Source organism: Pseudomonas huaxiensis (assembly GCF_003231275.1).
GTDB classification, from domain to species: domain Bacteria; phylum Pseudomonadota; class Gammaproteobacteria; order Pseudomonadales; family Pseudomonadaceae; genus Aquipseudomonas; species Aquipseudomonas huaxiensis.
Map to the genome: position 1 here is coordinate 170,164 of NZ_QKVL01000001.1, position 57,671 is coordinate 227,834.

Consider the following 57,671-nt stretch of genomic DNA (forward strand, 5'->3'; position numbering starts at 1 on the left):
TGCCGGGTATCAGCACGCCCTCGGAAATCATGATGGGCTACGCCCTCGGCTACCGCCGCTTCAAGCTGTTCCCGGCGGAAATCAGCGGCGGCATCGCGGCGATCAAGGCTTATGCCGGCCCCTTCGCCGACGTGCGCTTCTGCCCGACGGGCGGGGTCAAGCCGGACAACCTGAAAAGCTACATGAGCCTGTCCAACGTGATGTGCGTGGGCGGGACCTGGATGCTCGATAGCGGCTGGATCAAGAACGGCGACTGGGCCGCGGTGGAGAAGTGCAGCGCCGAGGCGATGGCGCTGCTGAACGAATAAATATTACGTTGTGTGTTTTACGGCTTTTCGGGGCGCTTGGTCGGCGCCCCTTTTTTTTGTGGCAAGAGCGCAACAATCGCCCTAGAAGAAAACCATCTTCATCGTGTAGTACACCCACATTATGAAAATGAGCACGGCTAGCCAGGCCAGGCTCTTGTGCAAGGTTGTGCTGGTGGTAACGAAGGCCAATTTCTTCTCGAACGCAGTCAGTGTTGGCGACTCGAAGGTCAGTCGTTGCTTGAAGTATTCCGACACGCCCTGCTCGATCAACTCGTCATTGCATTCGACGCTTTGGCTCTTGTAATACGTCCGAATCCGCTCCGCGACTTCCGCCTCGCGCTTGGCCAGGTCGAGGTGCTCCTCGATTTCCATGCGGCGGTGGCGCAGGTCATCGACGAGCGCCATGGCCCCCATCTGTTCGGCAAGACGCCCACCGCTCATTGTCCGGCCTTGGTCAGCAGCGCCCGCGTCGGCGCTTTCTGGACGGGCTTGGGCATGTTGAGGCCGATGGTGTGCAAGCCGGTGACGGCATGTTCAAGGCAGTGACTCATGGCGTATCCCTGCTGGAGTTGATGCGTGGGCATCGTCGAAAGGCTGGCTTCGATTCTTGAACAGATCGATCAGGTCATGCTGTTCCAGATTGCGTTTCATGTAGCTGGAGATCAGTTGCGGGATATCCAGCGACGGCGGGTAGTCCTCGAAGCGTTCGTCGCTATACAGGCAGGCGCAGGGACCTGCGATCGGGGTCATCGTGTGGCAGGCACAATCGCACCGGGCAGGACACTGGAAGTCGCGCATCCGCAGCCCATGCAGCGCATATTGCAGTTCGCGAGCACGGGCATATTGCTCGCCGGCCTTGTGTGTACTGCGCTTCAGGTCCTCCAGTGCGCTGCTCAGCGCCTGCAGTTCTTGTGCGTGCTTGTTGAAGAGTTGCGCTTCGGCCGGGGCCCGGGGCACCAGGCCCTGGATGAATGTCCCCAGGTCGGAGCTCCCGGCCTGGTCGACTATCAGGCTGGCGGCCTTGTGCAGGGCTTCGTCCTGCAGGTCGAGAAGTGGGCGCAAGGTTTGATGGACAATGTTCGCCTTCGCCTTGGCGGCGATGATCTGCTTGGCAAGCAGAGTGCGCTTGAACGCCGAAGGGTCGTCTGTCACCGGGCTCAATGCTTCTCTCCACCCCGCCTGCTTGCGTTGCTCAAGCGTGGCGATCCGTTGGGCTTGAGCATCGCGGTCGGCCTCGACGGTGCGCGGCATTTCCCTGAGCAACAGTTCATTGCGTTGGTTCTGGGTGAAGTTGATCTTTTTCATCAGCCATGCCACCAGCTTCTGGTGTAGCCAGCTGCCTTTGTACCGTTCGATATTGTGCGTGTACTCACGCAGGTAGCTGTAAAAACGGTCGGCCTCATACGCCGGCAGTTTGCTGTCGCGCTCCTCTATCAGGCGCGGAAGGGCTGCTTCCAGGCGCTTGTGGGTGGCGCGCGAATGTTCCAGCTCTTTGAACAGCTGTATGTAGTCAGGGCTGAAGCGATGCTCGCGCCACAGTGCGCGCAGCTTGATTTCCCGTTCGGCGACCACGCTCCGGTAGTCCGTGAGCAACGGCAGGATGTCTTTCTCGGCGCGCTCCAGGCGCAGCCACTCGCGGGCCAGCAATTGTTCGCGGTCGCGCAGTAATTGACGAACCTGTTGCTCGCTGGAATTGCTGTGGTAGAAGCGGGCCTGGGGCCGTCCGTTCAGCGCGCAGATGACGTCCTGCTTGAGCAGCAGGTCGTTCATGGTGAGCCTCGAAAGTGCTCGTCGCCGTTCGTTGAGAATCAGTTCGTGCTGGCGCGAATTGTCTTCGACCAGCGCAAGGAGGGTGCCGGGTGTCATGCGAGAGGAGTGCTCATCAGTGTCCTTTCTTGATGGGGTGCTGCCGGTTCAGTCCCGCTGGGTCCGCGCAACAAGCATCGAACGCAGAATACTGAGATATTCTTCCGGCTGCACCCATAAAAAAGTCGCCTGCAAGGCGCTGTTGGCGGGTGTTTACTGCTGAGTTGTCTGTGTTTGAGCTTCCTGATAAGCCTTGGAAAACCCGCGGCTGAAGCCGCTGCAGAACGACGTCCCAAACAGAATGGCGAACGCCAGCATGAAAATCAGCCACAGGCGGAACGCATTGCTGATGATGAGCCGGCCGAAAAACCTCTCCCTGACGTTCATAGGCTTTGCTTCGAACACCAACCGATGCTGGAAGAACTCCCGCACGCCCTCGTTCACCAGCTCGTCATCGCACTCGATGCCCTGGCTCTTGTAATAGGCCCGGATACGCTCCGCGACTTCCGCCTCGCGCTTGGCGAGATCAAGGTGTTCCTCGATCTCCATGCGGCGATGGCGCAGGTCGTCGACGAGGGCCATGGCCCCCATCTGTTCGGAAAGACGCCCGTTGCTCATTGCGCCGCCTTGGTCAGCAGTTCGGCGAAGGCGCGTTTGGCGTCTTCGACGGCGCTGGCGATGTCCTGCGCAGCCTTGGTGGATTCGGTGCGGTAGGTATCGGTCAGGGTTTTCATATCGTTCTGGAACGCCAGGGTGGCTTGGGCCAGGGCGCGCACGGAGTCGACGCGGATGGTCGAACCGTAACTGGCTTTCAGCGCATCGTTGAGTTGCTGCTGGGTGTTGCTGCCGAGGGCTTCCAGGCCTTTGCTGATGCCATCGGTGGTGGCGTTGAGGGTGTTGGTCGCTTCCGCCATGCCCTGGTTGGCCGAGAACGACACTGCCAGGCTGGTGAGGACGATCTCGTTGGTGGAGAAGAACGACACCATGCGCTGGTATTGGCGCTCTTTCACCACATGCACCTGGCTGATGCGGGCGAAGACCATTTCCGCCGTGTTATAGCCGACCCGCAGGTCGTCGGCGATGTCCTTGATGATCTGGTAGCGCTTGTCTTCGTTCTGCAGTTCACGCACGGCCAGGTCGCGTTTCAGTTCCAGCGCAGAACGTTCCGCACCGCCCAGCTCGCCGGCGTCGGTCACGCTGCTGTTCGCCTCGTCCAGTTCGCGGCTGCGTTGTGCCAGGGCCTCGGTGGCCACGGCCAGTACTTCCTGGGCGTTGACCTCGGCGGTCTTCATCGCCAGGCGGAAATCCATGTAGGACTCCAGAATCGCGTTTTCCCGCACGATCTGCTCATTGGCCAGTTTGCAGGCCTGCATGTAATGCTTGCGGATGTCTTCGAAGCGGCTGGGGATCGAGCCACGGCGCACGTTCATCCAGGTCAGCTTGAGGCGCTCGACGGTGTCGAGACGGCCGTCTTCCATCCACAAGGCCATGGCGGCGGCGTCTTCGCGGATCGAGGTGAAGCTGTTGGTAATGTTCATGAAGCGGGTGGACACGTCCATGCCCTGGATCTGGTCGCGGACCATGCTGTTGAAGCTGGTGGACTGCTGCAGCACCGCGGCGATGGCGGTGACTTTCTCATTGTCGTACTGCGCGACCTTGTCCAGCAACGCCAGCACCGGCGCTTCCTGAACAGGCTTGGGCATGTTGATACCGATGGTGCGCAGGCCGGTGACGGCACGTTCGAGGTATTGGCTCATGGGGGTGTCCTTACGAAGAAGAGAGTTCAGTGGCTGCGCCTGCATTGGCCGGCTCCGGCACCTGATCGTTGAATAACAACCGTTGGTCGTTGAACAGGCTCATCAGGTCGTCCAGCGCCAGGTTTCGTTTCATGTAGCCAGTGATCAGGCCGGTGCAGTCCAGCTCGGGCGGATAGGTGTAGTAGCGTTCGTCGTCGTACACGCAGGGGCACTGGCCCTGGAAGTTCTCATCGTGGTGGCAGGCACAGGTGCACTGCTCGTCGCACGCGGTTTCTTCCTCGCGCAAGCTGCGCAGGCCCCACTCCAGCTCCTTGGCGTGGTGGTAGTCCTCCAGGGCCTTGTCGACGTTTTCCTCCAGGCCCTCGACCCGGTTGCTCGAATCAGCAAGCTTGCTCCAGTACTGGTTGAGCGTGTCGCTGTGTTCGGGGCACTCGTTCACCAGCATTTCGAGGATGTCATCGATGCTGTGGTTGCCCAGTTGGGCGTCGATCCAGCGCTCGATGTCCTGGGTGTAGCTGTCTTCGCCATCGATGAAGAGCACAAGCTGGTCGTAGGCCGCATTGGCCCGTGTCTTGGCGGCGATGATCTGCTTGGCCAGCAGTGTCCTGCGCAGCGTCGTGGCATCGGCACGCAGCCCGCCGCCAGCCTTCGCCCAGTTCGCCACATTCTGCTCATCGAGCGTCAGCAGCCTGGCGTTGTGCGCTTCCACCAACGTTGCGACGCTGTCGGGCATGGAGCGCAGAATCAGTTCGTTGCGGCGGTTTTCGCGGTAATTGACCTTGCTCGCCAGCCAGTCATCACACTGGCGGAACAGCCGCCCGCGGGAATAGTCGTCCGTGCCATAGCGCCGGGTGCGCAGGTACACGTAGAACGGGTTGGTTTCGTAGGCCGGCATCTTCTTGTCGCGTTCTTCGACGAGCTGCGCCAGCGAGTCTTGCAAGCGTTGCCGCGCCTGGATGATGTCTTGCCCCTGGCGCATCAGCGAGGTGTAGTCCGGGTGCAGGATGTGGGCCTGCCACAACTGCGGAAGTCGCTGCTCCCGCTGGTTGACCAGCGCGCGGAACTCGCTGACCAGTTGGGTGATGTCGTTCTCCACCTCTGCCAGTTGCGCGCGGTATTTCGACTCCTGCTGCTGGCGTTCCTGCAGCGCGTGGCGCACCTGCTGATCAAGGGCCGGGTGCTCGATCGGCGCGGCTTCGATACGGCGCAGGCTGGCAATGGTGTCCTGGGTCAGCAGCATGTCCTGGGCGGTGGCTTTCGACAGTGTCGTCTGAAATTCGGTCAGGATGTTTTCGTAGTGGCGAACGTTGTCTTCGACAAGCGCCATGAGGGAGCCGGGAGTCATGGGCGTGGGTGTCCGGAGTCTTGAGGCGGCAGGTCGTGAGCAGGTTGGGAGGTGCTCGGAGGGAAGCTCATTTCGTCCGTGATCTCGATGCGGTGAGGGGTTAACGCGGTCGTCGCAGTATATCCAGCAGCACAAGCAAAATAATGGCATTTCCCCTGGTGTTCAAACAAAAAAAGCCCGCCTCCGGAGAGGCGGGCTTTTCAGTGTGACGACAGCGCGGTCTGGCTTACGCCGCCTTTGCTGCCTGCTGGCTCAGGGAGCGGTTCAGTGCGCTGAACAGGGCCTTGAAGCTGGCGGTGGTGATGTTTTCATCGATGCCTACGCCGTGCACCGGACGACCACCGGCAACGCGCAGTTCGATGTACGCCGCGGCCTTGGCGTTGGTGCCGGCGCCGATGGCGTGTTCGTTGTAGTCCATGATTTCCACGGCGACCGGCAGGCCGGCAACCAGGGCTTCCAGGGCACCGTTGCCCTTGCCGCGCCAGTGCAGGGTGGTCTCGCCTTCACCGGCGACTTCCACTTCCACGGCGCTGTGGCCGTTTTCTTCCTGCAGGCGATGGCTGACCAGCGCATACGGCGCGTTGGCCTGGAGGTATTCGCGGTGCAGCAGGTTGTAGATTTGCTGGGCAGTCATTTCCAGGCCCAGGCGGTCGGTTTCACCCTGGACAACCTGGCTGAACTCGATCTGCATGCGGCGTGGCAGGCTGATGCCGTATTCCTGTTCGAGCAGGTAGGTGATACCGCCTTTGCCGGACTGGCTGTTGACGCGAATGACCGCCTCGTAGCTGCGGCCGATGTCGGCCGGGTCGATCGGCAGGTATGGCACTTCCCACAGGGTGCCTTCTTTCTGCTGGGTGAAGCCCTTGCGGATGGCGTCCTGGTGCGAGCCGGAGAACGCGGTGTGAACCAGGTCGCCGACATACGGGTGACGTGGGTGCACCGGCAACTGGTTGCATTCCTCGACGACCTTGCGCACGCCGTCGATGTCGGAGAAGTCCAGCTCAGGGTCGATGCCCTGGGTGTAGAGGTTCAACGCCAGGGTCACCAGGTCGACGTTACCGGTACGCTCGCCGTTGCCGAACAGGCAGCCTTCGGCGCGGTCGGCGCCAGCCATCAGGCCCAGTTCGGTGGCGGCGATGCCGGTGCCACGGTCGTTGTGGGTGTGCAGGCTGATCAGCACGCTGTCGCGACGGTTGACGTTGCGGCAGAACCACTCGATCTGGTCGGCGTAGACGTTCGGCGTCGAGACTTCGACGGTGGCCGGCAGGTTGAGGATGATCTTGTGGTCCGGGGTCGGGTTCCAGACTTCGATGACCGCGTCGCAGACTTCCTTGGCGAACTCCAGTTCGGTGGCGCTGAAGGTTTCTGGCGAGTACTCGAAGGTCCAGTGGGTTTCAGGCTGCTGGGCTGCGTATTTGACGAACAGCTTGGCCGCGTTCACCGCGATGTCCTTCACGCCTTGCTTGTCCTGGTTGAAGACGATGCGGCGGAACGACGGGCTGGTGGCGTTGTACAGGTGGACAATGGCTTTTTTCGCGCCACGCAGGGACTCGAAGGTCCGCGCGATGAGGTCTTCGCGAGCCTGGGTCAGGACCTGGATGGTGGTGTCGTCAGGGATGTGGCCGTCTTCGATCAGGGTACGCACGAAGTCGAAGTCGGTTTGCGAGGCGGACGGGAACGACGCCTCGATCTCTTTCACGCCAACGCTGACCAGGGTCTTCCAGAAACGCAGCTTCTTCTCGGCATCCATCGGCTCGATCAGCGACTGGTTGCCGTCGCGCAGGTCGGAGCTGCACCAGATCGGCGCCTTGGTGATGGTCTTCGACGGCCAGGTACGGTCAGGCAAGTCGATGGTCGGGAAGGCGCGGTATTTCTTCGAAGGGTCTTTGAGCATGGACATCAGAGCAATCCTTTAAATGCGGCCTGGAACGGGCCTGCCGGATACGAATTTTTTTGGAATGGGCGAGGCGACGCGATTCAGCTTGGTAGTCGTGCACTGACCAGGCAAAGGCTGCGGTGTTGGCGGAGCAAGATGAGGGTTTTGGCGGTTTTCATACCCTCAACCCTAACCAGTGGGGTGAAAGATGGCAAGCACCTGGGAAAAATTGATAGAAATGTGCGGAAACAGCTTTTTATCGACATTTAATAGCGGTTTGTAACGAAAAAGACCGCGCCGGTTGCGCGGTCTTTTTGATTGGCGCAAGTACGCCGTTGCAGCGCTGGCTCAGGGCTGGAAAGCGCCGATGAAAATTGCCGGATCGACCCGCGCATCGTTGAGGCTGATGTTCCAGTGCATGTGCGGCCCGGTGGCGCGGCCGGTGGAGCCGACCTTGCCGACCACCGCGCCGCGGCTCAGGACCTGCCCGGTCTTCACGTCGATTTTCGACAGGTGGCAGAACATGCTGATGAAGCCCTGGCCGTGATCGACAAACACGGTGTTGCCGTTGAAGAAGTAGTTGCCGGTGAGGATCACCTTGCCGTTGGCCGGGGTCTTGATCGGCGTGCCGGCGGGGACGGCGAAGTCCAGGCCGGAATGCGGGTTGCGTTCTTCGCCATTGAAGAAACGGCGTACGCCGAAGCGGCTCGACAGCGGCCCGCTGACCGGTTTGTCCAGCAGCAGGTTGCTCGGCGTGCCCGGGCTGAAGCTGCGATAGGCCTTCAGTTGCTCGGCCAGTTCGGCGTCGATGCGCTTGAGGTCGGCCGGGTTCGGATTGACCTGGCGCTGGTTCTTCAGGGTGATGTGCTGTTCCTGATACTTCTTGCTGCCGACGTTGAAATTCAGCGTGCGGGTGCCCTGGGTGAGGCTGGCGGCGCCCGGCTTCTGGGTCAGCGGGATGCCGACGATAGCCAGCCAGTTGTCCTGTTCCTTGACCACCAGCACCGGCTTGCCGTCGAAACGGGCGGTCAGCGGCTGGGCGGACGGGCCGAGGTCGACCACGGCGACGCCGCCGGGCACCGGCTTGTTCAGTTGGCGGGTAATGTAGCTGGCCTGGGCACTGCTGGCGAAGGTCAGGCAGAGCAGGAGCAGCGAGGCGAACAGTCTTGGCATGGATTCAGTCCAGTAGAGAAAGCGTGACCGGTGTCTGGTGATTGTCTTCGACCCGCACCAGCAACTCGCCTTCGCCCAGGCGGGCTTTCAGGCGCTGGCCGTTGTGCGTCTGCGCGGCGCTGCGGATCGCCTGGCCGCGCTCGTCGAGCAGGATGCTGTAGCCGCGACCCAGCGTGGCCAGCGGGCTGACCACTTCGAGCATTTGCACCTGACTCTGGAGCTGTTGACGGCGGTCCTTGAGGGTGTCGCGCATGGCGCGTGGCAGGCGCTCGGCGAGGTTGTCGAGGCGTTCCTTGAGCAGCGCCAGGGTGCGGCCGGGATGTTGCGCGGCAAGACGCGTGTCGAGTCGTGCCAGACGCTCGCGGCGCTGGTTCAGGCGCTGCTCGAAGGCGCGGCGCAAACGCATGTCGAGGTCGTCCAGGCGCTGCGCCTGCTGACGCAGCCGTTCGCCAGGGTGACGCAGGCGCCGGGCCAGGCTGTCGAGGCGCAGGCGATCGTGGGCCAGGCGGCTTTGCATGCGCAACAGCAGGCGCCGTTGCAGGCTTTCCAGGCGGCGTTGCAGGTCGCTGCTGTCCGGGGCGAGCAACTCGGCGGCGGCCGACGGCGTCGGGGCGCGGACGTCGGCGACGAAGTCACTGATGGACACGTCGGTTTCATGGCCGACCGCGCTGACGATTGGCGTCACACAGGCGGCGATGGCGCGGGCCACGGCTTCTTCGTTGAAGCACCAGAGGTCTTCCAGCGAGCCACCGCCACGGGCCAGGATCAGCGCGTCGAAGCCCTGGGCATCGGCCTTTTGCAGGGCGCGAACGATTTGCCCGATGGCTTCGCGGCCCTGCACGGCGGTGGGGATCAGGTTCAGTTCGACCTGCGGTGCGCGGCGACGGAATACGCTGATGATGTCGCGGATCACCGCGCCGGTCGGCGAACTGACGATGCCGATGCGCTGCGGGTGAGCGGGCAGGGTGCGCTTGCGTTCGGCGGCGAACAGGCCTTCGGCGCTGAGCTTTTCCTTCAGGGCATCGAAGGCCAGACGCAGGGCGCCGTCGCCGGCGGGTTCGACGGTGTCGAGGATCAGTTGGTAGTCGCCACGGCCCTCGAACAGCGAGACTTTGCCGCGCACCTTGACCGCCAGGCCGTCGCGCAACGCCTGGCGAACCCGCGCGGCGTTATTGCGAAACAGCGCGCAACGCACCTGGGCGCCGCTGTCCTTGAGGGTGAAATAGACGTGGCCGGAAGCCGGGCGGGCGAGGTTGGATATCTCGCCTTCGACCCAGATATTGCTGAAAACATCTTCCAGCAGCACGCGGGCGCGGCCGTTGAGTTGGCTGACGGTGAGGACTTCACGGTCGAGGCCGAGGCGTTCGAAAGGGTCTCTGATCATGGGGCGGCACTATAAAGGATCGCGGGGTGGAGTGTCCTGTGTATCCGGCACATAGGACAACGCCCTGAGGCCCGGTAGAAATTACAGCGGTCTTTGTCAGTCACTGCTTGACTCTGAAGTCACTAGAGGGTTTATCGTCCCCTCCATCGAAGTATTCAATGGACCGCACAAACCGCCCTGGCTTGTGATCTTCAACAAGGATGTTGATGAAATGAACGATCCCTGATTCCCCTCCCTTACTGCGCGAAGCATAACTTCTTCGCGTGCCCTCACGTTCGTCCGTACAACCCGGCCTGATTGAAGGGTCGAAGTTGCGCTGTCGGCTGGGCGCTGAAAAAACATCAATAACAACATCGAACGTCACGCCTTCGGTCCGTGGTTACCTGCGCTTGTGTGTTTTTACAATAAACATCAATGGAAATGAGGAACTTCATGAACAGCAGCGATTTCTCCGCACGCCTGAAAGAGTTGGGTATCGACCCCATGAAAGCGGCGGCTGCATCGGTTTCGGAACTTTATCGGTTGCCGCAGAGCGCACTCGATGAAATCAAGACGTCGTTGATTGTCGACGCTTTCCGCTTTCACTATCGGAATAACGCCTATTATCGGCAGGCCTGTAACAGCAAGGGCATCACTGAAGACAGCATCGCGACCTTCGATGATCTGATCCGCATTCCGCTGGTGCCGATTGCCAAGTTCAAGTCCGCCAGCAGTCACGAATTACTGTCCAAGCCGCTTGCGCAGATCGAACACGAAATGCGCAGCACCGGCACCAGTGGTATTCCGAGTATTTCCCGGCGCTGCCATGAAACCGTCGATGTCGCGGTGGTAGCGATCTATGCGATGTACCGCGAGTTCCTCGGTATCTCCAAAGGCGCGGGCTTGTATATCTGCCCGTCCACCGAGGAAATCCCGGAGATGGGCATGATCAAGGCGTTGAACATGCTCGCCGGCATGCTGGACACCCATCGATTCATGGTCAAGCAGGAGCGCTTCGTTCCCGAGCAGGCCATCGAACAGCTCAAGGGCTGGGAAAACCAGTTCACCCGCCACATCATCGGTCCGCCCTTCCTGATCTATCGCCTGCTGCAGTTCCTCAAGCAGACCGGCCAGCGCCTGACCCTGGACCGCGGCAGTCGGGTGATCACCCTCGGCGGCTGGAAGCGCTTTACCGGGCAGATGATTTCCCGCCGCGAATTCAACCTGATGTGCCAGGAATATCTGGGCATCGATCCGGGTTCGGTGCGCGATATCTACGCGCTGGTGGAATCCAACGTCATGGCCATCGATGACGAACATCAGGTCAAGCATGTCTCGCCCTATGTGCATTTCACCGTGCGTGACATGAACGACCTGAGCCGCGAAGTCGCACCGGGGGAGAGGGGCGTGCTGGGCATTCTCGATCCGCTGGCACTGGCGACGCCGGGGATGATTCTCACCGAGGACATCGTTGTCCTGTTGCCTGGCGAAAGTCCGTCCGGACGCAGTGGCCAACGCATGGAATACATCATGCGCGCGCCTACTTCCCTGGAGTTCGGTTGCTGTGCGGTGAACCTGGAAAAAACCATGGACGGACAAACCTCGAACACCTGCCCGATCGCCAGTTGATAGTGTGGACCTCGCAAAAGGACATTGTATGTTCAACGATATTATCGTCAGAAACTTTTCCGATCCTGTATACGCCGCCGAAGTTGATGAGCAGGCCGCCACCATCGAACTGGGTAATCCGGTGTGCGGCGATCGGATTCGCGTGCAGTTCGAAGTGCTCGATCGCGCTATTCAGAATGTTCGTTATCAGGCCTGGGGCTGTGCAACTTCCCTGGCCACCGGAAATATATTCTGCGCGCAAATCGACGGTCAGTCCCTCGACACACTCGAGGACGTTACCAGTGCCGACATGCAACAGATGTTGGGCGAGATAGAACCCTCGCAACATCATTGCCTGGAAATGCTCAAGTCACTCTTTATCCAGCTACGGCAATACAACGCCGCCTGAGGAAGAACAGGATGTCGACCCACGGTTATTTCGATTACAACGCGACGACCCCGATGTACAAGGAAGCCTCTCACGCACTGAGCGAGGCCTTGAACCACTTCGGTAACCCGTCGAGCGTCTACACGCTGGCCAAACAGAACCGCAACGCCCTGGCCATCGCACGGCAACAGGTCGCCGGTTTGATGAACTGCGCACCGGCCGAGCTGACCTTTACTTCGGGCGGTACCGAGGCCAACAACTGGGCGATCAAGGGCTCCTTGCTTGCCTGCGGCGCCATCGGTCGTGTGGCCCAGCCCACCCACCTCATCATTTCGGCGATCGAGCACTCGTCGATCCTCGAGATTGCCGCTCACCTGGAGCGGGTCTTCGGCTTCGAGGTCACCCGCCTGGCGCCGGACCGTGACGGTCTGGTGAGCGCGGAGCGGGTGCGCCAGGCCCTGCGGGAAAACACCCGGCTGGTCTCGATCATGCTGATGAACAACGAAGTCGGCACCTTGCAGCCGGTGGGCGAGATCGCCCGGGTACTGCAGGGTCGCGGTATCCACTTTCATGTCGATGGCGTGCAGGCGGTAGGCAAGATCCCGGTGGATGTGCAGGCGCTGGGCATCGACACCCTGTCGTTCGCCGGGCACAAGTTCTGCGGGCCCAAGGGCGTCGGCGGCCTGTATATGCGCAACGGTGTGGTCCTCGAACCGCTGCTGCACGGCGGTGGCCAGGAGGGTGGTCTGCGCGGCGGTACCGAGGCGTCGGCGCTGGTCACTGCCATGGGCGTGGCCGCCGAGGTGGCGGCAGCGGCCATGCCCGACACCATCACCCGCATGGGCATTTACCGCGAGCACCTGATCGAGCAACTGCAAGCGCGGATCCCCGGCGTGACCATTCATGGCTCGGCGGACCCGGCGAAGCAGGCGCCCAATACCCTCAGCGTGTGCATCGCCGGTATTCGCGCCGAGTCGCTGGCGGCGCTGCTGGACCAGATGCACGGCATCCAGGTCTCGCTCGGCTCTGCCTGTTCCAGCAACAACGCCAAGTCGCTGTCCCATGTGCTGGTGGCCATGGGGCTTGGCGAGGCGACGATCCAGTCGACCATGCGCGTCAGCCTTGGCCCGCTGACCACCGCAGACAGCCTCGAACGCTTCGTCGGCGCGGTGGAGGCGGGGATCCGCATGCTGCGGCGGATCAGCGGAGAGGTGCCAGCATGAGCCGACTGATCCCGCTGGACCGCGCCGGCACCATTCTCGACTGCCTCGATCACTACGCGTCGTCCCAGCCCGACGCACCGGCCTACACCTTCGTCGGCCACAAGGAGGAGGACCGGCAGGTGCTCAGCTACGGCGAGCTGCACCAGCGCGCCACGGGCTATGCGACGGTTTTGCGCGACGCCGGGCTGGCGCACCGGAATGTCCTGCTGCTGTTTCCCACCGGGCTGGATTTCATCGTCGCGTTCTTTGCCTGTGCTTATGCGCGAGCAGTGTCGATCCCGGCCAACCTGGCGCGCAATAGCCATCACTACACCCGCCTCGGACAGATCGTGGAAAACGCTGGCGCCGCTGCAGTGTTGACCGTGCCCGAGCTGCAAACCTCGATCGCCGAAGGACTGGGCCGGCGTGAGGACCTGAAGTTTTACTGCGAGCCGCTTGCTGCAAACCAGGCCTGTGCGCAACTGACCCGCCCGGACCCTGAGCAACTGGCGTTCATCCAATACACCTCCGGCTCCACCGGTGTGCCCAAGGGTGTGATGGTCCGCCACTCGCAACTGATCGCCAACGAGCGCGCGATCCATTCCGTCCTGCAACTGGGCGAGGGCGTTGTCGGCGCTGGCTGGTTGCCGCAGTTTCACGATATGGGCCTGATCGGCGCGCTGCTGCAACCCATCTCCCTGGGCGGCCACTATGTGTTCATGTCGCCGCTGCATTTCCTGCAGCGGCCGCTGCGCTGGCTGACCTTGCTCAGCCAGTACGGCGCGGCGGCGACCGGAGCACCGAACTTTGCCCTGGCCTTGTGCGTGCAGGCCGAGGTGGACGAGCGCACGGCGGCGCAACTGGACCTGTCGGCACTGCGCGTGCTGTTCTGCGGTGCCGAGCCGATCAGCGCCACGGTGCTGGAGCGTTTCGAAGAAAAGTTCGCCCGCTACGGCCTGCGCACGGGAACGGTCACGCCGTGCTACGGCCTGGCGGAAGCGACCCTGATCGTGTCCGGCGGCGTGGCGGCGAATGAGCAACGGGTGTTGAACGTCGCGCGCAAGGACCTGGAAAACGGCATGGCCATCGTCTCCGGCAAGTTCGATCAGGACGCGCAGGCCCTGGTCAATTGCGGTCCGGTGGTGCGCGACCATCAGGTGGCGATTGTCGATCCCGACAGCCGTCGCCGCGTCGACGACGGCCAGACGGGCGAGGTCTGGTTCTCCGGTCCCAGCGTCGCCTCAGGTTACTGGGCCAACGCCCAGGCCAGCGCTGCCACCTTCGGCGCGGTCACCGCCTGCGGACAAGGCCCGTGGATGCGCACCGGCGACCTGGGTTTCATCCACGATGGAAGCCTGTATATCGCCGGCCGGATCAAGGAACTGATCATTCTGCGCGGGCGCAATGTTCACCCCCATGACCTGGAGACCAGCCTGCGCGATGTGCATCCAGCGCTCGGTGATGCCGCCATTGCGGCGTTCGCTGTCGAGGCCGGCCCGAGTCCGCAGGTGGTTGCCTGGATCGAGTTTCCCCGTCGCGACCGCAGCGCCGGCGAGCTGGATTTCCCGAGCCTCACTCGCCAGTTGCGCGCGGTGCTGATGGCCGCCCACGAGGTGCGTCTGGAAGACATCGTCTACCTGTACCAAGGCGCGATTCCGCGCACCTCAAGCGGCAAGGTGCAGCGTCATCTGTGCGCCAGCCGTCACCTCGACGGCAGCATCGAACAGCACCGCCTGCTGATCCACTCCACCCGCCAACCCACCCCGTCCTGCCTGGAGGCTATCGCGCCATGACCGCCGATCTGAACCTGACTGTCCCATTGCCCGATGCCTCCTGGTCCAGCAAGGAAGGTCTGGCCGCCGTCAAAGCGCTGATCAAGACGCGCCTGCGGGATTACCTGCGGGTGCACCAGCCGGACTTCGTCGAGGAGATTCACGACAACCTGTCGTTCGACTACATCGGTCTGGACTCGGTGGCCCGGGTCGAACTGGTGGCGGCACTGGAGCGGCACCTGGGTATCGCCCTCGACCCGACCGCCGCCTATGACTTCGTCACCGTCGGCGCCCTGGCCAGCTTTGTCTGGTCGGAGCTGTCCGGCGAATCCCTCGACCTGAAAGCCGCGCTGGGGGTTTGAATGCTCGACTGTCTCGTTATCGGCGGCGGGCAATCGGGCCTGCTGTGCGGGCATTTACTGGCGCGGGCCGGCATCGACTACCGGGTGCTCGATGCCGGCCCGCGCGCCGGCGAGGTCTGGCGGCAACGGCCTGCCAGCCTGCGGCTGTTCACCTCGCGGCAGTTCTGTCGTCTGGCGGATCTGCCGATGCCCGGCGATCCCGCGGGCTATGCCTCAGGCCATGAATTTGCCGATTACCTGGAAGCGTTCGCTCAGGCGAAGCAGGTGCGGGTGTCTTTCGCCACCCGCGTGGCACGCTTGAGCGCGGTGGAAAACGGCTTCGAGGCGCTGCTCGAAAATGGCGAAGTCATTTGCTGCCGCAGCGTGATCAATGCCACCGGCTCCAACCAGGCGCCGGTGGTGCCCGGTTTTGCACAGAAGCTCGATCCGCGGATCGTGCAACTGGCGGCCGGCGAGTTTCGCGATGCGGGCTTTATGCCCGCCGGTTCGCGCATCGCCGTGGTCGGCGACGGCGCCAGCGGGCGGCAGATTGCCCTGGAACTGGCCGCGCAACACCGGGTGCTGTTGGCCTGTGGGCGTCAGCGCAAGCTGGTGCCCAACCGTGTTCTGGGCAAGGACGTGTTCTGGTGGTTGAACAGCCTGGGAATCTTGTCGGCCCATCACGATTCCTGGGTCGCGGGAATCATCAGAAAGCGCGATCCAATTCCCGTGGCGAGTGCCAACAACAACGCACTGACGCAACGGGGTGTGGAGATCAGAGCACGCGCCATCGATGCCGATGAAACCGGTCTGATCTTCCAGGACCAGCGCCACGAACCGGTCCAGGCGGTGATCTGGTGCAACGGTTATCGGGAAGACACCGGCTGGATTCAACTGCCCGGCGCCGAAGCCTTCGGCGCCGGTATCGGCCACGAAGGCCGCACGCCGCAACCGGGGTTTTTCCTGATGGGGCGCAAGTGGCTGAGTTGTCGCGCTTCGGAACTTGTGGTCGGCGCCAATAACGATGCCGCCCGCGTCGTTCAATATGTCCGGGAGTCTCTGGGCAACTAACCGCAGTTCATCTGAAGGATGAGTTGAACATGATAAGAAATACAGTTGCCTGGATCGTCAGATCCAGGTTGTGGGTTCTTATTGCCCTGAGTTTGGCTACGGTGCTGTTCGCCACCCAGGTCAGAAACCTGCAGATCGTCATCAACCCCAACACCATGCTGCCCCAGGCGCACCCGAGCGTGATCGGCACCAACCTCGCCGAATCGCTATTCGGTTCCAAGCATGTGGTGGTCATCGGCATCAGTGCGGCGGATGGCGGTAGCGCGCTGACTCCGCGGATTCTCACCACCCTCGGCGAGCTTTCCGCGCAAGTCAGTACGCTGCCCGGGGTCAAGGGCCACACGCTGATGAGCGTCACGGCGAACAAGGCCAAGTCGATTGCCGGCGGCGCCGACGAGATGCGCGTCGAGCCGCTGCTGGACACGCCGATCGACGCCGGCGCCATCGCCCGCTTGCAGGAGCGTCTGGCCAATAACCCGGTGTATCGCGGCACGCTGGTGTCGGAGGATGGCAGCCTGGTTTCGCTGTCGTTTGCCATCCACGCCGACCAGGGCGGTTTCCGCAAGATCATGGACGGGGTGCAGAAGGTCATCGACGAACACCGCGCGCCTGATCTGAAGATCACCGCCAGCGGTTCGCCGGTGTTCTTCGCCGCGGTGGAACGCTTCGCCCAGCGCATGGGCATTCTGTTCCCCATCGCGTTGCTGATCATCGGCCTGATCCACCTGGAAGCCTTCCGCACTGTGCAGGGCCTGATCCTGCCGCTGCTCACCGCCGTGCTCGCGGTGATCTGGGGGCTGGGCATCATGGGCGCGGTCGGCGTGCCCATGGATGCGTTCAACGCGACCACGCCGATCCTGATTCTCGCGGTCGCCGCCGGGCATGCGGTGCAGATCCTCAAGCGCTATTACGAGGAGTACGACAAGCTCACCCTCGGCGGCGCGCCGGGCTCGCCGCAGCAGCTCAACGACCAGGCGATCATTCAGTCCCTCAGCCGCGCCGCGCCGGTGATGCTGACGGCGGGCGGCGTGGCGGTGCTGGGCTTCTTTTCTCTGGTCACCTTCGAGATCGCCACCATCCGTACCTTTGGCCTGTTCACCGGCCTTGGCATTCTCAGCGCACTGTTCATCGAACTGACCTTTATTCCGGCCCTGCGCAGTTACCTCCCGGCGCCTGCGGTCAAGGCCCCAGACGTCAAGGGACCGAGGGTCTGGGATCGCCTCGCCGATCACCTGACCGGTTTGATCCTCAAGCGCCGCGGGCTGATCGTGTCGCTGTTCATGGCGGTCGCGTTGCTGTCCTCCATCGGCCTGCTGTTCCTCAACAAGGAAAACTCGACCAAGAGTTATTTCGGCCGCGGCCTGGCGGTGTACCAGGACGATGAATTCCTCAATCACAAGCTGGCCGGGACCAACACCCTCTACGTGGTATTCCAGGGCCAGCAGACCGACAGCCTGAAAGACCCGCGCACCCTGCGCCTGATCGAAGATACCCAGCGCTTTGTCGAAACCCTGCCGGACGTGGGCAAGACCACTTCCATCGTCGACTTCATCAAACAGATGAGCCAGTCGATGAACGAAGGCGACCCGCGCTACTTCCGTGTGCCGGACGCCCAGGACATGGTTTCCCAGTACCTGCTGCTGTACTCCATGTCCGGTGATCCCACCGACTTTGACGCCTATATCGACTACGAGTACCGCAACGCCAGCCTGATCGTCTGGACCCGCAACGACAGCAGTACCTACGCCGCCGGCCTGGTGCAAGCGATTCGCGACTACGTTCAGGACCGCCTGCCGCCGGGGGTCAAGGTGCAGATCGGTGGCAGCGTGCCGCAGTCGTCGGCGCTGAGCGAAACCCTGGTGCACGGCAAGATCATGAACATCCTGCAGATGATGGGCGTGATCCTGCTGGCCGGTGCCCTGGTGTTCCGTTCGCTGATGGGCGGCGTGTATCTGGTCGTGCCGCTGGCGGTGACCGTGCTGGTCAACCTCGGCGTGATGGGCGCCACCGGCATTCCGCTCAACACCCCCAACTCGGTGGCGTCGGCCATGGCCATCGGCATCGGTGCCGACTACGCGATCTACATCCTCTACCGCATGCGCGAGGAACTGCGCCGGGTTGACGATTTCGACCTGGCCCTGCGGGAAACCATGCGCACTGCCGGCAAGGCAGTGGTCTATGTCGCCACGGCGATTGCCGGTGGTTACTCGGTGCTGATGCTGTCGTTCAACTTCTACATCCACATCTGGTTCGGCTTCCTCATCGTGCTGTCGATGATCGTCAGCGCGCTGTGCGCCCTGGTGCTGATCCCGGCACTGATGAAGGCCTTCCCGCCAACTTTCCTGCGAGCCCAAGCGATGAAAAAACCACTGCCCGGCGCGGTCCTGCCGCTGCTGTTTGTCCTTGCCGTCGGCCTGCTGTTGCGCCCGGACCGCGCGCTGGCCGCAGGCGCCAATGCCGACGACATCATGTCGCGCAGCTACCAGGCGACGCGCATGGACAGCTCCCTGTCGCAGTCGACCTTTACCCTGACCAACGCCTCCGGTCAGGAACGGGTGCGCAAGACCTTCGCCGCGACCCGCCTGCAGGATGACGCCACGCACAACCGCCGGGTCATACGCTTCCTGTCGCCCGGCGATGTGCGCAACACCACCACGCTGATCATCGAGAAAGCTGCGCAGGATGATGTCTGGGTGTACCTGCCGACCCTGAAAAAAGCCCGGCGCCTGGCCAGCAGCAACAACAACCGCAGCTTCGTCGGCACCGACCTGACCTACGGCGACCTGATCGGTCACAAGCCCCAGGACTGGACCCACCGCCTGCTGCGCGAGGAGACCTGGGAGGGCGTTCCCACCCAGGTCATCGAGTCGCTGCCGAAGTCTGCGGAAATCGCCAGCAATACCGGCTATTCGAAGCGCATCAGTTGGGTCGCCAACGACTCCTTCGTGGCGGTCAGGACGGAGCTGTACGACGCCAGCCAGGCACTACAGAAAACCGTGCTCAGCAGCGAATTGAAGGCGGTTGATACGGCGCGACAGAAGTACCAGCCGATGCTGGTCAAGGTCAGCAATCACCAGACTGGCCACTCGACCACCGTGCGGATGGACAGCTTCGAAGCCAACGTCGCGGTGAGCGACAACTACTTCACCAACGGCTACCTCGAACGGCAAGAGTGAACCATGCGCGCCCAACTGCTTATCCTGTTTGCCGCCGTCGGCGCCTTCAGCGAGTCCGCCCGCTCGCAGAGCTTGCCGTTCGGTGAGTGCCGCACCGGCTACTGGTCGTCCAACCGCAATCTGGACGACCACGGCGACATCGCCAAAGGCACTTGCCTGATCAACTGGAACCTCGATCTCGCCGAGCAGACGCGGCTGGTGCTCGCGGCACGCGCCGGGATCGACGACAGCGGGCAGGCGGACGGCTACAGCGGCCGCCTGCGCGATGGCTATATCGAAGCCGGCAACGATGCCTGGCGCTGGCGAGTGGGGCGGCAGGTCATCGCCTGGGGGCGTTCGGACCGGATCAATCCCACCGATTACCTGTCGCCGCGGGACTTCACCCTGCTGGTTCCCGAAGACGACGAGCAGCGCATGGGCCTCAATGCGTTGCAGGTTCGCCATGGCTTCAATGACAGCCTGTCGCTGACCGCGGTGCTGGCGGATTTCGACGCCAACCGCATGCCTCAGGGAACCCTGCCGAGCAACCTGGACAAGCGCGACGAACCCGATGCCCTCGAAACGGCGCTGAAACTCGACCACGCCGGCGACAGCCTGGACTGGTCGCTGTCGTGGTTCGATGGCTACGAGCGAGCGCCGCGTTATCAGGCGGTGATGACGCCGGCGCTGCGTTTTATCAGCGCCTATGAACGCAAGCGTGCCATCGGTGCGGACTTTGCCTGGGCAGCGGGGGAGTGGACGGTGCGTGGCGAGTTCGCTCACGAGCGACTGTCGCTGGACTGTTCGGGGTGCCGTGACGAGCGGCGCAACAGCACCCGGATCGTGGTGGGCGCCGACCGTAATTTCGGCGAATCGGCCAACATCAATCTGCAACTGTTCGGGGTCTTTCGCGACTACCGGGAGCCGGCTGACAGCGGGATTCTGCGGCTGATCGAAGAGGGCGAGGATCGCCTGAATTCCGAGTTCGGCCGCCGCGACTGGGGGCTGACTACGCGGATTTCCGACATGTTCTTCAATGAGCGGTTGAAGCTGGAAATGTCCGCCGTCGTCGATCTAACCGGCAGCAGTTATGTGGTCCGGCCACGGGCCAGCTATTCGCTCACTGACTCGGTGAAGTTGGGGGCGGGCGTGGATCACTTCCACGGCGCCCGGCAGAGTTATTTCGGGGTGAGGAAGAAGAACAGCGTGACGTTCATGGAGTTGAGTCTGGTGTTCTGAGGTGGCGGGGCTGGCTGGGTTGAGCAGCCGGCCTCAGGCCTTGAGGCGTGGGATTGTTTAGCGCTCACTTTGGGGTTTCAGGTTTGGCGCCGATGCAATCGCGGATGCTAGGGCCGACGTAGGTCATTCCGACCCACACACCTCCGCCACGGTCCCAGCTCAATCTGCCTCCGGAATATGCAAGGTCATAGATGACGGTTTCGCCGATCACTTGGTTGTTGTAGTTGTCATATAAGCGGTAGAAACCGGGTGATTCCCAAGTGGGAAACCATTGACCCTCGCCATCGTCGTTGGGTGCAAATTCACGGTGCAACATGTCGGGCAACAACCAGAAAGGCTTGAAGGTCTGAAGGCTGGAGCATCCGTTTGGGCTTGGTCTTGGTTCTCCTTTAGCGGAGGCAAGGCCCTTCTCCCACCATTCGGAGGCGAGCCAGAGTCCCAGCAGGCTAGCAACGAAAAATCCCCACGAGGCCGGCTGCGCTGAGCAGCCGGCCTCAGGCTTTAAGGTTCGGAGTTGCTTAGTGCTCACTTTAGGGGAACAGGTTTGGCGCCGATGCAATCCTGGATGCTAGGGCCGACGTAGGTCATTCCGACCCACACACCTCCGCCACGGTCCCAGCTCAATCTGCCTCCGGAATACGCAAGGTCATAGATGACGGTTTCACCGATCAGTTGGTTGTTGTAATTGTCATATAAGCGGTAGAAGCCAGGAACCTTCCAGAAGTGAAACCATCGAAGTTTTGCGCCGTCGTTGGGTGCCAACTCACGATGGAAAATATCGGGCAGCAACCAGAATGGTTTGAAGGTTTGGATACGGGAACACAAGTTTGGGCTGTTTTCAGCTTCATCCATTGGGGAGGCCAAGCCTTTTTCCCACCACTCGGATGCGAGCCAGAGAGCGGGGATGATCGCTGCGCAAATAGCCAAGTTTTTCCAGATCGATTTCAAGGGGCATCTCCCAAATCGATCAGCTTATCAACGTTCTTCCACAGAACATCGGAGTAGAGAACGTAGTCGCCGCCCATGCCGGTTTTTTCCCTGTATTTCCTGAAGTCGTTATTCCTGACAAGAGCAAACTCTTCAGACGACCATTTGTAGATGGACTGGCCGCTGGGGATGGCTGCCATCAACATTTCTTTTTTGCTTAGAACTCTGTCTCCGGTCCAGACTCCCAGGAACTGAAGGCCATTGAAATCATAGTTGTCGCGTATATAAAAACCCACCTGCTCGACCTGGAAGTAGTTTCTTGATCTATGTGTCACGGGGTCTTTTTGGTTGAAGGTTTTGCCGACAACGGCAATTTTCAGTGTCGCTATACCCAGTGCACCATACATGTCATCAAGAGGGTCTTCCGAGCTACCGAGAGGAACAAAGTTAACTTGGGATGCTTCGTCCAATTCTCGAGCGGAAAAACTAGAAGACCCCAGAGACACGGTGCCACTTTTCTGCCAGCCAGCCTTTTTTAACAATTCCTGCAAGCGAGTAATGGCCTTTGGGTTTGCAAGGTAGGACTCAACCTCTTTTACGGCAACCTTGCATCTATCAAAACCCATTGCCCAGCTCATTTTCACGAGGTTTTCATCGCACTGTGCTGATGGCAAATCCATAGATTGTGGCTGGCCACGATCTGTTTTCCACGCCTCCGGCATCTGCCACCCCGGACTATCGAACCACCTCTGCATCAACGCCGCCGAGGTGTGCCAGCCCATCTTGCGCATCGCCACCGGCAGTTTGCTCAGCGGCAGCGCATTGATCACGATCTGTTTGGGTCTTTCATGTCCATCCGGTGAAGTATCCAGCGTGGCGTTTTCCAGCAGGAACAGGGCATCCGGCCCCAGTGCGGTGGCTGGTTGGAAATCTTTAAGGGACATGGCAGTTACTCCAGGACAGGCGAGGGGGCAGTGGTGGCGATCTGCGTCCGCGTAGGGGCGGTGGCGTCGATGATCTGGCTGCGGCCTTCGTTGTCCAGGCGATGCGGGCTGAGGTAACGACCATCCCGGAGCAAGACACAACTGTGCGATGCACAGGGCTGGGCGTGTTGGTTGAGAAGCTGGAAGCAGCCACTGAAAGACTCGGGGTTCCGAGGCGTGGCGAACTGCAAGGGCGCTGTGTGATTCTCGCCGGCAGTCAGGTTGGTCGGTTGAGCGGTTGTGGAAGAGGGGCCTTGAACGCTCGTCGTCTTATAGTCGGCATGCTGATAGGAGTGGCACAGGCTGGCGTTGCATGGGCAGCTACTGAAACTATCCAGTGTTCCTGCTACCGGCAGCCCGTCGCTGAGTATCCATGGCACACCTCCGACGATCTGGAAGAAGCCGCCGGTGACGCCACAGGTGACGGTGTCACCCAGGCGCGATTGGGGCAGTCCTCCCATTATGGTTCCGCTGCTGCCTTCGATGACCTTGCCACCACAGCTTGTCTTGTCGCCGATGCGGATGAAGTAGCCTTGCATAGGGTTGGATTCCTCATGGCCGGGTACTCGATTCGTATTCGAATACGGGGTATGGCCTGCGAGAGCCTTCAGGTTTTCTGAAGGTCTGCAGGCCGACCGGCCAGAGGATGGGCACTATGGTTGGAAGGTTATGTAGGACCGTTCTTTGCGGTTTGTGGGAAATCACTTAATTCTCGCGGTGCTGTCCTGGTGACCGCAGGCCTGGCTGCCGGCACCCTCCAGCGCGCCTTCGCGGATGCGCCGCACGTTGTCGTTGAGCACCTTGTAGAAGAAGTTGTGGTACAGCCAGCCTTTCACGCCGTTCAGGTTGGTCTTGTGCTCGCGGTAGAAATCGTCCGGCGATGCGTACAGCCCGAGTTCCCGGGCGATGCCTTCGCGCTGGATGTAGGTGTCGCGTCCGGTCCATTGCACCGCAGGTTCGGCCAGGGACGGGGTGGCCACGGCATAGCCGAGGAACGCGTGCTGGCAGTTGCTGAACCTGTTCTGTACCGCGCGCAGGTATTGCTCATCGAGGATCACGCCTTCGAGCACCACCCACTGGCCATGCAGCTCGACCTCGACCCAGGTGTGGAGAATTTCCCGAGGCGCCATGAAGTAGACGAAGGCGGTCATGGCACCTTTTTGCAGGCGTTTGTCGATGGTGAAGGCGCGCAGCCGGCAGCGGATGCCGAGGGCGCGGAGCAAGGCCATCAACAGGTTCGACTTGGTGTTGCAGTGGCCCAACCCTTCCTTGAGGATCGCCGACGCCGGCAAGCTGTCGGCGCCGGCGTTGTAGCCGAACAGGATTTCGTCGCGGCAGAACTCGTAGACAGCCCGCGTCGCCTGTTCGGGTGGCAACTGGCGCCAGCCGCGGGTGTCGATGAGGTGAGCGATGGCCGAGGCGTCGAAATCGAGTATCCCGGTGCGCTCCAGATAGTTCTGATCCTGTTGTGTACTCATGGCAAACCCTCCGTGTTTTTGCCTAGGGTGGACCCTGTAGCTACTTCAGGGTCAAGGTCGCATCGTGAATATGACTGAGGAATTGCCTCACAAGTGGTCCGGCGTCTCGTCTGTAGGCGATGGCTACGGTGCTGACGCAGCCCGGGTCGGCCATCGGCAGAAAGCGTACCGACGTCGGAGCGATGTCCTGCATGCAGCGCGGCAACAAGGCGACGCCGAAGCCGGCCTGGATCAGTTGCAACTGGGTGGTCTTGCGCGATACCACCCGCGCTGGCCGAGGGAAAAATCCGGCGCTCATGCACAGTTCCGCCGACAGGTAACTCAGACCGCCGCGCTGACGATGGGGGATGGAGATGAAGGGTTCTTCCCGCAGGTCTTGCAGGTGCACGCTGTCGTGCGTCGCCAGCGGGTGGGTATCGGCCACCGCCAGCAGCAGCGGCTCTTCGAACAACGCTTCCACGCACAGGCCTTCATGCTGGCGCAGCACCGGCAGGCGCAGCAGGCCGATATCCAGACGACCATCGGCCAGTTCCTCCAGTTGGCCTTCGGACGAAAGCTGGGCTATTTCCATGGAGACCCCGGTGTTCTCGCGCAGATAGCCACCCAGCCGTTGCAGCAGCATGCCGGTGAGCGGCACCGTGCTCGAGTGGCTCAGGCGCAGACTGCCGCGCAAGCCCTGGCCGACCTCGCGGGCGAGGGTGCTGGCCTTGTCCAGATCCTGCAGCAGATGGCGGGCCCGTGGCAGGAAGGCCAGCCCGGCGGTGGTCAGGCGCGGCTGGCGGGCGGTGCGTTCGAACAGGGCGGTATCCAGTTGCTGCTCCAGTTCGCGGACCTGCCTGCTCAGAGCCGACTGGGCAATGAACAGGCGTTCAGCGGCGGCGCTGAAGCTGCCGCTTTCGGCGATTTCAACGAAGTAGCGCAGTTGGCGGGTAGAAATCATGAGCTATGCCGTTTTGAGATGGCTGATGGCGATATTGCATATTAGTCGGCATAGGTGCCGGCTGGTTAAGGTGTTCTGAAACTTCTGCAAGGTGCTTCCCGAATGCTGTCGGATCTGTTCGCCCAATTGCCGTTTTCTACCCTCGACTGGCTGCCGATCCTGCTCGGTGTGGCCGCCGCCTATGTGGTGTTCGGCATCGCCGGCTTCGGCACCGCGCTGGTGGCCGGGCCGGTGCTGATCAACTTCATGCCGCTGTCGCAGATCATTCCGTTGCTGGTCCTTCTGGATTTCGTCGCCGCGTTCGGCAACTGGCTGCCGGCGCGCAAGGCGGTGGTCAGGAGCGAACTGCTGCGCCTGCTGCCGTTCATGGCGCTGGGCTGCACCCTCGGGGTGATCTTTCTGCTCAAGCTCAAGGCCGATGTGCTGATGCTGCTGATGGGCCTGTTCGTCACTGCCTATTCGCTCTACAGCCTGGCGGTGAAGGTCAAACCGGCCAACCTGTCGCCCGCGTGGGCTGTGCCGACGGGGACGGTGGGCGGCCTGTTCGGCGCCTTGTTCGGCAGCGGCGGGTTTTTATATGCGCTGTACCTCAATGCCCGGCTGACCTCCACCGAGCAGGCGCGGGCGACCCAGAGCGCGCTGATCAGTTGCAGCACCGTGGTGCGCCTGAGCTTGTTCCTGATCGCCGGGGTCTACGCCGACTGGCCGTTGCTGCTGCTCGCGGTGTGCCTGCTGCCGATGATGTTCCTCGGCCTGCGCATCGGTCGCCGGCTGACCCTGAACATGTCCCGCGAAGCCTTCGTGCGGCTGGTGACCTGGCTGGTGCTGGGCAGCGGCATCGCGCTGATCGGTCGCTACCTGAGTGAGGTAAACTGGCAGCTTTGAGCACGTCCGGCCGCTGTCATGATTACCCAGAGCATCATCGTTCCCCGCATGTCCACCATCCCCGTGCACGAAGCCCGTGCGCGGGCCATCCTGCGCTGGCTGGTGCGCGAGAAGATCGTCGAAGAGGGCCTCAGCACCTGCGGCCTCACCGGCAGCCGCATGGGTCACGCCATCGGCGAAGGTGCGCGCAAGGTGGTGGAGCGGCCGGAATTGCTGCCGTATGGCAAGCGCATCAACGGTCTGGAAGTCATCACCAAGCGCTGCATCTATACGCCGCTGGATGATTTCCTCGAAGAAGCGGGCTGCCCGGAATGTCGCCGGGAGGTCGGCGAGGCGCTGTTCGACAGCCTGGAAGACTGGATGCCGGCGCAGACCGACAACTTCACCTGCCCTGAATGCGGCCATGAAGACGACATCAACGGCTTTTTGTTTCTGCAGCCGTGTGCCTTTTCCAACCTGGGCTTCATCTTCAACGGGTGGGCCGACGCCGGTTTCAAACAGACCTTCCTCGATGCCTTCGCCGACTGGCTGGATCAGCCGGTGGCGGTGGTGCGGGTGAAGCGGCCAGTCAACTGACCGAAGGCCCATCTTTGCATTGAGTGAACAGGCGCGCATGAGTATAATGGCGCGCTTCCATTTTTCCCGCCCGGGAGCCCCCGCGATGCTGCGTATCAGCCAAGAAGCCCTGACCTTCGACGACATTCTCCTTGTACCTGGCTACTCCGAGGTACTTCCTAACGAAGTCAGTCTCAAGACCCGTTTGACCCGTGGCATCGAGCTGAACATTCCATTGGTTTCCGCCGCCATGGATACCGTGACCGAAGCCCGCCTGGCCATCGCCATGGCGCAGGAAGGCGGCATCGGCATCATCCACAAGAACATGACCGTCGAGCAGCAGGCTGCCGAAGTCCGCAAGGTCAAGAAGTTCGAGGCCGGTGTAGTCACCGACCCGATCACCATTGACGCCGACGCCACCGTTCGCGACCTGTTCGAACTGACCCGCCTGAACAACATCTCCGGTGTACCGGTGCTGAACAACGGCGACCTGGTCGGCATCGTCACCTCCCGTGACGTGCGCTTCGAAACCCGCCTGGACATCGCCGTCCGCGACGTGATGACCCCGAAAGAGCGTCTGGTCACGGTCCGCGAAGGCGCCGACAAGAACGAAGTCCGCGACCTGCTGCACAAGCACCGTCTGGAAAAAGTCCTGATCGTCGATGGCGACTTCAGCCTGAAAGGCATGATGACCGTCAAGGACATCGAAAAAGCCAAGGCTTACCCGCTGGCCAGCAAGGACGACCAGGGTCGTCTGCGTGTCGGCGCCGCTGTCGGCACCGGCAAGGACACCGCCGAGCGCGTTGCCGCACTGGTTTCCGCCGGTGTTGACGTAGTGGTGGTGGACACCGCTCACGGCCACTCCAAAGGCGTGATCGACCGCGTTCGCTGGGTCAAGGAAACCTTCCCGCAAGTGCAGGTGATCGGCGGCAACATCGCCACCGGCGCTGCCGCCAAGGCCCTGGCTGAAGCCGGCGCTGACGCGGTCAAGGTCGGTATCGGCCCTGGCTCGATCTGCACCACCCGTATCGTTGCTGGTGTCGGCGTGCCGCAGATCAGCGCCATCGCCAACGTCGCCGCCGCCCTTGAAGGCACCGGCGTTCCACTGATCGCCGACGGCGGCATCCGCTTCTCCGGTGACCTGTCCAAGGCCATCGTCGCGGGCGCTTCGTGCGTGATGATGGGTTCGATGTTCGCCGGTACCGAAGAAGCACCGGGTGAAGTAGAGCTGTTCCAGGGCCGTTCCTACAAGGCTTACCGTGGCATGGGCTCGCTGGGCGCCATGGCTCAGGCGCAAGGTTCCTCGGACCGTTACTTCCAGGATTCCTCGGCCGGCGCCGAGAAGCTGGTTCCGGAAGGCATCGAAGGCCGCGTTCCTTACAAAGGCGCACTGGCCGCGATCATCCACCAGTTGATGGGCGGTCTGCGTTCCTCGATGGGCTACACCGGCAGCGCCGACATCGAAGAAATGCGCACCAAGCCTGAGTTTGTGCGCATCACCGGTGCCGGCATGGCCGAGTCCCATGTGCATGACGTACAGATCACCAAAGAAGCACCAAACTACCGCGTAGGTTGATGCTCCTGGCAACACCGTTAAGCGGGGCTGTTATCGAACAGCCCCGCGTCGTTTCCGATTACCACTGACGAGATTGAGTCATGGCCCTCGACATTCACGCTCACCGTATCCTGATTCTCGACTTCGGTTCCCAGTACACCCAGCTGATCGCCCGCCGCGTGCGCGAAATCGGCGTGTACTGCGAACTGCACCCGTTCGACATGGACGATGAAGCCATTCGTGCATTCAACCCGCGCGGCATCATTCTCGCCGGCGGTCCAGAGTCCGTCCACGAAGCCAACAGCCCGCGCGCGCCGCAGGCCGTTTTCGACCTGAACGTACCGGTACTGGGCATTTGCTACGGCATGCAGACCATGGCCGAGCAGATGGGCGGCAAGGTCGAAGGTTCGGACCTTCGCGAATTCGGTTATGCCCGCGTTGACGTGGTCGGCAAGAGCCGCCTGCTCGACGGCATCGAAGACCACGTCGATGACGACGGCGTCTTCGGCCTGGACGTGTGGATGAGCCACGGTGACAAGGTCACCCAGATGCCGAAGGACTTCCACGTCCTGGCCAGCACCCCGAGCTGCCCGATCGCCGGCATGTTCAACGATGACCGCGGCTACTACGGCGTGCAGTTCCACCCGGAAGTGACCCACACCAAGCAGGGCGGTCGCATCCTGTCCCGCTTCATCCTCGACATCTGTGGCTGCGAAGCCCTGTGGAACGCCTCGAACATTGTCGAGGACGCCATTGCCCAGGTTCGCGAGCAAGTCGGTTCGGCCAACGTCCTGCTGGGCCTGTCCGGCGGTGTCGACTCCTCCGTGGTTGCCGCGCTGCTGCACCGCGCCATCGGCGACCAACTGACCTGCGTCTTCGTCGACAACGGCCTGCTGCGTCTGCACGAAGGCGAGCAAGTGATGGCCATGTTCGCCGAGAACATGGGCGTCAAGGTGATCCGTGCCAACGCCGAAGAGCAGTTCCTTGGCAACCTGGCCGGTGAGTCCGACCCGGAGAAGAAGCGCAAGATCATCGGTCGTACGTTCATCGACGTGTTCGATGCGCAAGCCAGCAAGCTGGACAACATCCAGTTCCTGGCCCAGGGCACCATCTACCCGGACGTGATCGAGTCGGCTGGCGCCAAGAGCGGCAAGGCCCACGTGATCAAGTCGCACCACAACGTCGGTGGCCTGCCTGAGGAAATGAACCTCAAGCTGGTCGAGCCGCTGCGCGAACTGTTCAAGGACGAAGTCCGCAAGATCGGCCTGGAACTGGGCCTGCCGTACGACATGGTCTACCGTCACCCGTTCCCGGGCCCGGGCCTGGGCGTGCGTATCCTCGGCGAAGTGAAGAAGGAATACGCCGACCTGCTGCGTCGTGCCGACCACATCTTCATCGAAGAACTGCGCAAAGCCGACTGGTACCACAAGACCAGCCAGGCCTTCGTGGTGTTCCAGCCGGTGAAATCCGTTGGCGTCGTCGGCGATGGCCGTCGCTACGCCTGGGTCGTCGCACTGCGTGCCGTCGAGACCGTGGACTTCATGACCGCGCGTTGGGCACACCTGCCGTACGAGCTGCTGGAAACTGTCAGCGGCCGCATCATCAACGAGATCGAAGGGATTTCGCGGGTGACCTACGACGTGTCGAGCAAGCCGCCGGCGACGATTGAGTGGGAGTGATTGGACGTCCGGCACTGACCGGCACCAACTAGCAAGAAACACCCTGAAGCCCGCGTAATTGCGGGCTTTTGGCTTTTTTGGGCTGGCAAGTTCCCATTGCGTAGAGCTCTGATTCCCTGTTTCTTTTAGTGATGGATTACCGACGTCCGTCGCACACCGGTGATTCGCCAACGCGGCCTTGCTTGCACAGATCCATGTTGTCCTTACGCTTGAAGCCAGCATCTTTCATGCAATAGAAGTGCTTCAATTCCGCATCGATTGAGCCGTTGCCTATGCCCGCGACATTGGGGTACCCGCACGCGAGCATGGCACTCTTGACCCCCTCGACCGAGACGCCGCTCTTTTGCCAATTGGTGAAGTCCGGTGGCGGCGGTTGAAAGCCCCTTCCCGTACAGCCCACCAGTAACACCGCGCAAAAGCTCAACAGCAGGCTCCTGGTAAACATGGCGTTCTCCCTCACGGTATGACTCGGGCAACATGTGACACGCCGTTGTCTGAATCTTTCTAGAAAGGCCTGCGGTATTCCCACGCGGAGTGTGTGAACGATCATTACCGGCGGCCATCGCACACGGGTGATTCGCCGATGCGGCCTTGCTTGCACAAGTCGAGCTTATCCCGGCGCGAGAACCCAGCGTCTTTCATGCAGTAGAACCGGGTCAGCACAACATCAATCGGCGATTTGTCTCCCACGCCGTCAAGATTGGTGTACCCGCACGCACGCATGGCGTTGTCGACGCCGGATTGGGATTCCCCCTTTTTGTACCATTGCGTGTAGTCCCCTGGCGGCGGTTGGAAAGGGGTACAGCCCCCAACTACCAAAAGGCTCAGGCCCAGCAACTGATTGCGCGTCAGCAGCATCACATTCTCCATGTCCATAAGTGGCCCGGACTTCGCCCGATTATCTCCGTTCAGCACCCTCAGACACTCCCAGAGGCGCGTGTGTTCAAGCCTGTGAAGCACCGACAGCACCCCAAGAGCTTTCGTTCTATAGATGGCTCTACACAGGCCTTCCCCTGGACGGCTCAGGGATCGAACGAAAACTTGGTTGGCGTTTCCATTAACAATGACGGTCGCTCCAACGCGGATATTTGCTGTGCGTCAGTTGAGTTTCCTTCCCGCCTGACCTAAGTTCCTTTCGATTCGATATTCCCTTGTCCACTCTCGAGAGGATCGGTTACATGCTTTCCAGCGACCCGCATGGCCGTCGTTCGGCACCTGAAACCTGTATTCAGAGCACCGCTTTCCCTGTAGGTGAAGCGCGTTTCCTATCCTCTCCATGCTAGTCATTCGCCGCGAGCAGATGCGCTTCTTCGAAGAAGCGAGCTGGGACCGCTTTTTCGACAGCGTGATCGAGCATGCGCACATCGAGACCCCCGATGCCTGCCGCGACAGGACAACGGCTGATCTGCGTGCATTACTGCGCGACGTGGTCCATGAGGTCCAGGCCCATGGCGTCCTTCTCACCGACGACCTTCGCCGACTCTGTCTGCTCGCGATTCGTATCGGCATGGACCCCATAGATCACCAGATCCTCGGGCCGATACTCCGCGATCCTGATCTCCTTGGTGCGGGCAAGCTCGACGCACTCGAGCGCGCAGCGGGGTAACGCATGGCATTCCTTGAAGCGCGCTCGGGGCCGCCGCCGGGATTGGCGGGAAGTGCCATCGTGCCCTGTATCCTCCCGCGTGGGTTCCTCGTCATCCAGGTGCGCAATCGGCGTGCGAACGGCCAGCCCGTGCTCGCGAACACAGACATCAAAGTGCGAGTCGAAGGCTACCCTGGGCAGGATCTGACCACCGACGGCAACGGCCTGGTTACCTTGGTCTACGATGCGGCCGCAGACTTCGCGAACGCTGAGGTCGCTGTGTTCCTTCGCGCGCCCACCCGGCTGTGGGAAGGGCGGGGGAGCACCGCAGGCGTTGCCGCCAATCCAACGGGGGTGGCAAACCAGACGGCGGCGCAGATCAGCGTCCCGGTTGCGGGGACGTTCACCCTCAAGGTCCGTGTGACGACGCGAAGGCCAAGCGAGGCCGATGACATCCGCTGGGTACGGGCGTGGAATGCTCTCGCGGCGCAGGTCCGTCGGGTGACGACGCCCGATGGTGCTGGTGCCGATGCTGCGGTCGACACCGATCTGGCCGGCTCGGCCGACCCGGCTCCAGCAGTGGAACTCACTATCGATAACCTCGACTGTGTCTCCTCCCACGACGTCAGCATCCAGAGAATCCTCGGCGTCATCGACGCTTCGTGCCAGGTGCGACTCTCGGTCGATGGGGTCGCCAAGCCTGTCGCGAGCGCAGCGAACGCCAACCACGACCAGGTTCAGTACTCAAGTCAGGACAACCGCGTGCTTCGCCTGGCTGTCGAACGCCACGGCGCGGTCATCGACGTCGAGTATTTCGTCCAGTTCGAGCAATTCCTTATCGTTGGTGAAGGGACGTCGTACGAATACGCCGTCAACCTCGCGCAAAAGTTCGGCGATGCCAGCAGCGTGGCTCACGGATTCAAATGGATCGTCGTCACCCAGTACGACGTCGTTTTTCCCGGCGCAGTTTCCGACGACATGATGGTCCTCAACGGGGCCGATGGCGCGGAAATCCATAATCACAACCAGCGACAGAGCGTCCAGGCCGCGCTCGACAAGAACATGATTCGCCGCAACACGCAGTTCGACGCGACGATCCTGGCACACTGGCAGAATGTGCTCGCCACCTACGGTGCGTTCGACGCGTGCATCTTCAACAACCCTCATATCGGCTATGGCATGCACATGTGCGTTGTGATGGGGCTGACACAATGGCGAGCAGGGAACGACGCTCCGTCCAGGAGGGTGCAGAATTACGCGAACAAGAACGGCATGGCGGTCAGCGTCTACTCGCTTGGATATAACGGTGCACCGCTCTCCCGCCCTCAGCTCGATCCCCTCCTGGGTACGGTTGCTCTCAGGGCCCCGGCGGCGACCGTCAAGTCAATTGGCCGCCAGCGCGACTTCGTGCGAGGAAACGGCGGCGGTCGGCTGAACCATTTGAATGCTCCCGACACCGTTGTTTTCGGCCAGTACGACCCCGCAGACTGCTCAGCCAGGAACATCGATATCCAAACTGCGTTCGTCTACGAGTCCGACAGAAGCGCCATTGTCAATTACGGAGCGCTGAACGAATTCGCGAACAACAACGTGCAAACCCACTACTCGTCCGTGAGCGACACGCTGGGGCTTCAGGGGTATCTCCTGCGTTGCTATCGGCATTACGGACGGACGGTCGTCAGGGCTGGTGGATGGCTGTATATCCATGGGTCAGCGCACTGGAGCCGCGAACTTACCGCCGGGTTCACCTTCGACGTCACTAACGAAGTCGCGATGACCAACATCGCGCCGTGGAACGGGCGTGACACCTTCGTGCACTACAACACCAACTTCACGAGTAACGACCACCACCCCTCGTGGTATAGCCAGTGGAATTTCAATCCAGGCGAGCCCAACATTGAGAACGCGTTAGTCTTCGGGAGACAGTGCTGATGAGTTTTGCCACCGCCATTGCCTTTGAGCCGGCCGCGATCTGGATAGGTACGCGTGAAGGCATCCTTGTGCGGCTTGCGGATGAGTCGGCATGGGCAATGCGTGCGTACACCTCCGGGCCCATCAGTGCGCTTGCCGTATCCAGTGACGGAGCGTCGTTGCTCGTGGCCGGCCCCGCTGGAGCGGTCTCTATCTTCAAGACAGCCGACGGCTCGCTCATCGACAGCCTTGCGTGTGCGGGCCCTGTGCTTCAAGGCAGCATTGTGGCGCCGCGGACTTATGTCACGGTCGACAACGAGCGTCGTGGGCTGCTCTGGTCGGCGAATGGCGATGGCCCTATCGGTTCCACGCCAATCTGCGAGGACGGCACAACGGCGGTCCGGTTCGATCGCTTCGGCGGAGGGGAGACAGGTCTGACCCTGCTGACGGCAATCGACTGGATGATCTGGGACCGCGCAACCAACAGTGTCGTCTCCGAACACCATCCGATCGACGGCATGCGCCTCGCGTACCTCGACGGCCTTGTCGGCCTGAGTGCAAGCGGTGGGCACTACTTCATCCATTGGGACGATTACCTCGTCATCACCACCGGCACCGAAGATATCGCGTTCGAAGGACCAATCGTTCACCGTGCCCGGTGTGCCGCGCTCTGCGACGATGCGCGTCGGCTTGCGGTGGGTACTCGCGACGGGGAGCTCGTTGTCATCGAGGACGGGCAGACCCAAACCATGGCGTTGCAACCGAGCACCCACGCAATCAGAGCAGTGGTGTGGCAAGCCGATGGTGCCCGGATCGGCTGGATCGACGCGCAGGGCTGCTTCGGGGTCGTCGACGCGAAGACTGGTGCAGAAGTTGTGGATCGCGCCCGCGGCGTCGAGCTGCTCGGCTGAAGCATTTGGTCGCACGCTGCAGACTTTTCTGTGGCGGGCGAGTGGTGGCCAGATGCTATGCACACTGACTTTATCCTAGCTACAAGCACCCGCTGCGGTGCTAAGTTAGCCGGGCGATCGAGCACGGACCAGGACGGCCTCTCGACCTCTTCGCATTGCCGGACGCGAGGATAACCGGACTGAAATCGTGCCATGCGATGTTCATCGTCATTCCACAGACCATCTCTGAAACTGAAAGGAATCACTCATGTCGCAACAACCTCAATTCGGCTGTGCCTGCTGTACCCCCAACATGCTGCCGCGCTTCGAGCATGCAGCCGAAGCCTGGCAGGCCCTGCACGCCGAGGCCGAGACACTGGCTCCCCATGGCGGTCAGCAAGCCGTGATTTTCTTTGGCGGCAATATCTACCCTGATCCCGAGCGGGCGGGGCAGCAGGTCGAGGCCATCGGTATCGCCCAGGGCGAGGTGAAGGCGAGCGGCGCACTGGACGATGTCCGCAAGGCAATGCAGCAGTACAAGCCGGTCGATCGCCCGCTGAAGCCGGAAGAAACCTTGCTGCCCGGTTTGATCGATGCCCATGCGCACCTGATGTCTACCGCACTGATCACCGGATGGACCGATCTGTCGCCCATTCAGGGTCAGAGCCTGAACAGGGAATACAGCATCGCCCACGTCGAGGCCGAGATCGTGAAGGCCGCCAAGGCGGTGAAAGACAAGCCCAAGGATGAGCAGTGGGTGACCGGGTTTGGTGTCGACCCCTCGTTGATGACGGATTGGGAGGACATCCAGGCGTCCACGCTTGATAGCCTTTACCCCGAGCTGCCTGAGCTGAAGATCTTCCTGCTCAATGCGTCCGGTCATATCAGCTATGCGAACACCAAGGCCCTGAAGCTGGCCGGTCTCGACAAGGAATACAAAGATGGCGTCCTGACCGAAACCCAATCGGCCCTGATGATCCCGCATCTGCCTAAACCGGGACCGTTGCAGTTCTTCCGCAACCTGTTACAGGTCTTCAGTGACGCGAACAAGCGTGGAATCACCACGGTATTCGATGCGAGCGTCGGGTTGGTCGGCAAGCAGTATGAAATCGGCCTGATGAGGCTGCTGGCCAAGACTCATGTACTGACGCTACGGGTAGGCGGGGCCTTGTATGGCAGCGATGACGCCGATCTGAAAATGTGGCTGAAGTCCTACCATCCCGAGCTGGACAGCGAGGGCAACGAGCTGTTCACGCTGCGCGCGATGAAACTGATCGCCGACGGCTCGAACCAGGGGCTCACCGGGCTGCAGAGCGAGCCCTACAAGTGTTGCCATGAGCATCAGGTACCAGGCGTCGGCGCGTACGGCCTGTTCAACTACAACCCGGTGCGCGAACTGGCCAATGTCATGGCCGATGTCACCGCCAAGGGCTGGCCGATCCTGACCCATGCCAACGGCGACGAAGCGATCGACAACGTGCTGTCCGCCTACCAACTGGCCCTGTGCAATCCGCCGACCGACAAGGCCCAACTGCCCGAGCCGCCGTTCAACAGCGTGCCGGCCTGGGCCAACCAGCGCCACCGTATCGAACACTGCTCGCTGCTGCACGACGACGCCATTGCCCTGATGAAGCGCATGGCGATCTCACCGAGCTTCCTGATCGGTCATGTCGGCTACTGGGGCCAGGCATTCCAGCAAACCATCCTCGGCGAGGAACGCGCCGACATGCTCGACCGTTGTGCCTCGGCGTTGAAAGGTGGCCTGCGCATCAGCCTGCACAGCGACCGTTTCGTCACCCCGTTCGGTCCGCTGCGCTACATGGAACAGGCGATTGGCCGGGTGATGGAAGCCGTGGTGGATGAGCAGGATGACAACAAGCGGATTCTCAACAAGGAAGAGCGCCTCGATGTGCACCAGGCCCTGCGCGCGGTGACCATCGATGCTGCCTGGCAATGCCATCTCGACCATCAGGTCGGTTCGCTGCTGCCGGGCAAGCAGGCCGACCTGGTGATCCTGGCCAAGGATCCGCTGCAATGGAAGGCCGCCGATGCGGCCGGCATGCGCGATATCCCGGTGCAGGAAACCTGGGTGAGTGGGCGCAAGGTGCATTCGGCGTAATGAGCTGATGGGGCCCCGGACATTGGCCGGGGCTTGCCTGATTAATTGCTGGCAAGCGCCAGCCTGGAACCTGTGGGAGCCGGTCTTGCCGGCGAGAGAGCCATCAGCAACCAAAGACCCGTTACTGACGAACACCCCCAAACAGCGAATTCCCCCGCAACCGCTCCACCGCCATATCCACAAACGCCCGCACCTTCGCCGGCGCCTGTCGTCCTTGCGGATACACCAGGTGAATCGGCAGCGGTGGCTCCTCGAACTCCTCCAGCACCACCTGTAACGCCCCTTCCTGCAATGCCGGCCCGACCTGGTAATGCAGCACCCGGGTCAAGCCCCAGCCCGAACGCGCCGCATCGATCACCGCCTGGTTGGTATTGCACATCAGCACCGGGTCGATGCCGATTCGCTGTCCACCGGCGAAGCGCCATTCCGGCGAAGCCCATGAGCTGTTGGACGCGACGATGCGGTGATCTTTGAGGTCTGCCGGGGTGGTCGGGGTACCGCGCTTTTCAAGGTAGTCCGGCGCCGCGCAGATCACGTGACGTACCGCGCCGACCCGCACCGCAGTCAGGCCGGAGTCCGCCAGATGGCCGATGCGCACGGCAACATCGAGCCCTTCCTCGACGATATTCACCTGGCGATCGATGAACAGGGTCCGCGCATGCATGCCGGGGTAGGCGTCGAGGTAGTCGGTGACGATCGGCAGTACGTACAACTGGCCGAACAGGATCGGCGCGGTGATCGCCAATGTCCCGGACGGCTCGCTGTAGTGACCGGCCGCAGCGGCTTCGGCTTCGGCGATATCACCGAGAATACGCCGGCAGTCGGCGAGATAGTGTGCGCCGGCCTCGGTGGTCTTCACCGAGCGTGTTGTGCGCACCAGCAGGCGGGCGCCGACCAGGTCTTCCAGCGCGGCGACGATCCTCGTCACTGCCGGCGCGCTCATGTGCATCTGCCGTGCGGTCTTGGCGAAGCTCTCGGTTTGCGCAACGTTCACGAAGACGCGCATCGCCAGCCAACGGTCCATTGCGGTGGGTTTCCTTCGGGTCAGGGACGTGTCATGGGCATCTCCGGTGAGTCCCGGGACGCCGTCGGGGTGCCCGGGATTATGTGCCATTTTGCGCATCCTTCCAGTGTTGGCTTCAGAAGCCGAAGTGGCTGAGGCCCGGGTGATCGTCCGGGCGCCGGCCCAGCGGCCAGTGGAACTGGCGGTCTTCTTCGCGGATCGGCTGTTCGTTGATGCTGGCGTGGCGCGCGCGCATCAGGCCGTCTTCGGCGAACTCCCAGTTCTCGTTGCCGTAGGCGCGGAACCACTGGCCGCTGTCGTCGCGGTACTCGTAGGCGTAGCGCACGGCGATGCGGTTGCCGGTGAAGGCCCACAGTTCCTTGATCAGCCGGTAGTCCAGTTCGCGGTTCCATTTGCGGGTGAGGAAGGCTTCGGCTTCGGCGCGGTTGTGGACGAACTCGGCGCGGTTTCTCCAGCGGGTGTCCGTGGTGTAGGCCAGCGCGACTTTGGCAGGGTCGCGGCTGTTCCAGCCGTCTTCGGCCAGGCGGACTTTTTCGATGGCGCTCTGTTCGGTGAACGGTGGCAGCGGTGGACGGGACATGGTCAGTCTCCTGATTGATGAGTGAAGTCAAAGTGCGAGCTGGATCGGATCTTCACCGGCGGCGACCGCGCAGCAAATGAGCACTTCATCGTCGCCGACGCTGGCGCTGGGCTCCTTGATATAGGTGACCGCGCCCTTGAGCAGGCGGGTGCGACAGGTGCCGCAATGGCCTTCGCGGCAACTGTATTCCGGTGACAGGCCACGGGCTTCCGCCAGTTCCAGCAAGGTGCCGGACTCCGGTGTCCAGCGGGCTTCCTTCAGCGAGTCCATGAAGGTGACCGCCACCGGCGCAGTCGCGGGCGGCAGGCGCACGGGCGCGGCGATGGCGCCGGTGCGGGTCAGTGAGCCGGGTCCGAAAGCCTCGGCGTGAATGCGCTCGTCGGCGATGCCGTAGCTGCGCAAGCCGTCGTAGATCGCCTGGGTGAATGCGGGCGGGCCGCACAGGTAGAACGCGTAGTCGCCGAAGGGCAGATAACGCCCGAGCAGCGGCATGTCGATGCGCCCCGCGACGTCGTAGTCGACGCCTGGCGCAGCCGCGTGGGTGTCGCTCAGTACGCGGACCTGTTTGACCGCACCGCTGGCCATTCCGACCAACGCCTCCAACTCCTGATCGAAGGCGCGATCCGCTTTCGAACGTGCGGCGTAGAACAGCGTGGCCGGGCGGATTCGCTGGGTGCGCGCGCCTTCGAATACGAGGTGGCGCAGCATCGCCAGCATCGGCGTGATGCCGACGCCGCCGGCGATCAGTATCGCGGGGCGCGGGTCCGCGGCATCCAGGGTGAAGTCGCCCGCTGGCGCACGCGCCTCCAGCGTGTCGCCTTCGCGCAGTTCGTCGTGGAGATGGGCGGATACCCGGCCGTCGCGTTTCACGCTGATGCGGTAATGGCTATCGGACGGTGCGACAGACAGGGTGTAGGTGCGAATGATCGGTTTGTCCGCGCCGGGAAGTCGCACACGGATCGGCAGGTGCTGGCCCGCGAGATGCGGCAGCAGCCCCGCACCGTCGGTGGGCTCTAGATGAAAGGAACGGATCGAGGCGCTTTCCTGGACCACGCGGGAAACTCTCAATACCCGCCAGCGGGTGGCAAGTTCAGCCGCGCGTAGGCGCTCTTCTGTCTGCTGCCAGTCGCCGGTCATCAGCGAGCTGTCGGCCTCGCCGTCTTTCCGGGATATCCAGCGCAGGGCGAGGCCGCCGGGGCGACGGACAATCTTGCGCGGGCGGAAGGTCCAGAGCCGTTCGGCACCCTGGAACGCCGTAATTTCAGGCGAATCGAAGATCACCTCGGCGTCGCCGGTCATCTGCAGCAAGTCGCCGCTGGCGAAATCGACGAAGAGCAGTCCGGCCTTGCCGTTGAGGTGGATATTGCCCAGCGTCGAGAAAAACAGGTTGCCGTTGAAATCCGGAATGGTCAGCGTGCCGTCTTCGTCGACACGAACGAAGCCGGCCTTGCCGCCACGGTGGGAGACATCGACCTGACGGCAGCCCTGGCGATTGGCGTAGGAGGCGACAAAAAAGGCGTCGGCGCCTTCGATCAAGGCGCGGGCTTCCGGGTCGATGCTCGGGAGTTCCTCGATCTGCCCCGGAGAAGGTGCGTCCGGCTGGCGATCAAAGCGGAAGTCGCGCAACTGAATGTAGCGGGGGCAGTTGCCGAAGCTTTGATCCACCTGCACCCGCAAGCCTTGATCCATCTCGCGCAGCACACCGTTCATGCGGTTGCGCCGGCGGGTATGCATTTCGATACCCAGCAGACCGACCGGCGCGCCGTCGAGCATGCCCCGGACAGCGGGATCCAGCGGATCCGGCCGGGCGTGGAGATCGAGCGCCGTCGGTGTTGGCGAGGACATGAAGCCTGGCCGGCCTTCAATAAAGGTCGCCCAGGCATCGCCCTCGGCATCCACGCTGCCCAGCACAATAAAGGGCAGTTGCGCGTAGAACTGGCGATGCTGGTCGGGCATGAAATCCCGGATGACCCGCTGGCCGACACCTTCCATGCGCTCGGCAACCCCGACTTTTGCCTGGATGAACGTTTCGCCTTCATGCCAGATCGGTAGCGTTTTCAGGTGTTCGGCCATGTTCGTCTCTCCCGTGGGGTAGGGCAGCGTTGGTCAGGCGTTGGCAGTCAGGCCGGCCGGGGTTTTGGCAAAGGGGACGAAGCCGGGCAGTGCTTCCACCCGGGCGAGGAAGGCGTTGACGGCCGTGTAGGCGGACAGGTCGACATTGCCTTCCGGTGCGCTGGCGATATAGCTGTAGATCGCGACATCGGCGATGGTCGGGTGATCGGCCGCCAGCCAGTCGCGGTTGGCCAGATGCTGCTCCAGCCGGCCGAGCAGCACATGGGCCCGGGCAATGACTTCATCGGCATTGAAACTGGCGTTGAACACAGTGATCAGCCGGGCCGCTGCGGGACCGTAGGCCAGTTCGCCGGCCGCTACCGACAGCCAGCGCTGAACCTGTGCCGCGCCGAGTGCGTCTTCCGGCAGCCAGTCGCTGCGGCCGGCTTTCTTCGCGAGATAGACGAGGATCGCATTCGAATCGGCGATCACGATGTCGCCATCTTCCAGCACCGGAATCTGGCCGAAGGGATTGAGCGCCAGAAACGCGGGTGCCTTGTGTGCAGCGGCTGCCAGATCGACGAGCGCCAGCTCATGGGGTACGCCCAGCAGCGAGGCGAACAACACGGCGCGGTGGGCGTGGCCCGACAGGGGATGGTGATGAATTTTCATGGTTTGGCTCCTGACTGCGGGGCGGGTTGATTCCCGATCCGTGCGTCCAGTGTGGGAGCGAACGCTTTTCGGCGGAATACGTGTTGTGGTGAGTTCTTTATTTCACTGGGTGGAATAATCCAGCTTTCGATGCCTGACCAGAGGCATTGCCCGAACCAACCTCTCGATGGGATGATTCGCAATTGCAATCACTTCCCATCCAGAGCCACTGTCCGTGTCCCCCAGACTTCTCCTTACCGAAGACGACCTCAACCTGCGTCAGGACCTCGAGCACCATTTCCAGCGCCGTGGGTTTCAGGTCCATGCCTGCGAAAACGGCACTCAGGCCCTGGCGGCGATGGAGCAGGGCGGCTTCGACCTGATGTTGCTGGACATCATGCTGCCGGGGATCGATGGCCTGAGCCTGCTGGATACTCTGCGCCGGCATCAGTCGGTGCCGGTGATGCTGATGTCCGCCCTCGGTGCCGAGCAGGACCGCATCAGTGGTTTCACCCGCGGCGCTGATGATTACCTGCCCAAGCCGTTCAGCCTCGCCGAGCTGGACGCTCGGGTCGATGCGCTGTTGCGGCGAGTGGCGCTGGATCGGCGGCGCGACGAGCAGGGCAGCGACAGCGGTTCGCTGACCTTCGATCAGGAGCGTCAGGACGTCATTCATCAGGGCCGCAACGCCGGGCTCACCGGTTCCGAATTCCGCCTGCTGTCGACGCTGCGCGCCCATCCCGGCGAGGCGTTGAGCAAGGCGTTTCTCTATCAGACGGTGCTGCACCGCGCCTACACCCGGCTGGACCGTGGCCTCGATGTGCATGTCTGCAACCTGCGCCGCAAACTCACGGCGATCGGCGCGGGCCACGTGCAAATTCAGTCGGTGCGCAGTCAGGGCTACATTCTGGTGGAAGCGGAACTGTCCTGATGCGCCGTCATCCGCTGTTATGGAAGCTGGCGCTGATACTGGTGAGCTTCTGCCTGTTGCTGACGTGGCTGATCTGGACCTGGGGCCTGTCGGTGGAGCGCAGCACCTACTTTCTCAGCGCGGCCGATCAACGCTATCTGGCCCGTTATGCCGAGCAGGCTGAACAAGCCTGGCGCGACGGCGGAGCCGAAGGCGCCGAGGCTTACCGCAAGCAGCTCGCACAGCAGGAAGACACCTGGGTGGCGCTGGTCGGGCCCTATCTGCAAAGCCTCGGCACCACGCCGCTGACCGCTGAAGAGGCTAGTCACCTGACCTTCATGCGCAAGCTCGACTGGCCCATGAGCCGGCGGCTTCAAGATGAATTGCCGTATGTCAGCATCGAGTTTCCCGAGCATCCCGAGGACGGCCGGCTGGTCATTCAGTTGCCGGAGCGCCTGCTGCCCACCGGCCTGACGCCCTGGACCCATCTGGTTACCCACGGTATAGCGCCGGCGGTGTTTGCGTTGCTGCTCGGGCTGGCGCTCTATCGCCATCTGGTGGTGCCGCTCAATCGTCTGCGCGACCGCGCCGACGCCCTGCGCGCCGATGATCTGAACAGCCCCGGCCTGCCGTTGCAGGAGCGCCGCGATGAACTGGGCGAGCTGGCCCAGGCCTTCGAACACATGGCCGGGCGCTTGCGGCGCAGCCTTGATCAGCAACGGTTGTTGCTGCGTACTTTGTCCCACGAGTTGCGCACGCCGCTGGCGCGGTTGCGCATCGCCCATGACAGCGGCGTACCAGCGGAGCAACTGCGCGAGCGTCTGGACCGGGAAGTGGACGGCATGCAGCGGCTGCTGGAAGACACCCTCGACCTGGCCTGGATGGACACCGAACAACCGCAGTTGCCCACCGAGCCGGTGCAGATGCTTTCGGTGTGGGAAGCGCTGTGCGAAGACGTCTGTTTCGAAAGCGGCTGGGCGCGTTCACGCTTTCCTTCGACGCTGACCGCCGATTGCCGGATCCAGGGCCACCTGGACAGCGTCGCCCAGGCCCTGGAAAACCTGCTGCGCAACGCCATTCGTCATTCACCGGAAGGTGGCACGGTCAGCTTCGAGGGCGTGCGTGAAGGCGACTGTTGGCATTTTCAATTGACAGATCAGGGGCCGGGCGTCGCCGATACCGACCTTGAGCGCATCTTCGAGCCGTACCAGCGTCTGGCCGGCAGCGGCGCAGGTTTCGGCCTTGGGTTGGCGATCGCCCGTCGCGGTATCGCCCTGCAAGGTGGAACGCTTTGGGCCAGCAATGGCCATCCGGGCCTGGTGCTGCATCTGGTGCTACCCGTCGCCGAGGAATGTTTAGAAAGTTAATGAGCTTTACTCTCAATTAGCAGTCATTATCATTCGTGATCTCTTGCCCACAGCGCGACGTTCCGGAGATCGAAAGATGTTGCCCCGCCCAGTCACCCGCATTCCCTTCCTGCTGCTGTCCAGTTGCCTGTTGTCCACCGCCGTGCAGGCGGCTTCCGAGCCGCAGGTTGTCGAGCTGGAAAGCCAGAACGTCGTTGCCACCGCGCTGGAAGAGACCAAGCAGGCGCCGGGCGTGTCGATCATCACCGCCGAGGACATCAAGAAGCGCCCGCCTGCCACTGACCTGTCGCAGATCATCCGGACCATGCCCGGGGTCAACCTGACCGGCAACTCCACCAGCGGCCAGCGCGGCAACAACCGCCAGATCGATATCCGCGGCATGGGCCCGGAAAACACCCTGATCCTGGTCGACGGCAAGCCGGTCGGCAGCCGCAGCTCGGTGCGCTACGGCTGGCGCGGCGAGCGCGATTCCCGTGGCGACACCAACTGGGTGCCAGCCGATCAGGTCGAGCGCATCGAGGTCATTCGTGGCCCGGCGGCGGCCCGTTATGGCTCCGGCGCGATGGGCGGGGTGGTGAACATCATCACCAAACAGGCCGGTGCCGAAACCCACGGCAACATGACCGTCTACCAGAATTTCCCGCAGCATGATGAAGAAGGTGTCAGCAAGCGGGTCACCTTCGGGCTCAACGGCCCGCTGACCGACAGTCTCAGCTACCGGGTCTACGGCAATGTGGCGAAAACCGATTCGGATGACTGGGACATCAACGCCGGCCACGAATCCGCCCGCACCGGTAACCAGGTCGGCACGCTGCCGGCTGGCCGCGAAGGCGTGCGCAACAAGGACCTCAACGGCCAGTTGAGCTGGCACCTGAGCCCTGAGCAGACCCTGGAACTGGAAGCAGGCTTCAGCCGCCAGGGCAACATTTATACCGGCGACACCCAGAACACCAACTCCAACGCCAACGTGAAAAGCATGCTCGGTCACGAGACCAACATCCTTTACCGCGAGAACTACGCGCTCACCCATCGCGGCGACTGGGATTTCGGCAGCACCATGGCCTACCTGCAATACGAGAAGACCCGCAACCAGCGGATCAACGAAGGGTTGGCCGGCGGCACCGAAGGCATCTTCAGCAACACCGACTTCTACACCTCGACCCTGCGCGACCTGACCGCCCACGGCGAAGTGAACCTGCCGCTGCACGCCCTGCGTGACCAGACCCTGACCCTCGGCGCCGAGTGGAGCCAGCAAAAGCTCGATGACCCGAGCGCCAACACCCAGACCACCAGCGAAGGCGGCGCGGTCAGCGGTCTGACCAGCGGGGGCCGCGACACCAGCTCGCAAGCGCAGATCGTCTCGTTCTTCGCCGAAGACAACATCGAACTGCTGCCCGGCACCATGCTCACGCCGGCCCTGCGTTTCGACCACCACAGCATCGTCGGCGACAACTGGAGCCCATCGCTCAACCTGTCCCACGCGCTGACCGACACCCTCACCCTGAAAGCCGGTATCGCCCGTGCCTACAAGGCGCCGAACCTGTATCAGCTCAACCCTGACTACCTGCTCTACAGCCGCGGCCAGGGTTGCTATGGCCAGAGCACCAGTTGCTACCTGCAGGGCAACGACAAGCTCGAAGCCGAGACCAGCGTCAACAAGGAACTGGGTATCGAGTACCAGAACGACGGCTGGGTCGCTGGCCTGACGTACTTCCGCAACGACTACAAGAACAAGATCGAGTCCGGCATGAGCCCGGTGGGCCGCGCGACTGGCGGCACCGGCACCTACGTCAACTCTGCGATCTACCAGTGGGAAAACGTGCCGAAGGCACTGGTCGAAGGCCTCGAAGGCACCCTGACCATTCCGCTGACCGAACAGTTGAAGTGGAACAACAATTTCACCTACATGCTGCAATCGAAGAACAAGACCACCGGCGAGACCCTGTCGGTGACCCCGAAGTACACCCTCAACTCGATGCTCGACTGGCAGGCCACCGATGCGCTGTCGCTGCAGGCCAGCGTGGCCTGGTATGGCAAGCAGACGCCGAAGAAGTACGACTATCACGGTGATCGTGTGACCGGGAGTGGCAACAATCAGTTGTCGCCTTATGCACTGGTGGGTTTGAGCGGCACGTACGCCTTCACCAAGAACCTGAGCCTGACCACCGGCGTGGATAACCTCTTCGACAAGCGCCTGTTCCGGGAAGGCAACGCTCAGGGCGTGAACGGTATCGATGGTGCGGGCGCCGCGACCTATAACGAGCCGGGCCGCACGCTCTACACCAGCCTGACTGCCTCCTTCTAAAAGGACCACAGCCGCCGCTTGCCTGTGCAAGCGGCGGCTGGTCGCGCACATAACGAGAATGCCTGATGAACCTCACCCCGTTATTCCTGAGCCTGGCGCTGATGGCGTCGGGCTCTGTTGCGTTGGCGCAGCCGGAGCCCGAGCAGAAGATGGACGCTCCAGTGCTGCAAGAGAAGGATTCCGCTTACCGTTTCACCACCCTCACGCTGGATTCCGCTGACGGCAAGCGCCACTACCAGCTCTGGATCGGCAAACCGGATCGCCCGGCGCCGGCTGCCGGTTATCCGGTGTTGTGGATGCTCGACGGCAACGCCGCCCTCGGCGCCCTGCAAGCGCCGCAGTTGCGCGAACTGGCCGCCGGGCAAGCGCCGTTGCTGGTTGCCGTGGGTTACCAGACCGAGCAGCGCATCGAGCGCAACGCCCGCACTTATGACTACACACCGGCGGTGCCGGGCCTGGCGGAGCAGGTCGATCCGTTGACCGGGCAGCCCAGTGGCGGTGTAGATGGGTTTTTTGACCTGTTGAATCAGCGCATGCGGCCGATGGTCGCCGCCGTCGCGCCGATTGATGGCCGTCGCCAGACGCTGTGGGGCCACTCCTATGGCGGATTGGCGGTGCTGCACGCGTTGTTCCGCCGGCCTGGCGAGTTCAGTGATTACGCGGCGGCGAGTCCTTCGCTGTGGTGGCGGGACGGGGCGATCGTGCGTGAGGTCGAAGGTTTGTCGGCGCGTCTGGGCGGCAGCCATCCTCGTCTGTTGCTGATGCGCGGGAGTGCCGAGCCGTCCCAGCCTCGTGGGCCGAGCACGGGTGATGTGGAAGCGCCGGCGCGGGCGTTGGTTGCCGATCTGCAGAAGGTTCCAGGGTTGCAGGTCAGCTACCAGCGTTTCGAAGGGCTGAACCACGGGCCGATGTTGCCGGCGTCGTTGCGGCTGGTGATCGAGCGGATGTCTCGCTGATGGCCTAATCGCTGGCAAGACGCGGACCCTTTAGGAGCGGCCGTTAGCCGCGATGGGCCGCAAAGCGGCCCCAAAACCATCCAGCACGAGGTGGCTGTCTGCTCCTGGAATTCTTTGGAACTCGAGGATGCCTGAATGTGAGACCCAGCCCCGCCAGAGACCGGGTGCTGGATGGATTCAGGGCCGCTTTGCGGCCCATCGCGGCTAACGGCCGCTCCCACAGGATCGCCAGTGGCTGACGGTTTGCGATTGCCTGCTGGATGTGTAGGTAACCAGGCTCATCGTTGGCCCCCTGCGACAAGACTTCACTTAATCTTTAGTAAATGCGGGTGTATCGTATTCGCCCTTCACGCTGGCCAGATAATGGCTGACTGTTGTTTTTCGCGAGTACGAGGTGCCTGTTCCGATGTCCTTTTCCCGTCGACAAATGCTCAAGGGGCTGACCGGCCTGGTGGTGGTTGGCCTGGGCGCCGGTGGTGCGGCCCGTTACTGGCTGGGCAAGGTCGAGGACGAGAACGCGGGACACGACTACGAACTGATCGCCGCGCCGCTGGACGTTGAGCTGGTGCCGGGCTTCAAGACCGAGGCCTGGGCCTTCGGCCCATCGGCGCCGGGCACCGAGTTGCGGGTGCGTCAGGGCACCTGGCTGCGGGTGCGCTTCATCAACCACCTGCCGGTGGAAACCACCATTCACTGGCACGGCATCCGCCTGCCACTGGAAATGGACGGCGTGCCCTACGTGTCGCAGTTGCCGGTCAAGCCGGGCGAGTTTTTCGACTACAAGTTCCGCGTGCCGGATGCCGGCAGCTACTGGTATCACCCTCATGTCAGCAGCAGCGAGGAACTGGGCCGCGGCCTGGTCGGCCCGCTGATCGTCGAGGAGCGCGAGCCGACCGGCTTCAAACACGAGCGCACGCTGAGCCTGAAAACCTGGCATGTGGACGAGCAGGGCGCCTTCCTGCCCTTCAGCATCCCCCGCGAGGCAGCACGCAACGGCACCGCCGGGCGCCTGATCACCATCAATGGTCAGGCCAATGCGGTGAGCGAGCTGCCGGCCGGGCAGGTGGTGCGGGTGCGTTTGCTCAACCTCGACAACACCTGGACCTATCGCCTCAACCTCAAGGGCAACTGCGAGGCGATGATCTATGCCCTCGACGGCAACCCCATCACCCCGCGTCCGCTGGAAGACGAGTACTGGCTTGGCCCGGGCATGCGCATTTGTCTGGCGATCCGCATTCCCGAGGCGGGCGAGGAAGTGTCCCTGCGCGACGGCTTTGTGCGCCTCGGCACCCTGCGCTCGGTCACCAGCGCCGACACGCCGGGCGACTGGCCGCCGGCGCTGCCGCCGAACCCGGTCGCCGAGCCAGACCTGGAGAACGCCGAGAAACTCAACTTCAATTTCGAATGGGCCGGCAAGGTCTCGGTGGATACCGACAACGGCAGGCCGCCGAGCCTCTGGCAGATCAACGGCCAGGCCTGGGACATCACCGACAAGACCTGCGCCGACCGCCCGATCGCCACTCTGCAAAAGGGCAAGAGCTACATCTTCGAGTTGAAGAACATGACCCAGTACCAGCACCCGATCCACCTGCATGGCATGAGCTTCAAGGTCATCGGGTCCAATCGTCACAACATCGTCGAGCCGTGGTTCACCGACACCTACCTGCTGGGCAAGAACGAGCGCGCCCAGGTGGCGCTGGTGGCGGATAACCCAGGGACGTGGATGTTCCACTGCCACGTCATCGACCACATGGAAACCGGCCTGATGGCCGCGATCGCGGTGGTGTGATGCGACCGCAGATCATCGATCGCAGCCGCGATCAGGAATTCATGCGCCTGGCCCTGGAACTGGCCGCCCAAGGCGCGGCGCTCGGCGAAGTGCCGGTGGGCGCGGTGCTGGTGCAGCACGGCGAAGTGATCGGCCAGGGCTTCAACCGGCCGATCATCGACAGCGACCCCAGCGCCCACGCCGAAATGGTCGCCATCCGCGCCGCTGCCAAGGCCGCCAGCAACTACCGGCTGCCGGGCAGCACCCTGTATGTGACGCTGGAACCGTGCAGCATGTGCGCCGGATTGATCGTGCATTCGCGGGTCAACCGCGTGGTTTATGGCGCGCTGGAGCCCAAAGCCGGGATCGTGCAGAGCCAGGGACAGTTCTTCACCCAGGGCTTTCTCAATCACCGGGTGCTCTATGAGGGCGGGGTGCTGGCGGAGGAGTGCGGGACGGTGCTGAGCGAGTTCTTCAAGGCCCGCAGAGCCAAGGCTTAAAGCGGCGGGGTCTGTTCCGCCGGCTTGTCCTTGTTCACGCCGGGTACGTGCAGGTTGCCTTCGGCGACCTGGCTGCCCTCAAGCTGCGGCTGGGTCACCCAGGTGAGGATGTCGTAGTAGCGGCGGATGTTGGCGACGAAATGCACCGGCTCGCCGCCACGGGCGTAACCGTACTTGGTCTTGCTGTACCACTTCTTCTGCGACAGCCGCGGCAGCATCTTTTTCACGTCCAGCCACTTGTTCGGGTTCAGGCCCTCGCGCTCGGCCAGCTTGCGCGCGTCGTCCAGGTGACCGCCGCCGACGTTGTAGGCGGCCAGGGCGAACCAGGTGCGGTCCGGCTCCTTGATGGAATCGTCGAGCTGTTCCTTGACGTGCATGAAGTACTTGGCACCGCCGCGGATGCTCTGCACCGGGTCGAGGCGGTTGGACACGCCCATGGCCTGGGCGGTGCGCTGGGTCAGCATCATCAGGCCGCGCACGCCGGTCTTGGAGGTCACTTCCGGCTGCCACATGGATTCCTGGTAACCGATCGCCGCCAGCAGGCGCCAGTCCACCTGTTCTTGCTTGGCGTAGGTGCGGAAGTGCTTTTCGAAGCGCGGCAGGCGCTGCTGCAGGTGCTGGGCGAAGGTGTAGGCGCCGACGTAGCCGAGCACGTCGACGTGCCCGTAATAGCGGTCTTTCAGGCGTTGCAGGGTGCCGTTCTTCTGCACCTTGTCGAGGAATTCGTTGATTTCGTTGAGCAGGCTGTTGTCTTCGCCGGCGGCCACAGCCCAGCGCTGGTCACGGGCATCGCCGAGGTCGAAGGCCACCCGCACGTTGGAGAAATACACCTGGTTCATCGCCAATTCGTTGGAATCCACCAGGGTCAGGTCGATCTGACCTTCATCCACCATGCGCAGCAGGTCGACCACTTCCACTTGGTCGGACTCTTCATATTCCAGGCCCGGGTACTGTTTCTTCAGTTCGGCGAGCTGTTCGGCGTGGCTGCTGCCCTTGAGCACCAGGATGCGCTTGCCCACCAGCCCGGCGGCATTGGTGGGGCGGGTCTTGCCGTTGCGGTAGATGACTTGCGGGGTGACTTCAAGATAAGGGTGGGAAAAGCGCGCCTGGCCCTTGCGCTGTTCGCTGCTGACCAGGCCGGCGGCAGCCAGCACCGGGCCTGATGGCTTGCCGAGCTGGCTGAACAGGTCGTCGAGGTTGTCGGCGGTTTCGATCTGCAGTTCGACCCCAAGATCGTCGGCAAAGCGCTTCACCAGCTCGTATTCGAAGCCGGTTTCGCCGTTACGATCCTGGAAATAGGTGGCCGGGCTGTTGCGGGTCACCACGCGCAATACACCATCCTCCTTGATGCGTTCGAGGGTGCTGGGTTTTTCAACGCAGGCACCGAGCATCAGGAAGAGTCCGGTTGCGATGAGCCATTTGGCGCAACGCTGGCGCAAAGCAGTCTGGGCAAACATAACGTGCAGTATACGCAAAGGGCCTGCCGCGCCATATCTCGACAACTGATAGCTTGTCTGCTATCGCCGCCTGTGCTTGCGACTTTTTAGCGCAGTTGCGGCCCGCCGACGGACGGACGGCCGCCCTGGAACGCACTTGCCGACATTCGGATGGCCGCCAATGCAGCGTTTCGGGTGCCTGACGCAGAGGTTTAGGCTAGAATGCACGGCCTCTAAGCACACCCCCTTCCTGAGGCTGTCCCGACGATGTTGATCCTGCGCGGCGCTCCTGCCCTTTCTGCCTTTCGCCACGGTAAATTACTCGAGCAATTGAGCCAGAAAGTCCCCGCTGTTAGTGGTTTGTACGCTGAATTCGCTCATTTCGCCGAGGTTGACGGCGATCTGACCGCCGACCAACAGCAAGTGCTCGCGCGCCTGCTCAAGTACGGCCCGAGCGTACCGGTACAGGAACCTGCCGGTCGCCTGTTCCTGGTCATGCCGCGTTTCGGCACCATCTCGCCCTGGTCGAGCAAGGCCAGCGATATCGCCCACAACTGCGGCCTGGAAAACGTCCGTCGTCTGGAGCGGGGCATTGCCTTCTATGTCAGTGGTGAACTGAGCGAAGCCGACGCCGCTGGCGTTGCCGAGCTGCTGCACGACCGCATGACCCAGGTGGTACTGGCCCGGCTGGAAGAGGCCGCAGGCCTGTTCAGCCACGCCGAACCCAAGCCGCTGACCGCCGTCGACATCCTCGGCGGTGGCCGCGAGGCCCTGGCCAAGGCCAACGTCGAGCTGGGCCTGGCCCTGGCCGAAGACGAAATCGACTACCTGGTCAGCGCCTTCCAGGGCCTCAAGCGCAACCCGCACGACATCGAACTGATGATGTTCGCCCAGGCCAACTCCGAGCACTGCCGTCACAAGATCTTCAACGCCAGTTGGGATATCGACGGCGAAAGCCAGGAAAAAAGCCTGTTCGGCATGATCAAGAACACCTATCAGATGCACAGCGAAGGCGTTCTGTCCGCATACAAGGACAACGCCTCGGTGATCGTCGGTTCGGTCGCCGGCCGCTTCTTCCCGAATCCTGAAACCCGCCAGTACGGCGCGGTAAAGGAGCCGGTGCACATCCTGATGAAGGTCGAGACCCATAACCACCCGACCGCCATCGCTCCGTTCCCGGGCGCGTCCACCGGCTCCGGCGGCGAAATCCGCGACGAAGGCGCCACCGGTCGCGGCGCCAAGCCGAAAGCCGGCCTGACCGGTTTCACCGTTTCCAACCTGCGCATCCCGGGCTTCGAACAGCCGTGGGAACAGGCGTATGGCAAGCCTGAGCGCATCGTCAACGCGCTGGACATCATGATCGAAGGCCCGCTGGGCGGCGCCGCGTTCAACAACGAGTTCGGTCGTCCGGCCCTGACGGGCTACTTCCGTACTTTCGAACAGTCGATCAACACCCCGCACGGCGAAGAAGTGCGCGGTTACCACAAGCCGATCATGCTGGCCGGCGGTATGGGCAACATCCGTGAAGATCACGTGCAGAAGGGCGAAATCACCGTCGGCGCCAAGCTGATCGTGCTCGGTGGCCCGGCCATGCTGATCGGCCTGGGCGGCGGCGCTGCCTCGTCGATGGCCACCGGCGCCAGCTCTGCCGACCTCGACTTCGCGTCCGTTCAACGGGAAAACCCGGAAATGGAACGCCGCTGCCAGGAGGTCATCGACCGCTGCTGGCAACTGGGCGACAACAACCCGATCGCCTTCATCCATGACGTCGGCGCCGGCGGTATCTCCAACGCCTTCCCGGAACTGGTCAACGACGGCGGCCGCGGCGGCCGCTTCGAGCTGCGCAACGTGCCCAACGACGAGCCGGGCATGGCCCCGCACGAAATCTGGAGCAACGAATCCCAGGAACGTTACGTGCTGGCCGTCAGCGCGGTCGACTTCGAGCGCTTCCAGGCTATCTGCGAACGCGAGCGTTGCCCGTTCGCGGTGGTCGGCGAAGCCACCGAAGAAGCGCACCTGACCGTCACCGACAGCCACTTCGGCAACACCCCGGTGGACATGCCGCTGGAAGTCCTGCTGGGCAAGCCGCCGCGCATGCACCGTTCGGTGACCCGCGAAGCCGAACTGGGCGATGACTTCGACCCGGCCCAGCTGGAGCTGACCGACTCCATCGAGCGCGTCCTGCGTCACCCGGCCGTGGCCAGCAAAAGCTTCCTGATCACCATCGGCGACCGCACCATCACCGGTCTGGTTGCCCGCGATCAGATGGTCGGCCCGTGGCAGGTTCCGGTGGCCGACGTTGCCGTGACTGCCACCAGCTTCGACGTCTACAGCGGTGAAGCCATGGCGATGGGCGAGCGCACTCCGCTGGCGCTGCTCGATGCCCCGGCATCCGGCCGCATGGCGATCGGCGAGACGCTGACCAACATGGCCGCCTCGCGCATCGAAAAACTCTCCGACATCAAACTGTCGGCCAACTGGATGTCCGCCGCCGGCCATCCGGGTGAAGACGCCCGTCTGTACGACACCGTCAAGGCTGTGGGCATGGAACTGTGCCCTGAGCTGGGCATTACCATTCCAGTGGGCAAGGACTCCATGTCCATGAAAACCCGCTGGAGCGATGAGGGCACGGAGAAGAGCGTTACCTCGCCGATGTCGCTGATCGTCACCGGCTTCGCACCGGTCACCGACATCCGCAAGACCCTGACCCCAGAGCTGCGCATGGACAAGGGCGAAACCGACCTGATCCTGATCGACCTGGGCCGCGGGCAGAACCGCATGGGCGCCTCGATCCTGGCGCAGACCCACGGCAAGCTGGGCAGCCAGGCGCCGGACGTCGATGATGCCGAAGACCTCAAGGCCTTCTTCGCCGTGATCCAGGGTCTCAACGCCGACGGTCACCTGCTGGCCTACCACGACCGCTCCGACGGTGGCCTGCTGACCACCGCGCTGGAAATGGCCTTCGCCGGTCATTGCGGCCTGAGCCTGGAACTGGACACCCTGACCAGCAAGCGCGAGAAAGTTGCGGCCATCCTCTTCAACGAAGAGCTGGGCGCGGTGATCCAGGTTCGCCAGGACGCCACTCCAGACGTGCTGGCCCAGTTCAGCGCCGCCGGCCTGGGCGAAGACTGCGTTGCGGTGATCGGCAAGCCGGTCAACAGCAATGAAGTCTCCATCAGCCTCAATGGCGAAGTGCTGTTCGACGGCCAGCGCCGTCTGCTGCAACGCCAGTGGGCCGAGACCAGCTACCAGATCCAGCGCCTGCGCGACAACGCCCAGTGTGCCGATCAGGAATTCGACCTGCTGCTGGAAGAAGACAACCCGGGCCTGAGCGCCAAGCTGGGCTTCGACGTCAATCAGGACATCGCTGCGCCGTTCATCAAGAAAGGCGTGCGTCCACAGGTGGCGGTACTGCGTGAGCAGGGCGTCAACGGTCAGGTCGAGATGGCCGCAGCCTTCGACCGCGCCGGCTTCAACGCCATCGACGTGCACATGAGCGATATCCTCGCCGGTCGCGTCGACCTGGACGCGTTCAAAGGCCTGGTGGCATGTGGTGGCTTCTCTTACGGCGACGTTCTCGGCGCCGGTGAGGGCTGGGCCAAGTCGGCGCTGTTCAACAGCCGTGCCCGCGACGCCTTCCAGGGCTTCTTCGAGCGCACCGACAGCTTCACCCTCGGCGTGTGCAACGGTTGCCAGATGATGTCCAACCTGCACGAACTGGTGCCGGGCAGCGAGTTCTGGCCGCACTTCGTGCGTAACCGTTCCGAGCAGTTCGAAGCCCGTGTCGCCATGGTTGAAGTGCAGAAGTCCAACTCGATCTTCCTGCAGGGCATGGCCGGTTCGCGCATGCCGATCGCCATCGCCCACGGCGAAGGCCATGCCGAGTTCGCCAGCGAAGAAGCCCTGCTCGAAGCCGACCTGTCCGGCTGCGTGGCACTGCGCTTCGTCGATAACCACGGCAAGGTCACCGAAACCTACCCGGCCAACCCGAACGGCTCGCCGCGCGGGATCACCGGCCTGACCAGCCGCGACGGTCGCGTCACCATCATGATGCCGCACCCTGAGCGGGTCTTCCGTGCTGTGCAGAACTCCTGGCGTCCTGACGACTGGAACGAAGACGGCGCCTGGATGCGCATGTTCCGCAATGCGCGGGTGTGGGTGAACTAAAGGGTGTACAAACTCGCCTTCTTCGTTCCGCCGAGCCACGTCGACACGGTCAAACAGGCCGTGTTCGCCGCGGGTGGCGGGCGCATCGGCGACTACGACTGCTGCGCCTGGCAAGTGCTGGGCCAGGGTCAGTTCCGCCCGCTGGACGGCAGCCAGCCGTTTATCGGGCAGAGCGGGGTGGTCGAGCAGGTGGAAGAGTGGCGAGTGGAATTGGTGGTGGCCGACGACCTGATTCATCAGGTCGTCGGTGCGCTGAAGCAGAGTCATCCGTATGAAACGCCGGCGTATGAGGCGTGGAAATTGGCTGATATCTGAAGCTCTTTGTGACGGTTCGGTGCCCCATCGCGAGCAAGCTCGCTCCTACAGGGTTTTGAAGTCATCACGAACCCTGTAGGAGCGAGCTTGCTCGCGATGGGGCCCCAATTGGTTTAACTGACGGGCATCCCCTAAATCTCATTTCTTCTCGACAATCCTCGACTCCAGCCTCACCTCCCGATCATGCCCCCCGGTGCGCAACAGCCCCAGGTCCAGCGACGAATCCCCGTCCTCCAGATTCATCCCGCCATTCTTGTAGGTATTGACCAGATCGCTGCCCAGCTCCACAGGCGCATTCGACAGGTTGGTCCCTACCACCCGCCGCACATCACGACCGTTCAGGGTTTCCTGGCTGATCCGCTCGCTACCCAGTTCGACCTTGCCCTGGCTCGAGCGCACATCCGCCCCCGACAGTTTCACATCGCCGCCGACCTGCAAGACAACGCTTTCCTGCCCGCTCAGCCGGCTCTGACTGGCGACGCTGTCACGTCGTGCGTAATCCACTTTCAGGTCCAGTGTCGGTGAAATACCCGGGTCGGCGCTCTGTACCGCGCCGCCGACTTTCTTCTCGGCGCTGGCACCCAAGGGGCCACCGAAGGAACGAACAGCATTGAGGTAGCCCTGCGGGTTCTTCTCCCGGCTCAGTTGCGCGTCGACATTCACTTTCAAGGCGTTGACCCGGTCCTGGCGGCTGGCCAGTTGCAGGTCACCGCCGATAACGCCTTCGATGCGCCCGGCATTCACCCGCACGCCGTTGAGCTGCATGTCGTTCATGCTGTACAGGCCGACCTGCGCGGCGTCGAGCTGGCTGTTCTGGTGCAGAAGATTGTCGCGTTGGTCGAGGTTGAATTGCGCCCGGCCATACAGGCCCTTTTTCGTTTCGTCGCGGGTGGCCGCCGGAGTCACGGCGATGCCGGCACCCACGGTCAGGTCGAGGTTGTCGCGGCGCTCGCTGCTGGTGGCGGACTCGATCAGCACGCCACCGTTTTCCGCCGCGACCTTGATCCGCTCGGCCGATGCCTGCAAGCCCTCAAGGTGGATCGCGTCGTCCTGTCTCGCCTGGCTGGACAGGTTCACCTCCTGTTGCGCGGTGAAGACCGCGCCTTGGGCACGGCGGTCGGACTCTGAAATCCGCCCGTTGCTGAAATGCCCGCCCAAGCCGCCGCCCTTGCCGGCGTCGTTCATCTTGAAGACCACCTCACCGCCGCCGCCTATGTTGTCGCCACTGGCCTCATGACTGTCGCTGGCCGCCAGCACCCGCAGCGGGCCGCCGGCCTGCACGTCGATGTTGGTTGGCTTGGCGCCGCTATTGCCGATGCGGATGCCGGTCAGCGTCAGTTCACCGCCGGCCTTGAGGCGGACATCGCCCGTGCTGTCGATGCTGGCGACCCGCGCCTGGCTGTCCTGGCTGTCGCTGCGTTTGTGGTCCATATAACCGCGAGCTTCCAGCGCGCTGCCGGCAGGGTTGCTGCCGCCCTTGAGCCAGGCATTACCGTCGAGCTGGCGCAGGCTCTGCTCCTGGTGATCGTTGGCTTGGGGCAGGCTGAGATTGCCGGCTGTCTCAAGGGTCAGACCGCCCTTGCCGGCGTCGAAGGCGGTTCCCTCGTAAAGCCCGTCGCTACCCAGTTGAATCTGGATACCCTGTTGACCGTAGAGGCTCCCCGGACGGGCGGTGGTCGTGGTGTTGCTGCTGCTCAGCGATCCGCCCTTGCCCGAGAGTTTTCCGGTAATGTCCTTGCCCGTGCTGGTTTCCACCCGGGCAGTGCCGCCGACTTCCAGGCGCTCGACGGTCTCGACGCTGGTGTCTTGCGCAGCGACGAACTGATGAGTCCGTGCATCGATCTGCAGTCCGCCTTTTTCGGCGCGGTAACGGGTGCCGGTATCGCTCACCTCGTCGGCCTGGATCTTCACCGTGGCGCCGGACAGCTCGCTGACTCGCGCGGTTTCGCTGCGGCCGATCTGTTCGCGGTTGAGGTGCTCCAGCGCCAGGTCCGCGCCCAGGGTTGGCGGCGCCAGGGCGTCTTCTACCGCGGCTTGCTGGAAGCGCGCGGCCTCGTTGCCGGTGATCAGGTTTTCGATCGGGCGGGTAATGTCGCGGGTTTCCAGGCTCATGCCCAGGCTGCCCTGCCAGTTGCGTTCGCTGTCGCGGGTTTCACGGACGCTGGCGGTGGCGCGGTTTTCCACCCGGGTCGCGTCGACCAGCAGGTGCTCGTCGGCGCTCACCTGCGCCGCTTCATTGATCAGCGTGTCGGCCTTGATGCGTAACTGTCCCGCCGCCTTCAGCTCGCTCGGACGGCTGTCGACCAGGTTTTCCTCGTGTTCCCGCCGCTGGTAGGCACCCTCGTAGCCGCTGCCCTGGCGATCCATCCCCGCGGTCACCGCCAGGCCGCCCGCCGAGCGGCTGCTGGTGGTGAGTTGCTGTTCGCGGGTGTTTTGCGCGCCCAGGGTGACGGTCTTGCCGCTGATATCGATAGCGCCGCTGCTGTCGAGGTTGCTGCTGTTCAGCGACACGTCGGCCTTGCCGCCGACGGTGATCGCCGCGCCGCTGAGCTGGCTGGCAACCAGCGTGTCCTGGCTGGTGCTGCGCTCGCTCTTTTTCACCTCATAGCCCGCCGAGGCGACGTATTGCTTCGAAGCGGGCTTGCCGTCGAGCGCTTCCGCAGTCTGCCGTGCATCGGCGTAAAAGCCTCTGTCAGTCTGCTGACTGGTGCTGCTTTCAGCCTGTGTGGCAGCCTGCACGCTCAGGTCTTTCGCTGCCTCCAGTTGCAGTTGTCCACCGGCCTTCAGCCGGCTGCCGATGACCTGCAATTCGTCGGCGCTGGCCAGGCGCAGGTTGCTTTCCGAGGCCAGGTCGCTGACCAGCGCGGTGTCACGCTGCTGACGGGTGTCGGTGCTGCTGCCGAGCAGGCCGAACAGCTTGCTGTCTTTGCTGTTGGTACTGCGGGTCGAGCTTTCCCGCGCCGCTTCGACGCTGAGCAGGGCTTTTTCGCTGACCAGCAGGGCGTCGCCGGTGCTGCTGACCCGGCTGCCACTGACCCGCACCTCGTCGGCGACCACGGTCAATGCACCGCCCGCCACGACCTGGCTACCCCGGACGGTCTGCTGCTCGCCTTCTGCCCGATCGCGGTTGCCGAAAAATGCCCCGGAGGCAAGGTCGCCCCGATACTCCTTGCGGGAGTCACTGCCCTTGAGCGAGGTTCCGGCGATCTCGAGTTCGGGGGCTTTGATGCTGATATCCGCGCTGCTTCGCAGCTCACTTCCGACGATGCGCGTTGGCCCCGCCGCCTCCACGGTCAGGTTGCGGCCCGAAAGCTGGCTGGGGCGCGCGCTTTCGCGGTAGTCGTGGGTGTCCTGGTCGCCGCGCCACAGGTGCTTGCGGTGACGAATGCGTTCGTCGCGGGTCACGCTGTCGATGCCGGCGCTGACCTCCAGCGTATTGCCGCTGCGCAGCTTCAGATCTCCGCCCGCCTGCACGCCGGCGGCCAGCAGGCGGGCGTCGCCACCGGCGTCGAGGGTGATGTCGCTGACCGCCTGAAAATCGCTGCCGGTGCTCAGGCGTTCGACTTCGCTGCCAGTACGCTCAAAGGTTTCGGTAGTGACGAACCACCACTTCTTGTCCCATTTCTCGTTGTCGCGGCGGATGCTTTCGCGGGTCTTGGCGTCGAGGGTGAGGTTTTTGCCGGTGCGGATCTTGATCTGTTCGGCACGGCCTTCGATGGCGCTCAGCGT

The 57,671-nt window shown here is 62.7% G+C and carries 47 protein-coding genes (2 of these 47 only partly in view); 25 read left to right on the plus strand and 22 right to left on the minus strand.

Going from position 1 to position 57,671, the window contains the following annotated elements; all coding sequences use genetic code 11:
* A protein-coding gene (locus DM374_RS00790) for a bifunctional 4-hydroxy-2-oxoglutarate aldolase/2-dehydro-3-deoxy-phosphogluconate aldolase (protein WP_110968147.1) crosses the window boundary here: on the plus strand, window positions 1–308 show its final stretch. The gene continues 370 nt to the left of window position 1, outside the view; only the last 308 of its 678 coding nucleotides appear in the window; the start codon falls outside the window, past its left edge; it ends in the stop codon at window positions 306–308.
* 81 nt (window positions 309–389) lie between these two features.
* On the opposite strand, the gene DM374_RS00795 is transcribed toward DM374_RS00790, so the two are convergent.
* The 8 genes from DM374_RS00795 to xseA form a co-directional block, all read right to left on the minus strand.
* On the minus strand, window positions 390–749 hold the full coding sequence (locus tag DM374_RS00795; protein WP_110968148.1) for a DUF6384 family protein: 360 nt from the start codon (window positions 747–749) through the stop codon (window positions 390–392).
* A gap of 93 nt (window positions 750–842) precedes the next feature.
* Window positions 843–2,174: a hypothetical protein gene (locus DM374_RS00800; protein ID WP_110968149.1), complete on the minus strand. Its 1,332-nt coding sequence runs from the start codon at window positions 2,172–2,174 to the stop codon at window positions 843–845.
* A 153-nt stretch (window positions 2,175–2,327) separates the two neighbouring features.
* Window positions 2,328–2,732 (minus strand): DUF6384 family protein, encoded by a 405-nt coding sequence (locus DM374_RS00805; RefSeq protein ID WP_110968150.1) that lies wholly within the window; start codon window positions 2,730–2,732, stop codon window positions 2,328–2,330.
* Entirely contained in the window at window positions 2,729–3,871 is a 1,143-nt protein-coding gene (locus DM374_RS00810; protein WP_110968151.1) for a merozoite surface protein 3b, read from the minus strand. The genes DM374_RS00805 and DM374_RS00810 overlap by 4 nt, the downstream gene beginning before the upstream one ends.
* A gap of 10 nt (window positions 3,872–3,881) precedes the next feature.
* A complete protein-coding gene (locus DM374_RS00815) occupies window positions 3,882–5,216 on the minus strand; it encodes a hypothetical protein (protein ID WP_157969643.1) in 1,335 nt (444 codons plus the stop codon).
* A gap of 226 nt (window positions 5,217–5,442) precedes the next feature.
* Window positions 5,443–7,116 (minus strand): 2-isopropylmalate synthase, encoded by a 1,674-nt coding sequence (gene leuA / locus DM374_RS00820; RefSeq protein ID WP_110968153.1) that lies wholly within the window; start codon window positions 7,114–7,116, stop codon window positions 5,443–5,445.
* 324 nt (window positions 7,117–7,440) lie between these two features.
* Window positions 7,441–8,265 (minus strand): peptidoglycan DD-metalloendopeptidase family protein, encoded by an 825-nt coding sequence (locus DM374_RS00825; protein WP_110968154.1) that lies wholly within the window; start codon window positions 8,263–8,265, stop codon window positions 7,441–7,443.
* 4 nt (window positions 8,266–8,269) lie between these two features.
* On the minus strand, window positions 8,270–9,649 hold the full coding sequence (gene xseA, locus DM374_RS00830) for an exodeoxyribonuclease VII large subunit (RefSeq protein ID WP_110968155.1): 1,380 nt from the start codon (window positions 9,647–9,649) through the stop codon (window positions 8,270–8,272).
* A gap of 432 nt (window positions 9,650–10,081) precedes the next feature.
* Between xseA and DM374_RS00835 the strand changes: the two genes are divergently transcribed.
* Genes DM374_RS00835 through DM374_RS00870 form a run of 8 tightly spaced genes read left to right on the plus strand, consistent with a single transcriptional unit; the run spans window position 10,082 to window position 20,404 of the window.
* Complete coding sequence (locus tag DM374_RS00835; RefSeq protein WP_110968156.1) at window positions 10,082–11,257, plus strand: LuxE/PaaK family acyltransferase; 1,176 nt, start codon at window positions 10,082–10,084, stop codon at window positions 11,255–11,257.
* 28 nt (window positions 11,258–11,285) lie between these two features.
* The gene (locus tag DM374_RS00840; RefSeq protein ID WP_110968157.1) at window positions 11,286–11,645 is read left to right on the plus strand and encodes an iron-sulfur cluster assembly scaffold protein; all 360 of its coding nucleotides are present in this window, start codon (window positions 11,286–11,288) and stop codon (window positions 11,643–11,645) included.
* Between the two features lie 11 nt (window positions 11,646–11,656).
* Window positions 11,657–12,847, plus strand: coding sequence for a cysteine desulfurase family protein (locus DM374_RS00845; protein WP_110968158.1), 1,191 nt, complete (start codon window positions 11,657–11,659; stop codon window positions 12,845–12,847).
* Entirely contained in the window at window positions 12,844–14,619 is a 1,776-nt protein-coding gene (locus DM374_RS00850) for a fatty acyl-AMP ligase (protein WP_110968159.1), read from the plus strand. The genes DM374_RS00845 and DM374_RS00850 overlap by 4 nt, the downstream gene beginning before the upstream one ends.
* Window positions 14,616–14,960 (plus strand): acyl carrier protein, encoded by a 345-nt coding sequence (locus DM374_RS00855; protein WP_110968160.1) that lies wholly within the window; start codon window positions 14,616–14,618, stop codon window positions 14,958–14,960. Before DM374_RS00850 ends, DM374_RS00855 begins: the two co-directional genes overlap by 4 nt.
* Window positions 14,961–16,010 carry a flavin-containing monooxygenase gene (locus tag DM374_RS00860; protein ID WP_110968161.1) on the plus strand — a complete coding sequence of 350 codons (1,050 nt, stop codon included), beginning with the start codon at window positions 14,961–14,963 and terminating at the stop codon, window positions 16,008–16,010.
* A gap of 29 nt (window positions 16,011–16,039) precedes the next feature.
* A complete protein-coding gene (locus DM374_RS00865) occupies window positions 16,040–19,186 on the plus strand; it encodes an outer membrane lipoprotein-sorting protein (RefSeq protein ID WP_110968162.1) in 3,147 nt (1,048 codons plus the stop codon).
* Window positions 19,187–19,189: 3 nt separating this feature from the next.
* Window positions 19,190–20,404, plus strand: coding sequence for a DUF1302 family protein (locus tag DM374_RS00870; RefSeq protein WP_110968163.1), 1,215 nt, complete (start codon window positions 19,190–19,192; stop codon window positions 20,402–20,404).
* 64 nt (window positions 20,405–20,468) lie between these two features.
* On the opposite strand, the gene DM374_RS00875 is transcribed toward DM374_RS00870, so the two are convergent.
* The 6 genes from DM374_RS00875 to DM374_RS00900 form a co-directional block, all read right to left on the minus strand.
* Window positions 20,469–20,720, minus strand: coding sequence for a hypothetical protein (locus tag DM374_RS00875; RefSeq protein ID WP_318531804.1), 252 nt, complete (start codon window positions 20,718–20,720; stop codon window positions 20,469–20,471).
* Between the two features lie 209 nt (window positions 20,721–20,929).
* On the minus strand, window positions 20,930–21,352 hold the full coding sequence (locus DM374_RS00880) for a hypothetical protein (protein WP_110968164.1): 423 nt from the start codon (window positions 21,350–21,352) through the stop codon (window positions 20,930–20,932).
* Complete coding sequence (locus DM374_RS00885; protein WP_110968165.1) at window positions 21,349–22,275, minus strand: DUF6402 family protein; 927 nt, start codon at window positions 22,273–22,275, stop codon at window positions 21,349–21,351. Before DM374_RS00885 ends, DM374_RS00880 begins: the two co-directional genes overlap by 4 nt.
* Before the next feature lie 5 nt (window positions 22,276–22,280).
* Window positions 22,281–22,853 (minus strand): PAAR domain-containing protein, encoded by a 573-nt coding sequence (locus DM374_RS00890; protein WP_110968166.1) that lies wholly within the window; start codon window positions 22,851–22,853, stop codon window positions 22,281–22,283.
* A gap of 162 nt (window positions 22,854–23,015) precedes the next feature.
* Complete coding sequence (locus DM374_RS00895) at window positions 23,016–23,792, minus strand: transglutaminase-like domain-containing protein (protein WP_110968167.1); 777 nt, start codon at window positions 23,790–23,792, stop codon at window positions 23,016–23,018.
* A 40-nt stretch (window positions 23,793–23,832) separates the two neighbouring features.
* Window positions 23,833–24,732: a LysR family transcriptional regulator gene (locus DM374_RS00900; RefSeq protein WP_110968168.1), complete on the minus strand. Its 900-nt coding sequence runs from the start codon at window positions 24,730–24,732 to the stop codon at window positions 23,833–23,835.
* A gap of 114 nt (window positions 24,733–24,846) precedes the next feature.
* On the opposite strand from DM374_RS00900, the gene DM374_RS00905 reads away from it, so the two are divergent.
* From DM374_RS00905 to guaA, 4 genes are all read left to right on the plus strand, one after another.
* Window positions 24,847–25,617, plus strand: a complete 771-nt coding sequence (locus DM374_RS00905) for a sulfite exporter TauE/SafE family protein (RefSeq protein WP_110968577.1) — start codon at window positions 24,847–24,849, stop codon at window positions 25,615–25,617.
* A gap of 18 nt (window positions 25,618–25,635) precedes the next feature.
* Entirely contained in the window at window positions 25,636–26,193 is a 558-nt protein-coding gene (locus DM374_RS00910) for a sugar ABC transporter ATPase (RefSeq protein WP_095154227.1), read from the plus strand.
* Window positions 26,194–26,278: 85 nt separating this feature from the next.
* Window positions 26,279–27,748 carry an IMP dehydrogenase gene (gene guaB, locus DM374_RS00915; protein ID WP_110968169.1) on the plus strand — a complete coding sequence of 490 codons (1,470 nt, stop codon included), beginning with the start codon at window positions 26,279–26,281 and terminating at the stop codon, window positions 27,746–27,748.
* 80 nt (window positions 27,749–27,828) lie between these two features.
* Window positions 27,829–29,406 (plus strand): glutamine-hydrolyzing GMP synthase, encoded by a 1,578-nt coding sequence (gene guaA, locus DM374_RS00920; RefSeq protein WP_110968170.1) that lies wholly within the window; start codon window positions 27,829–27,831, stop codon window positions 29,404–29,406.
* Window positions 29,407–29,542: 136 nt separating this feature from the next.
* Here guaA and DM374_RS00925 read toward each other — a convergent pair whose 3' ends face one another.
* Entirely contained in the window at window positions 29,543–29,851 is a 309-nt protein-coding gene (locus DM374_RS00925; protein ID WP_110968171.1) for a hypothetical protein, read from the minus strand.
* Between the two features lie 104 nt (window positions 29,852–29,955).
* Entirely contained in the window at window positions 29,956–30,264 is a 309-nt protein-coding gene (locus DM374_RS00930) for a hypothetical protein (RefSeq protein WP_371929292.1), read from the minus strand.
* A 442-nt stretch (window positions 30,265–30,706) separates the two neighbouring features.
* Between DM374_RS00930 and DM374_RS00935 the strand changes: the two genes are divergently transcribed.
* From DM374_RS00935 to DM374_RS00950, 4 genes are all read left to right on the plus strand, one after another.
* On the plus strand, window positions 30,707–31,012 hold the full coding sequence (locus tag DM374_RS00935; RefSeq protein ID WP_157969644.1) for a hypothetical protein: 306 nt from the start codon (window positions 30,707–30,709) through the stop codon (window positions 31,010–31,012).
* Window positions 31,013–31,015: 3 nt separating this feature from the next.
* A complete protein-coding gene (locus tag DM374_RS00940; RefSeq protein ID WP_110968173.1) occupies window positions 31,016–32,923 on the plus strand; it encodes a hypothetical protein in 1,908 nt (635 codons plus the stop codon).
* Complete coding sequence (locus DM374_RS00945) at window positions 32,923–33,813, plus strand: WD40 repeat domain-containing protein (RefSeq protein ID WP_110968174.1); 891 nt, start codon at window positions 32,923–32,925, stop codon at window positions 33,811–33,813. The genes DM374_RS00940 and DM374_RS00945 overlap by 1 nt, the downstream gene beginning before the upstream one ends.
* 247 nt (window positions 33,814–34,060) lie before the next feature.
* Complete coding sequence (locus tag DM374_RS00950; protein WP_177431491.1) at window positions 34,061–35,911, plus strand: amidohydrolase; 1,851 nt, start codon at window positions 34,061–34,063, stop codon at window positions 35,909–35,911.
* 121 nt (window positions 35,912–36,032) lie between these two features.
* On the opposite strand, the gene DM374_RS00955 is transcribed toward DM374_RS00950, so the two are convergent.
* From DM374_RS00955 to DM374_RS00970, 4 genes are all read right to left on the minus strand, one after another.
* Window positions 36,033–36,935, minus strand: coding sequence for a LysR family transcriptional regulator (locus DM374_RS00955; RefSeq protein ID WP_110968175.1), 903 nt, complete (start codon window positions 36,933–36,935; stop codon window positions 36,033–36,035).
* Between the two features lie 115 nt (window positions 36,936–37,050).
* A complete protein-coding gene (locus tag DM374_RS00960; protein WP_095154219.1) occupies window positions 37,051–37,515 on the minus strand; it encodes a nuclear transport factor 2 family protein in 465 nt (154 codons plus the stop codon).
* A gap of 27 nt (window positions 37,516–37,542) precedes the next feature.
* Window positions 37,543–39,588: a 2Fe-2S iron-sulfur cluster-binding protein gene (locus DM374_RS00965; RefSeq protein WP_110968176.1), complete on the minus strand. Its 2,046-nt coding sequence runs from the start codon at window positions 39,586–39,588 to the stop codon at window positions 37,543–37,545.
* A 33-nt stretch (window positions 39,589–39,621) separates the two neighbouring features.
* A complete protein-coding gene (locus DM374_RS00970) occupies window positions 39,622–40,239 on the minus strand; it encodes a glutathione S-transferase (RefSeq protein ID WP_110968177.1) in 618 nt (205 codons plus the stop codon).
* A 214-nt stretch (window positions 40,240–40,453) separates the two neighbouring features.
* On the opposite strand from DM374_RS00970, the gene DM374_RS00975 reads away from it, so the two are divergent.
* The 6 genes from DM374_RS00975 (at window position 40,454) to tadA (ending at window position 48,024) form a co-directional block, all read left to right on the plus strand.
* Window positions 40,454–41,149 carry a response regulator transcription factor gene (locus DM374_RS00975; RefSeq protein WP_110968178.1) on the plus strand — a complete coding sequence of 232 codons (696 nt, stop codon included), beginning with the start codon at window positions 40,454–40,456 and terminating at the stop codon, window positions 41,147–41,149.
* Window positions 41,149–42,495, plus strand: a complete 1,347-nt coding sequence (locus tag DM374_RS00980; RefSeq protein ID WP_110968179.1) for a HAMP domain-containing sensor histidine kinase — start codon at window positions 41,149–41,151, stop codon at window positions 42,493–42,495. Before DM374_RS00975 ends, DM374_RS00980 begins: the two co-directional genes overlap by 1 nt.
* A 76-nt stretch (window positions 42,496–42,571) precedes the next feature.
* Window positions 42,572–44,800: a TonB-dependent siderophore receptor gene (locus DM374_RS00985; protein WP_110968180.1), complete on the plus strand. Its 2,229-nt coding sequence runs from the start codon at window positions 42,572–42,574 to the stop codon at window positions 44,798–44,800.
* A 65-nt stretch (window positions 44,801–44,865) separates the two neighbouring features.
* Complete coding sequence (locus tag DM374_RS00990; RefSeq protein ID WP_110968181.1) at window positions 44,866–45,756, plus strand: alpha/beta hydrolase; 891 nt, start codon at window positions 44,866–44,868, stop codon at window positions 45,754–45,756.
* Window positions 45,757–46,162: 406 nt separating this feature from the next.
* A complete protein-coding gene (locus tag DM374_RS00995; protein WP_110968182.1) occupies window positions 46,163–47,545 on the plus strand; it encodes a multicopper oxidase family protein in 1,383 nt (460 codons plus the stop codon).
* Window positions 47,545–48,024: a tRNA adenosine(34) deaminase TadA gene (gene tadA, locus DM374_RS01000; protein ID WP_110968183.1), complete on the plus strand. Its 480-nt coding sequence runs from the start codon at window positions 47,545–47,547 to the stop codon at window positions 48,022–48,024. Before DM374_RS00995 ends, tadA begins: the two co-directional genes overlap by 1 nt.
* Here the strand turns inward: tadA and mltF are convergent.
* The gene (gene mltF / locus DM374_RS01005) at window positions 48,021–49,481 is read right to left on the minus strand and encodes a membrane-bound lytic murein transglycosylase MltF (protein WP_095154210.1); all 1,461 of its coding nucleotides are present in this window, start codon (window positions 49,479–49,481) and stop codon (window positions 48,021–48,023) included. The genes tadA and mltF overlap by 4 nt on opposite strands.
* A gap of 246 nt (window positions 49,482–49,727) precedes the next feature.
* Between mltF and purL the strand changes: the two genes are divergently transcribed.
* Window positions 49,728–53,627, plus strand: a complete 3,900-nt coding sequence (gene purL, locus DM374_RS01010) for a phosphoribosylformylglycinamidine synthase (RefSeq protein WP_110968184.1) — start codon at window positions 49,728–49,730, stop codon at window positions 53,625–53,627.
* Window positions 53,628–53,630: 3 nt separating this feature from the next.
* Window positions 53,631–53,942 (plus strand): Nif3-like dinuclear metal center hexameric protein, encoded by a 312-nt coding sequence (locus DM374_RS01015; RefSeq protein WP_110968185.1) that lies wholly within the window; start codon window positions 53,631–53,633, stop codon window positions 53,940–53,942.
* Window positions 53,943–54,080: 138 nt separating this feature from the next.
* Here DM374_RS01015 and DM374_RS01020 read toward each other — a convergent pair whose 3' ends face one another.
* A protein-coding gene (locus DM374_RS01020) for a hemagglutinin repeat-containing protein (protein ID WP_110968186.1) crosses the window boundary here: on the minus strand, window positions 54,081–57,671 show its 3' portion. The gene runs 942 nt beyond the window's last position; only the last 3,591 of its 4,533 coding nucleotides appear in the window; its start codon lies beyond the right edge, outside the window — the gene reads right to left on this strand; it ends in the stop codon at window positions 54,081–54,083.

Excerpts from the sequence above, each read along its gene's own strand:
- DM374_RS00795 (WP_110968148.1), bottom strand. The coding sequence starts at position 749 with ATGAGCGGTGGGCGTCTTGCCGAACAGATGGGGGCCATGGCGCTCGTC.
- DM374_RS00800 (WP_110968149.1), bottom strand. The coding sequence starts at position 2,174 with ATGACACCCGGCACCCTCCTTGCGCTGGTCGAAGACAATTCGCGCCAG.
- DM374_RS00805 (WP_110968150.1), bottom strand. The coding sequence starts at position 2,732 with ATGAGCAACGGGCGTCTTTCCGAACAGATGGGGGCCATGGCCCTCGTC.
- DM374_RS00810 (WP_110968151.1), bottom strand. The coding sequence starts at position 3,871 with ATGAGCCAATACCTCGAACGTGCCGTCACCGGCCTGCGCACCATCGGT.
- DM374_RS00815 (WP_157969643.1), bottom strand. The coding sequence starts at position 5,216 with ATGACTCCCGGCTCCCTCATGGCGCTTGTCGAAGACAACGTTCGCCAC.
- leuA (WP_110968153.1), bottom strand. The coding sequence starts at position 7,116 with ATGTCCATGCTCAAAGACCCTTCGAAGAAATACCGCGCCTTCCCGACC.
- DM374_RS00825 (WP_110968154.1), bottom strand. The coding sequence starts at position 8,265 with ATGCCAAGACTGTTCGCCTCGCTGCTCCTGCTCTGCCTGACCTTCGCC.
- xseA (WP_110968155.1), bottom strand. The coding sequence starts at position 9,649 with ATGATCAGAGACCCTTTCGAACGCCTCGGCCTCGACCGTGAAGTCCTC.
- DM374_RS00835 (WP_110968156.1), top strand. The coding sequence starts at position 10,082 with ATGAACAGCAGCGATTTCTCCGCACGCCTGAAAGAGTTGGGTATCGAC.
- DM374_RS00840 (WP_110968157.1), top strand. The coding sequence starts at position 11,286 with ATGTTCAACGATATTATCGTCAGAAACTTTTCCGATCCTGTATACGCC.
- DM374_RS00845 (WP_110968158.1), top strand. The coding sequence starts at position 11,657 with ATGTCGACCCACGGTTATTTCGATTACAACGCGACGACCCCGATGTAC.
- DM374_RS00850 (WP_110968159.1), top strand. The coding sequence starts at position 12,844 with ATGAGCCGACTGATCCCGCTGGACCGCGCCGGCACCATTCTCGACTGC.
- DM374_RS00855 (WP_110968160.1), top strand. The coding sequence starts at position 14,616 with ATGACCGCCGATCTGAACCTGACTGTCCCATTGCCCGATGCCTCCTGG.
- DM374_RS00860 (WP_110968161.1), top strand. The coding sequence starts at position 14,961 with ATGCTCGACTGTCTCGTTATCGGCGGCGGGCAATCGGGCCTGCTGTGC.
- DM374_RS00865 (WP_110968162.1), top strand. The coding sequence starts at position 16,040 with ATGATAAGAAATACAGTTGCCTGGATCGTCAGATCCAGGTTGTGGGTT.
- DM374_RS00870 (WP_110968163.1), top strand. The coding sequence starts at position 19,190 with ATGCGCGCCCAACTGCTTATCCTGTTTGCCGCCGTCGGCGCCTTCAGC.
- DM374_RS00875 (WP_318531804.1), bottom strand. The coding sequence starts at position 20,720 with ATGTTGCACCGTGAATTTGCACCCAACGACGATGGCGAGGGTCAATGG.
- DM374_RS00885 (WP_110968165.1), bottom strand. The coding sequence starts at position 22,275 with ATGTCCCTTAAAGATTTCCAACCAGCCACCGCACTGGGGCCGGATGCC.
- DM374_RS00890 (WP_110968166.1), bottom strand. The coding sequence starts at position 22,853 with ATGCAAGGCTACTTCATCCGCATCGGCGACAAGACAAGCTGTGGTGGC.
- DM374_RS00895 (WP_110968167.1), bottom strand. The coding sequence starts at position 23,792 with ATGAGTACACAACAGGATCAGAACTATCTGGAGCGCACCGGGATACTC.
- DM374_RS00900 (WP_110968168.1), bottom strand. The coding sequence starts at position 24,732 with ATGATTTCTACCCGCCAACTGCGCTACTTCGTTGAAATCGCCGAAAGC.
- DM374_RS00910 (WP_095154227.1), top strand. The coding sequence starts at position 25,636 with ATGATTACCCAGAGCATCATCGTTCCCCGCATGTCCACCATCCCCGTG.
- guaB (WP_110968169.1), top strand. The coding sequence starts at position 26,279 with ATGCTGCGTATCAGCCAAGAAGCCCTGACCTTCGACGACATTCTCCTT.
- guaA (WP_110968170.1), top strand. The coding sequence starts at position 27,829 with ATGGCCCTCGACATTCACGCTCACCGTATCCTGATTCTCGACTTCGGT.
- DM374_RS00925 (WP_110968171.1), bottom strand. The coding sequence starts at position 29,851 with ATGTTTACCAGGAGCCTGCTGTTGAGCTTTTGCGCGGTGTTACTGGTG.
- DM374_RS00930 (WP_371929292.1), bottom strand. The coding sequence starts at position 30,264 with ATGCTGCTGACGCGCAATCAGTTGCTGGGCCTGAGCCTTTTGGTAGTT.
- DM374_RS00935 (WP_157969644.1), top strand. The coding sequence starts at position 30,707 with ATGCGCTTCTTCGAAGAAGCGAGCTGGGACCGCTTTTTCGACAGCGTG.
- DM374_RS00940 (WP_110968173.1), top strand. The coding sequence starts at position 31,016 with ATGGCATTCCTTGAAGCGCGCTCGGGGCCGCCGCCGGGATTGGCGGGA.
- DM374_RS00945 (WP_110968174.1), top strand. The coding sequence starts at position 32,923 with ATGAGTTTTGCCACCGCCATTGCCTTTGAGCCGGCCGCGATCTGGATA.
- DM374_RS00950 (WP_177431491.1), top strand. The coding sequence starts at position 34,061 with ATGTCGCAACAACCTCAATTCGGCTGTGCCTGCTGTACCCCCAACATG.
- DM374_RS00955 (WP_110968175.1), bottom strand. The coding sequence starts at position 36,935 with ATGGACCGTTGGCTGGCGATGCGCGTCTTCGTGAACGTTGCGCAAACC.
- DM374_RS00960 (WP_095154219.1), bottom strand. The coding sequence starts at position 37,515 with ATGTCCCGTCCACCGCTGCCACCGTTCACCGAACAGAGCGCCATCGAA.
- DM374_RS00965 (WP_110968176.1), bottom strand. The coding sequence starts at position 39,588 with ATGGCCGAACACCTGAAAACGCTACCGATCTGGCATGAAGGCGAAACG.
- DM374_RS00970 (WP_110968177.1), bottom strand. The coding sequence starts at position 40,239 with ATGAAAATTCATCACCATCCCCTGTCGGGCCACGCCCACCGCGCCGTG.
- DM374_RS00980 (WP_110968179.1), top strand. The coding sequence starts at position 41,149 with ATGCGCCGTCATCCGCTGTTATGGAAGCTGGCGCTGATACTGGTGAGC.
- DM374_RS00985 (WP_110968180.1), top strand. The coding sequence starts at position 42,572 with ATGTTGCCCCGCCCAGTCACCCGCATTCCCTTCCTGCTGCTGTCCAGT.
- DM374_RS00990 (WP_110968181.1), top strand. The coding sequence starts at position 44,866 with ATGAACCTCACCCCGTTATTCCTGAGCCTGGCGCTGATGGCGTCGGGC.
- DM374_RS00995 (WP_110968182.1), top strand. The coding sequence starts at position 46,163 with ATGTCCTTTTCCCGTCGACAAATGCTCAAGGGGCTGACCGGCCTGGTG.
- tadA (WP_110968183.1), top strand. The coding sequence starts at position 47,545 with ATGCGACCGCAGATCATCGATCGCAGCCGCGATCAGGAATTCATGCGC.
- mltF (WP_095154210.1), bottom strand. The coding sequence starts at position 49,481 with ATGTTTGCCCAGACTGCTTTGCGCCAGCGTTGCGCCAAATGGCTCATC.
- purL (WP_110968184.1), top strand. The coding sequence starts at position 49,728 with ATGTTGATCCTGCGCGGCGCTCCTGCCCTTTCTGCCTTTCGCCACGGT.